This is a genomic window from Planococcus kocurii (assembly GCF_001465835.2).
Lineage (GTDB): Bacteria > Bacillota > Bacilli > Bacillales_A > Planococcaceae > Planococcus > Planococcus kocurii.
This window is the reverse complement of the sequence record NZ_CP013661.2, coordinates 1,095,757-1,153,427: the sequence shown is the minus strand read 5'-3', so window position 1 is coordinate 1,153,427 and position 57,671 is coordinate 1,095,757. Positions and strand designations below refer to the sequence as shown.

The 57,671-nt window shown below is 43.0% G+C and carries 57 protein-coding genes and 1 pseudogene (2 of these 58 only partly in view); 43 read left to right on the top strand and 15 right to left on the bottom strand.

Going from position 1 to position 57,671, the window contains the following annotated elements; all coding sequences use genetic code 11:
* Positions 1–908, top strand: the 3' portion of a protein-coding gene (locus AUO94_RS05665; protein WP_058386312.1) for a sensor histidine kinase. Its footprint begins 481 nt before the window's first position; the window shows 908 of its 1,389 coding nt (coding positions 482–1,389); its start codon lies off the left edge, out of view; the stop codon is at positions 906–908.
* A gap of 4 nt (positions 909–912) precedes the next feature.
* Positions 913–1,569 (top strand): response regulator transcription factor, encoded by a 657-nt coding sequence (locus AUO94_RS05660; protein WP_058386964.1) that lies wholly within the window; start codon positions 913–915, stop codon positions 1,567–1,569.
* 34 nt (positions 1,570–1,603) lie between these two features.
* Here AUO94_RS05660 and AUO94_RS05655 read toward each other — a convergent pair whose 3' ends face one another.
* The 4 genes from AUO94_RS05655 to AUO94_RS05640 form a co-directional block, all read right to left on the bottom strand.
* The gene (locus AUO94_RS05655; RefSeq protein ID WP_058386311.1) at positions 1,604–3,082 is read right to left on the bottom strand and encodes a phytoene desaturase family protein; all 1,479 of its coding nucleotides are present in this window, start codon (positions 3,080–3,082) and stop codon (positions 1,604–1,606) included.
* A 107-nt stretch (positions 3,083–3,189) separates the two neighbouring features.
* Positions 3,190–3,516 (bottom strand): four-helix bundle copper-binding protein, encoded by a 327-nt coding sequence (locus AUO94_RS05650; RefSeq protein ID WP_058386310.1) that lies wholly within the window; start codon positions 3,514–3,516, stop codon positions 3,190–3,192.
* 99 nt (positions 3,517–3,615) lie between these two features.
* Positions 3,616–3,882: an SHOCT domain-containing protein gene (locus AUO94_RS05645; protein ID WP_237150182.1), complete on the bottom strand. Its 267-nt coding sequence runs from the start codon at positions 3,880–3,882 to the stop codon at positions 3,616–3,618.
* A gap of 19 nt (positions 3,883–3,901) precedes the next feature.
* Complete coding sequence (locus AUO94_RS05640; protein WP_058386309.1) at positions 3,902–4,141, bottom strand: hypothetical protein; 240 nt, start codon at positions 4,139–4,141, stop codon at positions 3,902–3,904.
* A gap of 173 nt (positions 4,142–4,314) precedes the next feature.
* Here AUO94_RS05640 and AUO94_RS05635 point away from each other — a divergent pair, with 173 nt between their 5' ends.
* The 5 genes from AUO94_RS05635 (at position 4,315) to AUO94_RS05615 (ending at position 8,052) form a co-directional block, all read left to right on the top strand.
* Entirely contained in the window at positions 4,315–4,869 is a 555-nt protein-coding gene (locus tag AUO94_RS05635; protein ID WP_058386308.1) for a GNAT family N-acetyltransferase, read from the top strand.
* An 82-nt stretch (positions 4,870–4,951) separates the two neighbouring features.
* Positions 4,952–5,677 (top strand): ABC transporter ATP-binding protein, encoded by a 726-nt coding sequence (locus tag AUO94_RS05630; protein ID WP_058386307.1) that lies wholly within the window; start codon positions 4,952–4,954, stop codon positions 5,675–5,677.
* Positions 5,674–6,696 (top strand): ABC transporter permease, encoded by a 1,023-nt coding sequence (locus tag AUO94_RS05625; protein ID WP_058386306.1) that lies wholly within the window; start codon positions 5,674–5,676, stop codon positions 6,694–6,696. The genes AUO94_RS05630 and AUO94_RS05625 overlap by 4 nt, the downstream gene beginning before the upstream one ends.
* A 300-nt stretch (positions 6,697–6,996) precedes the next feature.
* Entirely contained in the window at positions 6,997–7,281 is a 285-nt protein-coding gene (locus AUO94_RS05620) for a DUF5316 domain-containing protein (RefSeq protein WP_058386305.1), read from the top strand.
* Positions 7,282–7,299: 18 nt separating this feature from the next.
* Positions 7,300–8,052, top strand: coding sequence for a class I SAM-dependent methyltransferase (locus AUO94_RS05615; RefSeq protein ID WP_058386304.1), 753 nt, complete (start codon positions 7,300–7,302; stop codon positions 8,050–8,052).
* A gap of 66 nt (positions 8,053–8,118) precedes the next feature.
* On the opposite strand, the gene AUO94_RS05610 is transcribed toward AUO94_RS05615, so the two are convergent.
* Together AUO94_RS05610 and AUO94_RS05605 are read right to left on the bottom strand one after the other, a co-directional pair.
* Positions 8,119–8,475, bottom strand: a complete 357-nt coding sequence (locus AUO94_RS05610) for a DUF1801 domain-containing protein (RefSeq protein WP_058386303.1) — start codon at positions 8,473–8,475, stop codon at positions 8,119–8,121.
* Positions 8,476–8,488: 13 nt separating this feature from the next.
* Entirely contained in the window at positions 8,489–9,007 is a 519-nt protein-coding gene (locus AUO94_RS05605; protein ID WP_058386302.1) for a helix-turn-helix domain-containing protein, read from the bottom strand.
* Between the two features lie 158 nt (positions 9,008–9,165).
* Between AUO94_RS05605 and AUO94_RS05600 the strand changes: the two genes are divergently transcribed.
* Positions 9,166–10,479 (top strand): MFS transporter, encoded by a 1,314-nt coding sequence (locus tag AUO94_RS05600; protein ID WP_058386301.1) that lies wholly within the window; start codon positions 9,166–9,168, stop codon positions 10,477–10,479.
* Positions 10,480–10,503: 24 nt separating this feature from the next.
* Positions 10,504–11,487 carry an ornithine cyclodeaminase family protein gene (locus AUO94_RS05595; protein WP_058386300.1) on the top strand — a complete coding sequence of 328 codons (984 nt, stop codon included), beginning with the start codon at positions 10,504–10,506 and terminating at the stop codon, positions 11,485–11,487.
* 154 nt (positions 11,488–11,641) lie between these two features.
* Here AUO94_RS05595 and AUO94_RS05590 read toward each other — a convergent pair whose 3' ends face one another.
* The gene (locus AUO94_RS05590; protein ID WP_058386299.1) at positions 11,642–12,202 is read right to left on the bottom strand and encodes a maltose acetyltransferase domain-containing protein; all 561 of its coding nucleotides are present in this window, start codon (positions 12,200–12,202) and stop codon (positions 11,642–11,644) included.
* Positions 12,203–12,316: 114 nt separating this feature from the next.
* On the opposite strand from AUO94_RS05590, the gene AUO94_RS05585 reads away from it, so the two are divergent.
* Entirely contained in the window at positions 12,317–12,958 is a 642-nt protein-coding gene (locus tag AUO94_RS05585; RefSeq protein WP_058386298.1) for a hypothetical protein, read from the top strand.
* Positions 12,959–13,136: 178 nt separating this feature from the next.
* A protein-coding gene (locus AUO94_RS05575) for an IS3 family transposase (protein ID WP_156423958.1) occupies positions 13,137–14,299 on the top strand; the annotation gives its coding sequence in 2 pieces (ribosomal slippage) (positions 13,137–13,422 and positions 13,422–14,299; 1,164 coding nt in all).
* A 75-nt stretch (positions 14,300–14,374) separates the two neighbouring features.
* Here AUO94_RS05575 and AUO94_RS05570 read toward each other — a convergent pair.
* Together AUO94_RS05570 and AUO94_RS05565 are read right to left on the bottom strand one after the other, a co-directional pair.
* Positions 14,375–15,472 carry an ABC transporter ATP-binding protein gene (locus AUO94_RS05570; protein WP_058386296.1) on the bottom strand — a complete coding sequence of 366 codons (1,098 nt, stop codon included), beginning with the start codon at positions 15,470–15,472 and terminating at the stop codon, positions 14,375–14,377.
* A 108-nt stretch (positions 15,473–15,580) separates the two neighbouring features.
* On the bottom strand, positions 15,581–16,468 hold the full coding sequence (locus tag AUO94_RS05565) for a PucR family transcriptional regulator (RefSeq protein ID WP_058386295.1): 888 nt from the start codon (positions 16,466–16,468) through the stop codon (positions 15,581–15,583).
* A 199-nt stretch (positions 16,469–16,667) separates the two neighbouring features.
* On the opposite strand from AUO94_RS05565, the gene AUO94_RS05560 reads away from it, so the two are divergent.
* From AUO94_RS05560 to AUO94_RS17365, 16 genes and pseudogenes are all read left to right on the top strand, one after another.
* Complete coding sequence (locus AUO94_RS05560) at positions 16,668–18,260, top strand: glycoside hydrolase family 13 protein (protein ID WP_058386294.1); 1,593 nt, start codon at positions 16,668–16,670, stop codon at positions 18,258–18,260.
* Between the two features lie 23 nt (positions 18,261–18,283).
* On the top strand, positions 18,284–19,150 hold the full coding sequence (locus tag AUO94_RS05555) for an ROK family protein (protein ID WP_058386293.1): 867 nt from the start codon (positions 18,284–18,286) through the stop codon (positions 19,148–19,150).
* Between the two features lie 219 nt (positions 19,151–19,369).
* Complete coding sequence (locus tag AUO94_RS05545) at positions 19,370–20,674, top strand: ABC transporter substrate-binding protein (RefSeq protein WP_058386291.1); 1,305 nt, start codon at positions 19,370–19,372, stop codon at positions 20,672–20,674.
* Between the two features lie 790 nt (positions 20,675–21,464).
* Positions 21,465–22,325, top strand: a complete 861-nt coding sequence (locus AUO94_RS05540; RefSeq protein WP_058386290.1) for a carbohydrate ABC transporter permease — start codon at positions 21,465–21,467, stop codon at positions 22,323–22,325.
* The gene (locus tag AUO94_RS05535) at positions 22,325–23,140 is read left to right on the top strand and encodes a carbohydrate ABC transporter permease (protein WP_058386289.1); all 816 of its coding nucleotides are present in this window, start codon (positions 22,325–22,327) and stop codon (positions 23,138–23,140) included. The genes AUO94_RS05540 and AUO94_RS05535 overlap by 1 nt, the downstream gene beginning before the upstream one ends.
* Positions 23,141–23,153: 13 nt before the next feature.
* Positions 23,154–24,173: a LacI family DNA-binding transcriptional regulator gene (locus tag AUO94_RS05530; RefSeq protein ID WP_058386288.1), complete on the top strand. Its 1,020-nt coding sequence runs from the start codon at positions 23,154–23,156 to the stop codon at positions 24,171–24,173.
* A 12-nt stretch (positions 24,174–24,185) separates the two neighbouring features.
* The gene (locus AUO94_RS05525) at positions 24,186–25,823 is read left to right on the top strand and encodes a glycoside hydrolase family 13 protein (protein ID WP_058386287.1); all 1,638 of its coding nucleotides are present in this window, start codon (positions 24,186–24,188) and stop codon (positions 25,821–25,823) included.
* 105 nt (positions 25,824–25,928) lie between these two features.
* Positions 25,929–26,321: pseudogene (locus AUO94_RS05520) on the top strand (VOC family protein); the annotation flags it as partial.
* A gap of 36 nt (positions 26,322–26,357) precedes the next feature.
* Positions 26,358–26,708, top strand: coding sequence for a DUF2200 domain-containing protein (locus AUO94_RS17005; protein WP_082707577.1), 351 nt, complete (start codon positions 26,358–26,360; stop codon positions 26,706–26,708).
* Positions 26,709–26,931: 223 nt separating this feature from the next.
* Positions 26,932–27,378: a DUF4385 domain-containing protein gene (locus AUO94_RS05515; protein WP_058386286.1), complete on the top strand. Its 447-nt coding sequence runs from the start codon at positions 26,932–26,934 to the stop codon at positions 27,376–27,378.
* A 65-nt stretch (positions 27,379–27,443) separates the two neighbouring features.
* Complete coding sequence (locus AUO94_RS05510; RefSeq protein ID WP_058386285.1) at positions 27,444–28,340, top strand: TIGR01777 family oxidoreductase; 897 nt, start codon at positions 27,444–27,446, stop codon at positions 28,338–28,340.
* Positions 28,341–28,471: 131 nt separating this feature from the next.
* Positions 28,472–28,744 (top strand): hypothetical protein, encoded by a 273-nt coding sequence (locus AUO94_RS05505; RefSeq protein WP_237150181.1) that lies wholly within the window; start codon positions 28,472–28,474, stop codon positions 28,742–28,744.
* A 151-nt stretch (positions 28,745–28,895) separates the two neighbouring features.
* On the top strand, positions 28,896–29,369 hold the full coding sequence (locus tag AUO94_RS05500) for a MarR family winged helix-turn-helix transcriptional regulator (RefSeq protein WP_058386283.1): 474 nt from the start codon (positions 28,896–28,898) through the stop codon (positions 29,367–29,369).
* Positions 29,366–31,090 carry an ABC transporter ATP-binding protein gene (locus tag AUO94_RS05495; protein WP_058386282.1) on the top strand — a complete coding sequence of 575 codons (1,725 nt, stop codon included), beginning with the start codon at positions 29,366–29,368 and terminating at the stop codon, positions 31,088–31,090. Before AUO94_RS05500 ends, AUO94_RS05495 begins: the two co-directional genes overlap by 4 nt.
* Entirely contained in the window at positions 31,087–32,913 is a 1,827-nt protein-coding gene (locus tag AUO94_RS05490; RefSeq protein ID WP_058386281.1) for an ABC transporter ATP-binding protein, read from the top strand. The genes AUO94_RS05495 and AUO94_RS05490 overlap by 4 nt, the downstream gene beginning before the upstream one ends.
* Before the next feature lie 144 nt (positions 32,914–33,057).
* A complete protein-coding gene (locus tag AUO94_RS17365) occupies positions 33,058–33,303 on the top strand; it encodes a hypothetical protein (RefSeq protein ID WP_071153959.1) in 246 nt (81 codons plus the stop codon).
* Between the two features lie 173 nt (positions 33,304–33,476).
* Here the strand turns inward: AUO94_RS17365 and AUO94_RS17360 are convergent, their stop codons facing one another.
* Positions 33,477–33,629 carry a hypothetical protein gene (locus tag AUO94_RS17360; RefSeq protein WP_169793162.1) on the bottom strand — a complete coding sequence of 51 codons (153 nt, stop codon included), beginning with the start codon at positions 33,627–33,629 and terminating at the stop codon, positions 33,477–33,479.
* Positions 33,630–33,855: 226 nt separating this feature from the next.
* Between AUO94_RS17360 and AUO94_RS05485 the strand changes: the two genes are divergently transcribed.
* The 4 genes from AUO94_RS05485 to AUO94_RS05470 all read left to right on the top strand — a co-directional run bounded on the left by AUO94_RS05485 (position 33,856) and on the right by AUO94_RS05470 (position 37,280).
* A complete protein-coding gene (locus AUO94_RS05485; protein WP_058386280.1) occupies positions 33,856–34,242 on the top strand; it encodes a MerR family transcriptional regulator in 387 nt (128 codons plus the stop codon).
* Between the two features lie 37 nt (positions 34,243–34,279).
* Complete coding sequence (locus AUO94_RS05480) at positions 34,280–35,596, top strand: hemolysin family protein (protein WP_058386279.1); 1,317 nt, start codon at positions 34,280–34,282, stop codon at positions 35,594–35,596.
* Positions 35,597–35,646: 50 nt separating this feature from the next.
* Positions 35,647–36,702, top strand: coding sequence for a hemolysin family protein (locus tag AUO94_RS05475; protein WP_058386278.1), 1,056 nt, complete (start codon positions 35,647–35,649; stop codon positions 36,700–36,702).
* A gap of 95 nt (positions 36,703–36,797) precedes the next feature.
* Positions 36,798–37,280, top strand: a complete 483-nt coding sequence (locus tag AUO94_RS05470; protein WP_058386277.1) for a DUF4306 domain-containing protein — start codon at positions 36,798–36,800, stop codon at positions 37,278–37,280.
* A 492-nt stretch (positions 37,281–37,772) separates the two neighbouring features.
* On the opposite strand, the gene AUO94_RS17355 is transcribed toward AUO94_RS05470, so the two are convergent.
* Together AUO94_RS17355 and AUO94_RS05465 are read right to left on the bottom strand one after the other, a co-directional pair.
* Complete coding sequence (locus tag AUO94_RS17355; RefSeq protein WP_169793161.1) at positions 37,773–37,940, bottom strand: hypothetical protein; 168 nt, start codon at positions 37,938–37,940, stop codon at positions 37,773–37,775.
* A gap of 14 nt (positions 37,941–37,954) precedes the next feature.
* Positions 37,955–38,221, bottom strand: coding sequence for a hypothetical protein (locus AUO94_RS05465; RefSeq protein WP_058386276.1), 267 nt, complete (start codon positions 38,219–38,221; stop codon positions 37,955–37,957).
* A gap of 126 nt (positions 38,222–38,347) precedes the next feature.
* Between AUO94_RS05465 and AUO94_RS05460 the strand changes: the two genes are divergently transcribed.
* The 10 genes from AUO94_RS05460 (at position 38,348) to AUO94_RS05420 (ending at position 51,947) form a co-directional block, all read left to right on the top strand.
* Positions 38,348–38,749, top strand: a complete 402-nt coding sequence (locus AUO94_RS05460; RefSeq protein ID WP_058386275.1) for a hypothetical protein — start codon at positions 38,348–38,350, stop codon at positions 38,747–38,749.
* A 116-nt stretch (positions 38,750–38,865) separates the two neighbouring features.
* Entirely contained in the window at positions 38,866–40,347 is a 1,482-nt protein-coding gene (locus AUO94_RS05455; protein ID WP_062429927.1) for a flotillin family protein, read from the top strand.
* Between the two features lie 308 nt (positions 40,348–40,655).
* Complete coding sequence (locus AUO94_RS05450; RefSeq protein ID WP_058386274.1) at positions 40,656–42,218, top strand: response regulator transcription factor; 1,563 nt, start codon at positions 40,656–40,658, stop codon at positions 42,216–42,218.
* 28 nt (positions 42,219–42,246) lie between these two features.
* On the top strand, positions 42,247–43,032 hold the full coding sequence (locus tag AUO94_RS17580) for a cache domain-containing protein (protein ID WP_237150180.1): 786 nt from the start codon (positions 42,247–42,249) through the stop codon (positions 43,030–43,032).
* Positions 42,990–43,988 carry a sensor histidine kinase gene (locus AUO94_RS17575; protein ID WP_237150179.1) on the top strand — a complete coding sequence of 333 codons (999 nt, stop codon included), beginning with the start codon at positions 42,990–42,992 and terminating at the stop codon, positions 43,986–43,988. The genes AUO94_RS17580 and AUO94_RS17575 overlap by 43 nt, the downstream gene beginning before the upstream one ends.
* A gap of 145 nt (positions 43,989–44,133) precedes the next feature.
* The gene (locus tag AUO94_RS05440; RefSeq protein ID WP_058386272.1) at positions 44,134–45,432 is read left to right on the top strand and encodes an ABC transporter substrate-binding protein; all 1,299 of its coding nucleotides are present in this window, start codon (positions 44,134–44,136) and stop codon (positions 45,430–45,432) included.
* 111 nt (positions 45,433–45,543) lie between these two features.
* A complete protein-coding gene (locus AUO94_RS05435) occupies positions 45,544–46,491 on the top strand; it encodes a carbohydrate ABC transporter permease (protein WP_156423930.1) in 948 nt (315 codons plus the stop codon).
* Entirely contained in the window at positions 46,488–47,315 is an 828-nt protein-coding gene (locus AUO94_RS05430) for a carbohydrate ABC transporter permease (protein ID WP_058386271.1), read from the top strand. Before AUO94_RS05435 ends, AUO94_RS05430 begins: the two co-directional genes overlap by 4 nt.
* Before the next feature lie 348 nt (positions 47,316–47,663).
* Positions 47,664–49,874 (top strand): alpha-galactosidase, encoded by a 2,211-nt coding sequence (locus tag AUO94_RS05425; protein WP_058386270.1) that lies wholly within the window; start codon positions 47,664–47,666, stop codon positions 49,872–49,874.
* 42 nt (positions 49,875–49,916) lie between these two features.
* Complete coding sequence (locus AUO94_RS05420) at positions 49,917–51,947, top strand: beta-galactosidase (RefSeq protein WP_058386269.1); 2,031 nt, start codon at positions 49,917–49,919, stop codon at positions 51,945–51,947.
* Between the two features lie 359 nt (positions 51,948–52,306).
* On the opposite strand, the gene galT is transcribed toward AUO94_RS05420, so the two are convergent.
* Together galT and AUO94_RS05410 are read right to left on the bottom strand one after the other, a co-directional pair.
* Positions 52,307–53,785 (bottom strand): UDP-glucose--hexose-1-phosphate uridylyltransferase, encoded by a 1,479-nt coding sequence (gene galT, locus AUO94_RS05415; RefSeq protein WP_058386268.1) that lies wholly within the window; start codon positions 53,783–53,785, stop codon positions 52,307–52,309.
* A 58-nt stretch (positions 53,786–53,843) separates the two neighbouring features.
* Positions 53,844–55,022, bottom strand: coding sequence for a galactokinase (locus tag AUO94_RS05410; protein WP_058386267.1), 1,179 nt, complete (start codon positions 55,020–55,022; stop codon positions 53,844–53,846).
* Positions 55,023–55,150: 128 nt separating this feature from the next.
* Between AUO94_RS05410 and AUO94_RS05405 the strand changes: the two genes are divergently transcribed.
* Together AUO94_RS05405 and AUO94_RS05400 are read left to right on the top strand one after the other, a co-directional pair.
* On the top strand, positions 55,151–56,287 hold the full coding sequence (locus AUO94_RS05405; RefSeq protein WP_058386266.1) for an ROK family transcriptional regulator: 1,137 nt from the start codon (positions 55,151–55,153) through the stop codon (positions 56,285–56,287).
* Positions 56,288–56,306: 19 nt separating this feature from the next.
* Complete coding sequence (locus AUO94_RS05400; RefSeq protein WP_058386265.1) at positions 56,307–57,365, top strand: aldose epimerase family protein; 1,059 nt, start codon at positions 56,307–56,309, stop codon at positions 57,363–57,365.
* A 155-nt stretch (positions 57,366–57,520) separates the two neighbouring features.
* Here AUO94_RS05400 and gltS read toward each other — a convergent pair whose 3' ends face one another.
* On the bottom strand, positions 57,521–57,671 hold the end of the coding sequence (gene gltS, locus AUO94_RS05395; RefSeq protein WP_058386264.1) for a sodium/glutamate symporter. Its footprint extends 1,052 nt past the window's final position; 151 of the gene's 1,203 nt are visible here — the last part of the coding sequence; the start codon falls outside the window, past its right edge; its stop codon occupies positions 57,521–57,523.

The window sequence follows — 57,671 nt, the reverse complement described above, 5'->3', positions numbered from 1 at the left end:
ACCAATTTTTATTAGTCGGGATTATTACGGTTGTCTTAACGATCGTTACGATTTTGCTGTTGTCGCGGATCATTACACTGCCGCTAATCCGCATGAAAGAAGCGACTGAGCAATTGAGTCAAGGAGACAATCAAGTGAATTTGACGAGTGATCGAAACGATGAGCTTGGCGAATTAGCAAATGCCATCACCAAATTATCGACCGATCTTGATCGATTGAAAAATGCTCGCAATGAATTCCTATCGAGTATTTCACATGAACTGCGAACGCCACTGACTTATATTAAAGGCTATGCTGATATTCTGGACCGGTCAGATACGACAGAACGTGAACGTGAGGAATACATGGGCATCATCCGTGAAGAAGCCGCTCATTTGACCGTGTTGGTCGGAAATTTGTTTGAACTGGCGAAGCTCGACCGCAATCAATTCACGATTCAAAAACAAGACGTTTCCATTGTGGAATTATTGACCTCGGTCGCAGTGTTGGTCAAGCCTGCATTTGATGACCAAGAAATCGAACTGTCAGTCAACTGCGAGGAAGATGTTCCGGCATCAATTGATCCGGAACGCATTCAACAAGTACTGTTGAACATTTTAGACAATGCTCGCAAACATTCTTTCGCCGGAGGACGCGTGACAATAGAATGCAGGCAAGAAGCAGGGAATATCACCATTTGCATTACCGATGAAGGTCAGGGAATACCTGAAGAAGAATTGCCGTTTGTTTTTGATCGGTTATACCGTGTGGAAAAATCGAGATCGCGTGAACGTGGCGGATCGGGACTTGGACTAGCAATTGCCAAAGAAATTGTGGAATCGCATGGTGGACAAATTTGGATGGACAGTCAATTTGGAGAAGGTACAGCTGTTACTGTCCAATTGAAAAGGGGTGTGGACCATTCATAAAGTATTGTTAATAGACGATGAAAAACGGATGCTTGATTTAGTGGCGCTTTACTTGAAGCCACATGATTATATTTGCTCAAAAGCGGATAGCGGCAAGCAGGCGCTGGATTTACTGGAAAGCGAGGTGTTCGATTTGGTACTGTTAGACATCATGATGCCTGATATGGATGGCTTTGAAGTCTGTCGAAATATTCGTGGATTTTCTAATGTACCAATCATTATGCTGACAGCGCGCGAACAACAAGAAGATATTGTGAAAGGACTGCGCCTTGGTGCGGACGATTACATGACCAAACCTTTCGGTGAAGAAGAATTGCTAGCACGTATGGAAGCTTTACTGCGCCGAACGATTCCTGCAAAACGAATCGAGTTAAAAGGATTGGTATGGGAAGAAGATCGTTTCGAGTTGAGCTATAATCACCAACTGATCCGTCTGACGCCGAAAGAGTTTTCAATGCTGGGACTGTTAATGAAAAATCCAAACAAAGTATTCGAACGTGACCGTCTTTTGGAATTGGTTTGGGGCTTCGACTCAGAAACAGAAGGACGGACGGTCGATTCACATGTTCGCAACGTCCGTGAAAAAGTGCGCCAAGCTGGCTTTCCTGTGGACGAACACTTCCAGACGGTGTGGGGAATCGGTTATAAATGGATCAATTAGAAAATGCCTGCAGAGTTTTCTGCAGGCATTTTTTTTATAGCAAGCGTTTGCCAGAAACCGAGCGTGCAGCGTGAATGCCGCTAGCCGCTGCGCCGATTGTTCCACCGCCTGGAAAAATGTGATCGCCGCAGACATACAGATTCGGCAATCCAGAACGATGCGAAATCGAATGAAACAAAGCTGCATCCAAAGTTTGAGGAAATCCCCCGACTAACCCATTGGTCCGACCTGCAAACCGTTCCCAGGCTTTTGGTGCACCACTTTCCATATGAACAATAGAAGCGCGGAATTCTGGAATAAGCTTCTCAATGGCTTGCAGCATACGCTCTGTCAAAACCGTTCGACTCGACTCGTATTTTTCTTGTGTGTTCCAGTCCTCAATGCGCGAATGTGTAGAAATCGTCACGGTCTGAAAGCCTTCGGGCGCACGTAATTCGTCACCGGGAACAGAAGAAGACATGAAAAAATGACCACCTGCGTCAAGCCCATCCCCCGTAGAAATTTGACGGAACCGTGGTAAGGCCTCTTGAAGTTTTGTCGAATCGATTGCTAAATACAGCGTCATCGTCGTCCACGTTTCACCCGCAATGCCATCGCGTAGCGGAAATTTCAATTTTGCTACCAACTCGGGTGCCAAAATTTGGGGCAATTGCTGAATCGGCACATTGAGGATAACGTCGGTTGCTTCGTAGACATTGCCACGATGATCAGTCGCAATCCATTGTTCGCCTTGTCGTTCCAACTTTTCAAGGGTACGGCGTTTTTTGAGTACACCGCCGTTGTCTTTCAGGCTGTCGCCCATTAATTCAGCAAAACGATACAAGCCACCAGGAACGTAGTATGCACCTTCGTGATAAATATCGAGTGCCACCGCAGCCAATAAATACGCCACATTTTCACTACCGGTTTGCATGCTATCAATTAACAACCCATCAAGCATTTGGCGAAATTCTTTTAAGTCAGCAAGTCCATGTTTTTTTAGCCGCTGATCCAAGGTTTGATTGAAAAAAGGCAATAGCTTCAGGTGTTTTGGACGCATAGATGTTGTCAAAAACGCCCATTCTTTAACTGTTGTGGGAGGCAACACTGGGAGCGGGTCCATCAAGGTACGAACGATGGTCGCAGTATGAAAAATTTCTTTGTAGAATGCGTGGATTTGGTCGCTATGTTGAGGGAAGTGCGCTGCGACTTCACCGACGTGGCGCAAGCGATCTTTATGAAAAACAAAAGTCGCTTCGGGATGGACCATTTCCATCACACGTTCCAGCGGCTCAATCGTCAGCGGTTTGCCGAGGTAGCGAAAAACACGGTCGTGGATACCACCGGATTCAAGCCCCATGCCGAGCGTTGCACCGACAGGGAATAAATAGTGATTGCGTTTGAATTTGCTAGCGCAGCCGCCAAGTTCAGAAGAAGCTTCCAACAGCGTTACCGGCCAACCTGCTTTTGCGAGTAACGAACCAGCCGTTAATCCGCCAATACCAGCTCCTACTACTAATACCGTTCGTGCCATCCAGATCCACTCCTTTTTCTTCATTATGGCGAAAGATAATCATTCCTGCCAACACAAAAGCCCAGTGGCTAGAAATCATACTAGCCACCGGGCTTTAAATGAAGAAATTAGGCTACATTTTTACAGGCTTCTGCGCATTTTGCACACGCTTCTGCACATTTCTGGCAGTGATCATGTTCGTGTTTTGAACATTCTGCTGCGCATGCTTCACAAATTGCTGCGCACGCTTGTGCAAGTTCTGCCACAAATGGCGAATTGCGAGTAATCGCATGCTCTAGATATGCACACATATCCGCACATTCTCGGTCTAGACGAATACATCCCGCCATCATTTTTACGTCATCTTCTTGTAAGCACGCATCAAAACAATGGTTGCATGCCGCTGCGCAATCGTGCAAGGTCTGGATCAGTTCTGCATGTTGTTCATGTGCCATCAATAAAACCTCCAGTTTCAGTTTGTTGTTTCTCTTACTCACTTTCCCTTTTAATTGTCAATTAAACAGAAAGAGAGAAATTCCACAAAAACTGCACATTCAGTTCTTGGTTGGATTTTGCAAGTTCCGCAATTGCTCATCGTATTGCTCTTTCGTTATGTCACCGTTAACATAGCTCTGTCGCAACAAGTCGGCTGCTTTAGTTGTTTCATTTGGTTCGGTACTAGCTGCTTTTGTGCGTGCTTTGATTAGCGCAAACCAAAGCGCTGTTCCAATTGCAGTTAACAAAACTACAAATCCAACAGCAATGCTAATACCAAGTACTGGATTACCAGCTGTGAAAAATTCTCCCATTGTCTTCAACATCCCTTCCATAGTAAGCTTTCTAGCGTTTAGTCGAGCGGTTTTTCAACTGCTTGATGCGGTGCTGAAATTCTTCTTCATTCATGTCTCCATTTTCATACTGTTGTTCCAGAAATTTTACTTGTTTACCGTGCGGAGGCAGAATTTTACGGCTCGTGTAAACAATTAGCCCAATAAACGCCATCACCAAAAACACTAAGAATAGCAGCATCCACAGGTATAGCGGAATTACGAGATTTACGGAATTCACATCAGCTTCCATGCTTTTCACGCTCCTCCTCGAAATCAATCTACGCATTTAGTATAATGTCCATTTTACACGTTTCGGCCAGCAAGTATTAGCGCATTTGAAAAATCACTAAAGTAAAATATTTTGGATGGAAAATTCTGATAATTATGTTACGATATGACGATAGAGAAAAAGGAGGGATTTCCATGTTTGTCCACAAAATCGATGAAGAACTATCACTGAAGCTTCAAGAACTACGTGATGCAGAACGGATTTTTGCATTGACTGATGCATCAAGAGATTATTTAAGAGAATGGCTACCTTGGCTCGATTTTACAACCGAGTTGCAAGACACGAAAGACTTTATTAAATCCGGCAGCCGTAATTTTGTTGAAGGAAAAAGTCTGGGGGCAGTCATTATTTACAAAGGGGAAATTGTCGGTATTGGCGGCTTCAACAACATCAATCATGCCAATAAAACCGCTTATATTGGCTACTGGCTCGGACAAGAATATCAAGGCAACGGCATCATGACGCGTGTCGCTAAAGCATTAACTGACTATGCACTGACCGAACTCAAGCTCAACAAAGTCGAAATTCGCGTAGCTGCTGAAAACCATAAGAGCCGCAGTATTCCGGAACGACTGGGCTATACACAAGAAGGTACCATTCGCCAAGCCGAATGGTTATACGATCATTATGTCGACCACGTCGTATATGGCATGCTTTCAGACGCGCATAACGGAACTTCAACAAAGTAGCAGAAATGCTACTTTGTTTTTTATGAAATGAGCGTACAATACAAAGTAACACGAAGCTTTTAATCGATTGGAGGAAATGTCCATGGACACGAGTATCTCCATCAGTAAGCTCAGCAAAATATACAAGAAGACGACGGTATTAAAAAACGTAGATTTAACAGTTGCACGTGGTGAAATTTTTGGTTTGATTGGACCATCCGGGTCAGGTAAAACGACTTTGGTCAAGCTGATTGTTGGGATCGAATCGGCTAGCAGTGGAACAGTAGAAGTACTCGGAAAACAGATACCCAATTTGACCTTGCTTGAGAACATTGGTTATATGGCACAATCGGATGCCTTATATCCAGAATTGACGGGCAAAGAAAATTTGGCTTTTTTCGCTTCGCTGTACACCATGAAAAAAGCAGTATTGAAAGAACGAATTGCTTATGCAGCAGATTTAGTTCAACTGACTGACGAATTGAGTAAGAAGGTGTCAGCTTATTCAGGTGGCATGAAGCGGCGATTGTCTTTGGCAATTGCCTTAGTTCACGATCCGCAAATTTTGATTTTAGATGAGCCAACCGTCGGCATCGATCCGGAACTTCGCTTATCGATTTGGCGCGAATTGATGTTATTGAAAAGCGAGCAAGGCAAGACCATTATCGTAACGACGCATGTCATGGACGAAGCAGAAAAATGCGACCGTATTGCGATGGTTCGTGAAGGCGGAATTCTGGTCAGTGGAACACCGGGCGAATTGAAAGAGGCTTATGGTGCGGCAAATTTAGAAGAGGTCTTTTTGCAAGCAGGGAGGGCTGCACGATGAGAACTTTGGCATTGATCAAACGGATTATGTTGCAGCTGCTACGTGACAAAAGAACAATGGCGTTGTTATTTTTTGCGCCTCTACTTGTTCTGACCTTGATGTATTTTTTCTTTAACGGAGACTCTCAAAATCCGAAACTTGCTGTTGTCGGAGGAAATGAATCTTTGATTGCAGCAATGGAAGAGGTGTCGATTGAGGCGATTTCTTACGACACTGCTGACAATCAAACCATTATTACCGATGAATTAGCTGGACTGCTAAAAATAACAGAAGGCCATTTTCAGGTGGTTCTAGAAAATAATGATCCAACTACGTCTCGGATACTGCTAATGCGGATTACGCAAGTGGCATCGATGCAAGCTGGAAACAGTGCTCCTACTCGTATTGCCACAGAATATATTTACGGAGACGCGGAAACGGCGTTTTTTGATGTACTGGGTCCACTACTTGTTGGCTTTTTCGTTTTCTTTTTCGTCTTTTTGATTTCTGGCATCGGTTTGTTGAAAGAACGAGTATCGGGAACTTTGGAACGGTTACTGGCGACACCGATTCGCCGCTGGGAAATTGTTCTGGCGTACTTAACGGGCTTTGGTATTTTTGCTGTAATCCAGACGATCATTGTGGTGTTTTACTCTATACAAGTATTGGATATGGTCATGGTCGGTCAGGTGTGGCACGTGATTGTTGTCAACTTGCTACTCGCTTTAGTGGCGCTGACGCTCGGCATTTTGCTGTCGACTTTCGCGTCGTCGGAATTTCAAATGGTTCAGTTTATTCCGATTGTCGTCATTCCACAAATCTTCTTTGCGGGTATTATTCCACTGGAAGGAATGGCTGATTGGCTGCAAAATCTCAGTCGCATCATGCCTTTGTATTACGCGGCTGATGCGTTAAAAGCCATTATGTACAGAGGTGAAGGATTGGCTGATGTGGCTAGTAACCTGCTGGCGCTCGCTGTCTTTGCGGTAGTTTTCATCTTCCTGAACATTTTTGCTTTAAAGCGTTACCGAAAATTATAAAATCAACAAGAGCTGTCTGTTTTCGTGGACAGAACTTTTGTGTAGAAACAGCTGGCTCATGTAACAAGCACAAAAGTTCATGTAGAAATCGTGATGCGTGTAGAAAGTAGAAAAATACGTCTAGCAGGTTCAAAAGTACGTGTAAAGAATCAGAACGCGCATGTCGCAACTCATGCGCCAGCAAACTCACAGACTGAAAACAAATTTTCCGCGCTCCGACTACCTCTATCGTGTGACATTTGATAAAATCAATGTGTAGGTGAGTGTAAGTCAAACACAGCATCTGAAGGAGAGAACATAATGAAATACTTTTTAATTGGAACAGTCATTGCCTTGGTTGGCGTGCTGGTTGCTTATGCAACGATGGATTGGTCACTAGTTTCGATTATTAGCGGCATCGCTGCCGGCATTGCGTTGATTTGGGGCGTCTTGGCGCTAGGAGCTGGCAAAAATAAATCAACAAGAACAACAAGTTCTGAAAAACGTCGAGAAAAACAACAGCGCGTAACGAAAATGAAAAATGCAGTTATGATTGCTGTGCCGAATATGGTTGCAGTTATCGTGAACTTAATCATGATTTCATAATGCAGATGGGGTGAAGCGGTGTTAGGGTATTACAGCAGTTTGTCAGCGGAAGTTTACGATCTCGATAAGCCAATCGGCAGTTCGTTTGGAGACATTGAGTATTACTTAGAGCGGCTCGCTTCATGTAAAGGCCGCATACTAGAACCGGCAGTTGGTACAGGACGCATGCTTGTGCCGTTGTTGGAAAATGGATTTCAGGTTGATGGTTTTGACGTGTCTGAAGAAATGCTGCAAGTGTGTCGTGCCAATTGCAAAGAACGTGGATTATCGCCGGAGTTGTTCAATGCAAAAATGGAGTCGTTTTCAATTGATGCAAAATATGCGGCAATTGTTATACCGACAGGGACGTTCTTATTGCTCTATGAACGTGAAAAATCGCTGCAAGCTTTGCAGAATTTTTACAGCCATTTAGAAACAGGGGGCAGGTTGATTGTCGATCTACATGTGCCATCGGGCATTGAACTCGAGAAAACTTCCACACGTAAGTGGCAAGCTACTAATGGCGACACGTTGACAGTAGAAAGTAAGAAGGTCGAAGTAGACTGGATTCAACAACATTTCGTCTCGCAAGGACGCTATGAACGCTGGCATGAGGGACGGTTGGTTGAGACGGAGCTCGAACGCTATCCTATGCGTTGGTACGGGGTTGAAGAATTCACAGCGATTCTCGAAGCGATTGGTTTTACTGACGTTACAATTACAACAGACTATCAGTTTGGCAACTACCCAAAAAATGCAGACGCTATCATCACTTTTGAAGCGACGAAATAAGAAAACCGAGGCAGAAGTTCTGTCTCGGTTTTTTAATGGTTAAGCCCAATGATTTTTGCGCTTTTGTCATCTCCTATTTAACTCTACTGCGTCCCAAATCAGCAGCTTCAACTCATCAGCTCGAATGTCATCGGTTCGGTTTAGTCGCACATGGCGCATTTTATTGCCGTCACCTTGCAATAGATTGGATTCGTCACGAAGCTCGGCACCGCGGTAAAATCCGAAATTAACGTGGCCTTTGGCAGTTTGCATATAGCAGACGAGGCCTTCTTTCGCGTAACTGGGATTAGACCATTTAAAGCCTTCGTCCATTTCTGGGTAGGCTTCGAACACCAATGTGCGAAGCTCTGAGACGATTTCGTGTTCTGGATTTTCCAGTCTGTCGATAAATTCATCTACTTGCGGATCTTTGATTGGATGCATAGACGGATTCCCCTTAATTCGTTTTGGATGATACTAGTAAAAATCGTACATCTTGATCTGTTAAGTTGAACCAGTAATGCTTTTTGCGCGCATCAAACAAGATCGATTGATGCTCAGTTAACTCGGTGCGTGCGTCGTCCACTTCGACGGTCAGCACGCCTTCCACGACAAACAAAAATTCATAGCCGCTATGGGCAAATGGATTGCCTTCTGATTCAGCGGGCTTCATCGTCACGAGCATCGGTACTAAATTCGTTGCTTGAACACCATGAGACAAATCTTGGTAATGAAATCCTTCAAGACGCGTCGCCCAACCGGTTTTTTCGGTTTCATTTGCGAAAAAAAGACTGGGATCGACATTTAAAGCATCTGCTATTTTCCGCAAAGATTCCAGTGTCACACTCGATTTTCCACGCTCGACTTGCGACAAGAAACTAATGGAGACAGCGGTTTGCTCCGCTAGCTCTTTCAACGTCATGTTTCGCTCTTTGCGAAGGTTTTTTAAGGTAACCCCAATTGTTCCATGTGACATGTAGAAACCTCACTTTACTAAATGTTCTGTTCTCATCATAACGTACATCGAATGAAAATAAAATTTATATAGGGCATTGACAGAATATTGCTAACTGACTAAACTGTTGGAAAGGGTAATTAAAGTGTCACTTCAATTTATTTCGAGGGGGAAATAAGATGGATAAAAAGCAAACACGCAAAGTATTAACCGCAAGTCTTGTCGGCAGTTCGATTGAATGGTTTGATTATTTTTTATACGGCACGATGGCAGCATTGGTTTTCAATCAAATCTTTTTCGTCAATGAAGACCCAACTGTTGGACTCATGCTCGCATATGCATCGTTCGCATTATCATTTTTTATTCGTCCATTTGGCGGCATCATCTTTAGTCATATTGGTGACCGCATTGGCCGCAAAAAAACATTGGTCATCACATTAAGTATGATGGGCTTTGCGACATTCGCCATGGGCTTATTGCCAACCTATCAAGCAATTGGCGTGGCAGCACCAATTTTGTTAATCACATTACGATTGATTCAAGGACTTGGCATCGGCGGCGAATGGGGCGGAGCATTATTACTGGCAACCGAATATGCACCACCTGAAAAGCGCGGATTTTTTGGCAGTATCCCGCAAATGGGCGTAACCATCGGAATGATGATGGGAACGTTGGCTTTGTATATTATGACGTTATTGCCAGAAGCGGCGTTTATGAGTTGGGGCTGGCGCGTACCGTTCATTTTAAGTGCATTTCTTGTGGTGTTTGGCTTGTGGATTCGTAAAGGAATCGACGAAACGCCAGAATTTAAAGCAGTTCAAGCATCGGGAGAAATTCCGAAATTGCCGATTGTTGAGACGTTGAAATACCACTGGCGCGAAGTATTGATCGCCATTGGAGCAAAAGTTGTGGAAACAGCACCCTTTTACATTTTCGGAACGTTCGTCGTATCTTACGCAACCACAAATCTTGAGTTTTCAAGAACTGCTACACTCGCAGCAGTTATGATTGCAACGGTTATCACAACGATTTTAATCCCGATTATGGGAGCGTTATCTGACCGTGTTGGACGTAAGAAAATGTATGTGACGGGGGCAGTAGCGATGGGCTTGTTCGCTTTTCCCTATTTCTGGATGTTGCAGCAAGGCTCTGTTATTTTATTGATTGTCGCAACAATCATCGGGCTCGGTGTTATTTGGGCGCCAATCACAGCGGTTCTTGGCACTATGTTCTCTGAGATTTTCGATGCGAAAGTACGTTATACAGGCGTTACATTAGGTTACCAAATTGGTGCAGCATTAGCAGGAGGAACAGCGCCTTTAGTCGCAACTTTCTTGCTCGCAACATTTGATAACTCATACGTACCGGTGGCACTTTACATCATGTTAACAGCAGTCATTTCATTGTTGTCCATTTGGGCAGTAAAAGATTTAAGCGGTACACAAAATCAAGCAAAAGCAGCAGCGTTAGTAGCAAAGGAAAGTCGCGCTTAGGCGCATATTTTTAGGAGGGACTTCATGCTTATCATCAACGAACAGCAGATTCAGCAACAATACGGAATGCGTGAGGCGATCCGTGACGTAACGGCCATGCTTCAAGCAAAAGAACGAGGCCAGATCAATAACCCGCATCGCACCGTTCTTGGATTTCCAGAACGACAAGCGTCCGCGTTGTATATGCCAAGTGCGGACATGGTCAATAAAGTTTCAAGCGTGAAAGTGGTGACGATATTCCCGGAAAACCCAGCGCAAGGAAAGCCGACGACACAAGGTGTTATTTTATTGTCAGACGGCGATAATGGCGAGCATGTGGCGATGATGACGGCTTCGTATTTAACGCGGTTGCGCACAGGTGCACTCAGTGGCATTGCGACGGATCTGCTGGCGCGACAAGAAAGCCGCGTACTGACCGTAATCGGTACAGGCGGCATGGCGTTCGAGCAAGTGCTTGGCGTAGTAGCCGTGAGACCCATCGAAAAAATAATTTTAGTAAACCGCACACCAGAAAAAGCACACCGTTTTGGTGAGCGACTTGTCGAATTCGGGATCAATCTTCCCTACATCGTGGAAACCAACGTGTCGTCCGCAGTTCAGCAAGCAGACATCATTTGCTGTGCGACTCGTTCAAACGATCCGGTGTTTAACGGAGACGATGTAAAACCCGGAACCCATATTAACGGTGTCGGTTCTTATTTGCCAACCATGCGCGAAGTTGACGAAACAACCATCTTGCGTGCTGACAAAATCGTTGCTGACGATTTGCCAGGTGTTAAAGACGAAGCAGGCGAATTGATTTACACGGTCGAAACCGGGGCGTGGTCATTTGATCAGCTACACGCAGAGCTTGGGCAAGTTGTAGTCGGAGACGTTGCAGGGCGTGAGTCACAATCGGAAATTACATTCTTCAAATGTGTAGGTGCTGCTTATTTTGATTTAGCAGTAGCCAAAGGTGTGTACAACAAAATCAGTGCAATGGGGACAGGTATGGAAGTTCAATTGTAAACAAAAAAATCCCCCAAGTGACAAATTGTCGCTTGGGGGATTTTTTTAGCAATCGACAAAGTTAATCGAAACTTACTAAAAATACTGGCTTTTTTATAATTTATTTGTATAATGATGGAAAGTTAAAAAATGAAACATGTCATCACACGTGACGTTATTCGTTAACTTGCTGGAAAACTGTTGCGGGATTGCCGCCGACAAGTGAGTTGGCGGGAACATCTTTTGTGACTACAGCACCCGCTGCAATGACGGCGTTGTCGCCAATGGTGGTTCCTGGCGTAATCACAGCCCGGCCGCCAATCCAAACATTGTTGCCAATCGTGACCGGTTTTCCAAATTCTTTTCCGGAATTGCGTGCAGCTGCGTCGAGCGGATGAGTCGCAGTGTAAATATGAACACCAGGCGATACCATGCAATTGTCTCCAATTCTTATTTCGCAAACATCTAAAAAGACGCAATCGAAATTAGCATAAAAATTGTGGCCGACATGAATGTTAAAGCCGTAATCGCAACGGAAATTGGGTTCGACATGGATCAAATCACCTGTTGAGCCAAATAATTTTTTTAGTAAATCGGCGCGATCTTGGCCATCCATTTCAGTGGTATCGTTAAAAATACGACTGAGGCGGCGAGCGTTCATCCGTTTTTGGCGCAATGCAGAATCGTGCGGGTCGTACATTTCACCAGCAAGCATTTTTTCTTTTTCAGTTGTCATGGGGTACCCTCCCGAAAGAATCATAGTAAGTCGATTGTATCACAGCCAATTTGAAAAATTGTTCGTAAACTGATGGAATATTCTTTATACTAAAGAAAGACAGGAGTGGGATTTATGAAAGCAATCAACAACAAAGTCACAGGTTACAAAGGGATTGAAGTGCCTTATACCGTGATGTTAACTGAAGACTACACAAAAAAATTAGCCATCTTTTTACCAGGTGCTGGCTATACAACGAAAAGTCCGTTATTTCACTTTGCAGAAGAAATGTTTTTAAATGAATACTACGATGTATTGCGTGTGAACTATCAATACACAAGCAATGCGTATGATGGCTTTACCATGGAAGAGTTGAGCGAGGCCATTATTCACGATGTGCGTTTAGTCATAAGAGAAGTACTCAAAGGAAGAAACTATCAAACGTTTTACATCGTCGGCAAGTCACTAGGCACCATTGCAATGGGAGCGGAAATGCTGCGTCCGGAATTTAGCGATGCCAAAGCAGTATGGGTGACGCCGCTATTAAACCAAGAACAAGTATTAAACACGATGGTCAACAGCAAAAACCCAGCACAATGCTACATCGGTGACAAAGATCGCTACTACTCAGCCGGTGCGTTTGAATTGTTAAAAACAAACCCGAATTTAGAATCGACATTACTCCCAGACATCAACCACCGATTGGATTGTGAAACCGATCCGCTCAAATCCATTGATGCGTTAAAGCAAATCATCGCCGGAATCAAAAACTTTTAACCAAAAGCTGCCCTATGGGGTAGCTTTTTTTCATTCATTAAATTTAGGACAGCCAGTTTTAGAAACATAATCAAAACCCTCACCGACAAGTATAGAGTGACCCAATAAAATGAGACAAGGAAAAAACACCCCCACCGTCGTATGTAGTTATAACGACAAACTGGAAGTGTTTTTCTGTATGGGTTCAAAAAAGGGATCGACAAAACAATTTTATCCGGAGGAAATTAAGTTAGAGGTGATCCGGATGAAGCTTAGTGGTGACTATACCAATGCCGAAATCATGGCGATTCATGGAATCAAGAACAGAACACAGATCAAGACGTGGATGAAATGGCATCGAGAGGGAGAAGAATTCCGACTGGCTCAACCTGGAGGAAGACAATATAGTTACAACGCGGAGTTGAGCGAAGTGGAGGAATTGAAAAGAAAAGTGCTGTATTACGAAATCAAAGAAGAACTGATGGGAAAGTATCGGGAACTGGAAAGGGGGTGGAACCGGCCCTCTTCGTAGAACTGGTGGATTGTTTTAAAAAGAAGTATTCCATTAAAACGATCTGTGAATGCATGGGCGTCCCACGCCCTACTTACTATCGGTGGCGTCTGAAGAAGTATGAGAAAACAGAATTGGAGAAAGAGATTATCGCGATTTGTGAACAACTGAAGTTCCGGGTAGGTCACCGAACGGTGAAAGGCTTATTGAAAAATAGTGGCACGATCGTTGATCGAAAAACGGTGCAGCGAATCATGCAGAAATACAACAGCCAGTGTCGGGTCAAACCGAAACGGGCCAAGAAGATGGCTGGTGAAAGCAATTTGGTGGTTCCGAATCTGTTAGAGCAAAATTTTAAAGCGGATGCCCCTAATCAAAAGTGGGTGACAGATATTACGTATCTTCCCTTCGGGGAAAGCATGCTTTACTTGTCAACGATTCTGGATTTATACAACAACGAAGTGATTGCCTACAAAGTCAGTGATACACAAAATGCCCAGCTTGTGGTGGATACACTTGAAATGGCTTGCCGGAAACGGAAGACGGCCGGAACCATTTTACACAGTGATCAGGGCGCCCAGTATAAATCTCGTGTGTTTCAAGTGACGGCAAAAGAAAACGGCATTATCACCAGCATGTCCCGCAAAGGAAACTGCTTTGATAACGCCGTCATCGAATCCTTCCACTCCTCGCTAAAGTCGGAAGAATTCTACACCCAGGAAAGGGTGCATCTAACCAATGACATTGTACAACAAAAAGTAGAGGATTACATGTATTATTACAACTACATCCGACCGTTCCAAAAATTAAACTGCCATTCCCCGATTGAATATCGGACAATGGCAGCCTAGGTGTTTTTTCTTGTGTCTCATATTACCGGGTCAGTTCAGTACTCGGTGAGGGTTTTTGCAAGCGAATACGTATGATTAACGAATACGTAATTCCGTTTCACTGTCGAAGAAATGGGCTTTATTCATATCGAATGCCATGTCAATCGTCGAATCAGCTTCCACATTAAAACGTGAATCAACTCGCGCCACAAAATCTTGGTCGTTGACTTTCGAGTACAAAATAATTTCTGCACCCATCAGTTCAGCGACATCAATATAGGCTTGTAGTTTGGTCTGTGGCGAATGTTCTAAAAATAGCGGTTCGTCGTGAATATCTTCTGGACGAATGCCAAGGATTAACTCTTTGTTGTCGTAGCCTTTGTCTTTGAGAACGTTCAATTTGCCATCGGGGATGAAAATAGAAATGTCGCCCATGATAAATTGGTTGCCAACGAGTTTGCCACGCAAGAAGTTCATTGATGGGGACCCAATAAATCCACCCACAAACATATTTTCTGGCAAGTCGTATACTTCTTTAGGTGTACCGACTTGTTGGATAAAGCCATCTTTCATCACCACTAAACGCGTTGCCATTGTCATGGCTTCAGTTTGATCATGTGTTACGTATACCGTAGTGGTTTGCAAGCGACGATGTAACTTCTGAATTTCCGCACGCATTTGCACACGCAATTTTGCATCCAAGTTTGATAAAGGTTCATCCATTAAAAAGACCTTGGCGTCGCGAACAATGGCACGACCAAGTGCAACACGTTGACGTTGCCCGCCAGACAACGCTTTTGGTTTGCGGTTTAAGTAATCATCCAAGCCTAAAATTTTAGAAGCATTGGCAACTCGTGCTTTAATCTCGTCTTTTTTCATTTTGCGCAGCTTTAAACTAAACGCCATATTTTCATAGACAGTCATGTGCGGATACAATGCGTAGTTTTGGAACACCATTGCGATGTCACGGTCTTTTGGCGAGACATCATTGACACGTTTGTCACCGATAAACAAATCGCCTTCAGTGATGTCTTCGAGCCCTGCAATCATCCGCAGCGTTGTAGATTTCCCACATCCCGAAGGACCCACCAATACCAAAAATTCTTTATCGCGAATTTCTAAGTTGAAATCTTGTACGGAAACAACGCCTTTTTCGTACTCTTTTTTAATATTAACTAACGTTAAGCCTGTCATATGATTTCCTCCAATGATTTCTTTGTCGTTGCTTCACAGCTTACCGAACAACCGAAGGCAAGGAAATATCAACAATGCCTAAAAATACAACGCTATTTTTGTGCACTTTTACTTTTTGATTAAAAAAGCTATGTATACAGCTAGTGCGCCTTGAAATTTTCGTACATCAATGCCGGTCTGTTCATAAAATCGATCGAAACGATACTGCAAGCTATTGCGATGCATATGCAAGGCTTTTGCGGTTTCAGATAAGTTTAAGTTGTGACGAACAAATACGTAAATCATGTTCATGGTTTCTTCATCGTCTTGGTAAACTTGCAACACCGACTGTTTAATTTCATCTTGAAGTGTCGCATCGGTTTGGTGCAACAAGAAATACGGCACAGCGTCTGTATAACTTACTACCGCGCGAGTGGAATAAAGACTAGTTATGTTAGCTCCCTCAATCATCGTGCGGTAATGACGAGACACCCCTTCTAAACTTGTCCGAAGCGGACCGACAAAAAAGTGAATGTTGATGTACAAATCACTCATCAATACATCAATAATTTCTTCGTAGGAAAGTGCCTCATCTTCTTTTGAGACGTATTCCACCAGAATGCCTTGGTGATCGTTTTGCCAAAGAATAGAGACAGGTTGCGCATAAAAATCAGTCACGGCTTGTTTAAAAGCAAGTGGACTGATTTGTTTTTCTTGAATTGTAAAATGAACAAAACGAAAAGCAGAAGGCAAAGCAAAGCTTGAGTTATCAGGAGTTGTGGAATCGACTGCAGCAAACCAGTTTTTTTCGTCAGCTGTGAGCATAGGAAATGACGGGTTATAAGGCGCCAAAAAGGTGGTGAGTAATGCCAAGTCTCGCGGCGATAGCTCTGTTTCATGAATGCCAATAATCGTACCGTCTGTAGAAACAAACCATTTAAAAGAAAAGTCAGCAGGCGGCATGCCATGTTCAAGCAGTTGAAGAGAAGGATAGATTTCTTTTAGTTGCGTAATCATTTGGTACCTCTTTTCATGAGTTTTACGATTCTGAAAACGTGCATAATTCATTCATTATACAATAAAGTCAGCTTGCCGTTGGAACGAAGAGAAGTAGACAGCTTTCAAGATTCTCTTGTTTAAATTCATGGTTGGCAATTTAGAAGATTGCTGTATGATGTTAGAATAGTATTCACTTTACGAGAAAAGAGGCGGCGTCATGACAGAATGGTGGAAAAAATCGACGGTGTATCAAATTTACCCACGGAGTTTTATGGATTCAAACGGCGACGGAATCGGCGATATTCAAGGCATTATCCAGAAGCTCGATTATTTGTCAGAACTGGGTGTAGACATTCTCTGGTTGTCTCCAGTGTATGATTCTCCGAATGATGACAATGGCTACGACATTCGTGATTACTACAAAATTATGAATGAGTTTGGAACGATGACTGATTTTGATGAGTTGTTAAACCAAGTTCATGCACGGGGAATGAAATTGGTCATGGACTTAGTCGTTAATCACACATCTGATGAACATGCTTGGTTTTCAGACCATCCCGATTTTTACATATGGCGCGATCAACCAACCAATTGGCGTTCGTTTTTTGGTGGCCTCGCTTGGGACTTCCATGAAGAGCGAAACCAATATTACTTACATTTGTTTTCTAAAAAACAGCCTGATTTAAACTGGGAAAATCCAGAATTGCGTAACGCCGTTTACCAAATGATGCGATGGTGGCTCGACAAAGGCGTTGATGGCTTCCGGATGGATGTCATTAATATGATTTCAAAAGATCCACAGATGAAAGACGCACCAAACGGCGATGGCAGCAGTCAATTTATGAACGGTCCCAATGTTCACACCTATTTAAAAGAAATGAATAAACAAGTGTTGTCTCAATACGACATCGTCACAGTTGGTGAATCACCAGGCACAACGCCGAAAGAAGCACGCGATTATACCGCAGCACAAAATCAAGAACTCAATATGATTTTCACATTTGAGCATATGGATCTTGACCAAGCATCCGGCGAAAAATGGGATTTAAAACCGCTCGATTTAATCGACTTAAAAGAGAATCTAGAAAAATGGCAACACGGATTACACGACGAAGGCTGGAATAGTTTGTACTGGAACAACCACGACCAGCCGCGTATTGTGTCGCGTTTTGGCAACGATCAACAATGGCGGGTTGAATCAGCTAAGATGCTTGCCACGTGTCTTCATTTTATGCAAGGGACGCCGTATATTTACCAAGGCGAAGAACTAGGCATGACGAATGTAAAGTTTGGCTCTATTGCTGCATACAAAGACATCGAAACACTGAATATGTACAAAGAAAAACAACAAGCTGGCGTGTCACACGATGACATCATGAAGAAGATTTATACGAAAGGCCGAGATAATGCGAGAACACCAATGCAATGGTCAGATGAGGAAAATGGTGGTTTCAGTACCGGTACGCCGTGGATTCAAGTTAATCCAAATTACACAGAAATCAATGCGTTAAAGTACCGTGATCCAAATTCAATCTTTCAGTATTACAAAAAACTAATTGCTTTGCGAAAGAATATGGATATCATCACATACGGAGATTTTACGTTATTGCATCGTGAAGACGAAGAATTATTTGCATATCGACGTTCTTGGCAGGATGAGACCTTGACCGTCTACTGCAACTTTTCAAGTAAATCTAAACGTATTACACGACTAGAAGGCAAAAAAATAATTGGCAACTATCCTCGTCACACGGACGAAGACGAATGGGTACTCAAGCCATATGAAGCAATGGTGTATTATCAACAATAAAACGAAGATCATAAGGAGGAGCCATGGAAAAAGTATTAGGAGTCGATATTGGTGGCACCAAAATTCGATTAGGAATCATTAATTCGAGCGGACAAATTTTATACGAGGAAAAAATTCCAACGAACATCCCACTGTATCCTTATCTTGAAGAAAATATCATGCGAATTTTGGCAGAACATCCAGATGTTCAAGCAATCGGCATAGGGACACATGGCTTTGTCGATCCAAAACAAGGGAAAGTTATTTATTCGGCTGACACATTGCCAGGATGGAGCAATACACCCGTTAAAGAATGGCTCGAAAAAGCAACAGGAAAACGCGTCGAAGTTGAAAATGACGCCAATGTGGTAGCCCTTGCAGAAGCGAAGTTTGGTGCCGCACAAGGGTTAAATCGTGTAGTTGTGTTAACACTTGGAACAGGTCTTGGCGGTGGTGTGTTGTGGGATGGCAAGTTATTAAGTGGCGGACCTCACGGAGGTGCGGCAGAACTGGGCCACATGATCCTCCACCCAAATGGCGTCACATGTGCTTGTGGCAGATTAGGCTGCAGCGAAATGTATGTATCGGGTACTGCACTCGAGCGCCGGATTAAAGAAGCTGGCCTTCACATGTCACCTCCAGAACTGTTTCAACAAGCAACTACCAATCCAAGTGCACAGAAAGTAGTCGACGGATTTACAACAGACTTAGCACTTGTCATTAGTAGTTTACAAGCTGTGTTTGACATGGAAATGGTCATTATTGGTGGAGGCGTTTCAGAAGCGGCAGCTATGTGGATGGAAGAACTTCAACAAAAATTAGAGACCGGATTACTCAATCCGGTAGAAGTTGAAGTAGCACGTTTTGAAAACGATGCGGGTATTTTAGGAGCGGCGTTATTGGTGCTGTAACTAGTAATAATTCAACGGAAAGGAGAGTGGACCTTGGTCTACTCTCTTTTATAAAAATAAAAAAATTCAATTTATTTGTAAAAGACATCTTGTGCAAACGTTTTCATGATGATATGATACAACTAATTAATTATTGGGAACACGAACCAGTCCGTTTCCATTTTTTATTTGCAGTTTTGTGCAATCGTTTGCACTACAAATTTAAAGGGGGAATTACAGATGAAGGAGTTAACGTTTAGCAAGGGACTTGTGGCGTCATTGATGCTATCGGCAGCAGTTTTAGCAGGATGCAGTAGTGACGGAGAAAAAGAAGGGTCAGGATCTGAAGGCGAACAAGTTACAGTTGATATTTTCCAATTCAAAGTGGAATTTAAAGAGCAGTTTGAAGACGTTGTTGCACTTTATGAAAAAGAAAACCCAGACGTTAACATCGAAATTACAACAGTTGGTGGAGGAGAAGATTACGGCGCAGCACTTCGCTCACGCTTTGCATCTGGTAACGAACCTGCAATCTTTAACATCGGCGGACCTCAAGATGTAGCGGACTGGAAAGATAACTTAGCAGATTTAACAGACACAGCAGCTTCAGGCGCAGCTCTTGAAGGCACACTTGACGGCGTAACAGTTGAGTCTGAAGTACTTGGACTGCCATACAACCAAGAAGGATACGGCTTTATTTACAACACGCGTCTCTTTGAAGAAGCTGGAATTGATCCTGCATCAATCACGGATTATGCATCACTTGAAGAAGCTGTGAAAACATTGGATTCGAAAAAAGACGAGCTTGGTCTTGAATCAGTGTTCGCTTTCCCGGGTAAAGAAACGTGGGTAACGGGACTTCACTTATCAAACACCTTCTTAGCACCGGAATTCGATAACAATGTATTAACGGCATTTGATGCGGAGTCTGTGGAGTTTAAATATGGAGAAGGCTTTAAGAAAATCGTTGATTTGCAAAATGAATACTCGAAACAACCAACAGTTAGTCTTGATTACTCGCAACAAGTTGAAGAGTTGTTCTCACTTGAGCGCGTAGCGATTATCCAACAAGGAAACTGGGCTTACGGCTCAATCGCTGGCATCGACCAAGAACTTGCAGACAATGGAATCGGCCTTATGCCAATCCCAGTTGAAGGCGTAGAAGATACAGGAATACCAGTTGGCGTACCGATGTATTGGGGCGTAAACAAAAAAGCTGACGAAGCAGTGATAGAAGAATCGAAAGCATTTTTAGACTGGTTATATACTTCAGATGAAGGGAAAAAAGCTGTGGTAGAAGACTTTAAATTCATTCCAGCTTACGAAGGTTACGACACATCGAAAATTTCTGATCCAATGTCGAAAGCTATCTATGAAGCATCTGAATCAGGGAACACCATTGGCTGGGTCTTCATGGGCTATCCAACTGGATGGGGTGAAGATGTACTGGGTTCGAACATTCAGAAATACTTGAGCGAAGAAGCTACTTGGGACGAGGTCATGGAGTCTGCTAAAGAAGCATGGAAGACAGAAAGAGCTAAATAAGTAGCAAGTGATCAATCATTATGAGTGTTTCAAACAAAGTAGCCTCTGTGCTACTTTGTTTTGTTACTAGAGTAAATTAGACTTGTGATTTATAACAGAAATCATTTTACAAAGAATATTCCGCAAACCAACTCCGCTTTCCTGCGGGCTTGCGCCGAACTAACTCGGGCTTAACGCCCGAGTGGATTTCGACACTTCGCTATCCCGCGGGAGTCTCCGTTGGTTTGCTCCATATCTTGGTGAATTGTTAGTAGAGGATACTTAAAAGAAAAAGCGAAAGACGGCGAAGGGCAAAGATGTGCTCCTGAATTGCTCCGCTAGCTTCGTCGCAAAGACTTGCCCTCACAGGTTTCGGCCACTATCTTTCCTGGGGGAAAAGCGGCAGAGGCCGTGCCCGTGGACGCGCCTGTGCTAGAAGATTTGTTAGATACGAAGTGAGAGCGGTTAGTATTGTTACTAAGATTAAATAGAGAAGTGTAAAGCCGCGCCGACCACTTTGGGCATGGCTCCTGCAATAAGCCGAGAAGAGCGCTCGTCTCCGCCTAGCCCGTGGACGCGCCGGCGCTAGGAGCTTGTTAGATACAAAGTGAAAGTAATTAGTATTGTTACTCGAAAAATAAAAGATAGGTAGCAAAACGGCGGAGACGCCTGCGGGAAAGCGAGACAGCCGAGACCCTGCAGGAGCAGAGCGACGAAGCTGCTTGGTGCTCGCCCGCGGAAAGCGTCCGCCTGTAGCGATTTCTTCGCCAACTTCACAAAAAGAACAACTCAAGAAAGGAATGATGCCCGTATGCGTACAAAAGATTTATCTTATTGGTTGTTTCTTGCCCCTGTCTTACTGGCACTTACGCTAGTCGTTATCGTTCCGATGCTACTAGGCGTGTATTACTCATTCACAACTTGGAATGGGATTGATACTGGAGAATTCGTCGGATTCCAAAACTACATCGACTTGTTCAAAGATCAGCGTTTCCTTGATTCGCTATGGTTTACCACAAAATTCTCAGTAGTCTCTGTTATCTTAATTAACGTAATCGGTTTGTCACTCGCACTACTGGTTACAGGTCGCGTGCGTTCTAGCAAATTATTGCGTACAACATTCTTTATGCCGAACTTGATCGGTGGATTAATTTTAGGATTTATTTGGCAGTTTATTTTCATTAAAGTATTTGCAAGTGTCGGCGAAATCGTCGGCATGGAAAGTTTACAAGGCTGGTTGTCGACAACAGACACTGGATTCTGGGGCTTGGTTATTTTGATGAGCTGGCAAATGGCTGGTTATATTATGGTTATCTATATCGCTTATTTGGAAGGAATGCCGAAAGAACTGCTTGAAGCGTCTGAAATCGACGGAGCTTCTTCGTTCCAACGCTTTCGTTACGTCGTATTTCCACTTGTGGCACCTGCGTTTACTGTCAGTATGTTCTTAACTTTATCGAATACGTTTAAATTGTATGACCAAAACTTATCGTTAACAGCTGGTGGACCGTATAACTCCACAGAAATGGTGGCGATGGAAATCTTTAAAACAGCGTTTATGCAAAATGCCTTTGCTTATGCGCAAGCGAAAGCCGTTATTTTCTTTGTGATCGTTGCGCTCATCGCTCTTGTCCAGGTGTATCTGAACAAACGCAAGGAGGTCGAAATGTAATGAAGAAAAAATGGAATGTGAAATTAGAAATACTCGGCTTGTTATTAGCGATTTTATGGCTTGCGCCGTTTTACTTAATGTTCGTCAACTCGTTTAAATCAAAAAAAGAAATTTTTATGGACACCATCAGCCCGCCAGAATCATGGAGCTTCGACAATTACGTGAAAGCTTTTGACGAACTGGATTTTATGCAGACATTATTTAACTCTTTATTAATTACGGTCATTAGCGTTGTATTAATTATTGTGTTTTCGGCAATGGCTGCTTATGCCTTGTCACGCGCGAAAAGCAAGTTGAGTACCGTGTTGTTTTTCACATTTGTGGCAGCAATGCTCATTCCGTTTCAATCGGTGATGATTCCGTTAGTCACGGTGTTTGGTAAATTCGATATGTTAAATCGCGGTGGGTTAATTTTCATGTACATTGGCTTTGGGGCCAGCTTGTCGATTTTCTTGTATCATGGTGCACTCAACAACATTCCGCGTTCGCTTGATGAAGCTGCGACAATTGATGGAGCCAATCGCTTTCAAGTATTTTGGTACATCATTTTTCCAATCCTTAAACCCATTACGGTAACGGTTGCGATTCTTAACATTATTTGGATTTGGAATGATTATTTATTGCCATCACTCGTTATCAATACACCAGGAAGTGAAACTATTCCATTGAAGATGTTCTTCTTCTTTGGTGAATACACGAAACAATGGCATTTAGCTCTTGCCGGATTAACGCTCGCGATTGTTCCTGTTATCGTTTTCTACTTTTTCGCTCAACGCGAAATCATCAAAGGCGTTTCAGATGGGGCAGTAAAATAAGGGAGACGTTCAAATGGCCATCACAATTAAAGACGTTGCGAAGCAAGCGGGTGTCTCACCGGCTACGGTATCTCGCGTAATCGCAGACAATCCGCGAATTAGTACCAAAACCAAACAAAAAGTGCGCGAAGTAATGAAAACGATGGGGTATTACCCAAACTTCCAAGCGCGTAATTTAGTGGCAAATAAAACCCAGACATTGGGTGTGATTATGGAAAATTCAGCAACGCTTGCTTTTCAGAATCCGTTTTTTCCAGAAGTGTTGCGAGGAATCTCTACGCAAGCGCATGACAGTCAATACGGATTGTATTTATCCACAGGGGCCACTCAAGAAGAAATTTACCAAGAAGTGGTCGAGATGGTGCAAGGCCGCCGAGTAGATGGCATCATTTTGCTTTATTCAAAAGTGGAGGATCCCGTTCTTGCTTATTTAAGTGAAAGCAGTTTGCCTTTTGCCGTGGTGGGAAGACCGGATAAAAATTCGCAGTCTGTCAGCTACGTCAACAACAACAACATCCAAACGGCTAAAGAAACGGTGGAATACTTGATCGAGTTGGGTCATCAGCATCTCGCGTTTGTTGGAGGTGCCTCTGATTTTGTCGTGTCCATTGACCGGCTAGAAGGCTATAAACAAGCGCTTCGCGAACATCAAATTCCGTTTGATGCTAATTACATCGTTAACCAAGATGTCATCGAAGGCAACGAACGCGAGTCGATTCGCCGCTTGATGGCACATGAAGTTCCGCCAACCGCCATTGTGACGCATGATGACATGGTGGCATATGAAGTGATCGGTTATTTAGAAGACTTGGAAATTGGCGTACCTGAAGATGTCTCCATCATTGGATTTAATAACCACACCATTTCGAAGCATTTGAAACCGCCGCTGAGCACAGTAGACATTTCAATTTATGAACTCGGTCTGCACGCAACAGAATTGGTTTTAGAGAAAATAACAGACGAGTCGACACCTCCAAAACAAGTCGTGGTTGCATCCCGGCTGATTGAAAGAGGCTCATGCCGCCGTCTTTGAGAGGGATCGAATATGAACAAAACTTGGTGGAAAGAAGCAGTGGTGTACCAAGTGTACCCACGCAGTTTTATGGATTCGAACGGCGATGGCTTGGGGGACTTGAACGGGGTCACCAGCAAATTGGATTATTTAAAAGACTTGGGCATTGACGTTATTTGGATTTGCCCAATGTACAAATCACCCAACGACGACAATGGCTACGATATTAGTGATTACCAAGCCATATTGGAAGAGTTTGGCACGATGGATGATTTTGATCGCTTGATGGAAGAAGTGCACGCGCGCGACATGAAATTGATTATCGACTTGGTCATCAACCATACAAGTGATGAACATCCATGGTTTTTGGAATCAAAATCATCACGTGACAACCCAAAACGCGATTGGTATGTTTGGCGTGACGAGCCGTTAAACTGGGAAAGTATTTTCGGTGGGCCTGCTTGGGAGTTTGATGAAAAAACGCAGCAATATTATTTGCACATTTTCTCAAAAAAACAGCCAGATTTAAATTGGGAAAATCCAGAGGTTCGCCAAGAGCTGTATAACATGGTCAACTGGTGGATTGAAAAAGGAATTGATGGTTTCCGTGTAGATGCCATTAGCCACATCAAAAAAGAATACGCCCACACAGCAGATGCCGATGGACAATTGTTTGTTCCGTCATGGGATAAATTTATGAATGTTGACGGCATTCAGGTGTTTTTGCAAGAACTTTACGATGAAACGTTTAGCAAGTATGACATCATGACGGTTGGTGAAGCCAATGGCGTTTCTGCGGACGAGATCGATGAGTGGGTCAGTGAAGAAACCGGGAAATTCAACATGATATTCCAGTTTGAAGACATTGATTTGTGGAATGTTGAAATCCAAAATGGTGTAAATGTACCTGAGTTAAAAAAAGTATTGAGCAAATGGCAAGAAAAAGTAAACGGCGTCGGATGGAATGCGTTATTTATTGAAAACCATGACAAGCCGCGTGTTGTTTCCACTTGGGGCGATGATCAAACCTACCGGCGTGAAAGTGCGACTGCGTTAGCATGCATGTACTTTTTCATGCAAGGTACACCGTTTATTTACCAAGGGCAAGAAATTGGCATGACCAACGCGCCGTTTGAAGAACTGGAACATTTTGATGACGTGCATACGCATAATTTGTATTTCCATAAAAAAGAAACAGGCATGGAACACGAATCCATTATGACTTTGCTACGTGCAACAAGTCGTGATCATTCACGAACTCCAATGCAATGGAATGCGGGCGCGCATGCAGGATTCTCGAGTGCAATGCCATGGATGGGCGTCAATCCCAATTACACGTGGCTAAATGTCGAAGCGCAAGAACATGACCCGCATTCGGTACTAGCTTTTTACAAACAAATGATTTGGCTGAGAAAACACATGGAAGTTTTTGTATACGGGGAATACAAACTGATTGAAATGGGTCACGAATCTGTATTTGCTTATACACGAGAATCAGCCGATGACAAGGTACTCATCGTCACCAATTTGGGCCAACACCCGTGCTTATGCGGCGTCAACCCTGAAGGTGCAACTTTGCTGTTGGCAAATTATCAACACCCCGACCCTGCACAATTGTTTCCTTACGAAGCCCGTGTTTACAAAATTCCAAAAGATGCTTCTTTTGAATAGACGAACGTCCACGAAAACCCTGTAGAAAGCTTGTGCTTTCTACAGGGTTTTTTACGCTAGAATGGTTATAATGAAACCATAGAATAGTAAGAGAGGGAGTTGTGGATGAAAAATGTGAAACCCTTTTTAATGTTCCAAGGAGGCGTTGCTGAACAAGCTATGACGTATTACACTTCTTTAATTGAGGATTCTAAAATTCATAGCATTAGTCGGTATGGAACAGAGGGACCCGGAAAAGCAGGAACCGTTATTCAAGCGGAATTTGCGTTAAAAGGCCAATCGTTTATGTGCATCGACAGCTATGTGGATCATGATTTTGCGTTTACACCTTCTTTTTCCATTTACTTAACATGTGACAGTGAAAAAGAAATAGATGAACTGTACGAAACCATGGTGCAAAAAGGCAACGCGTTGATGCCTATCGGCGATTACGGCTTCAGTAAAAAGTTCGGCTGGCTCGTCGACCAATTCGGAATCTCGTGGCAACTGAATTTGCCACACGCACATCAAGACGATGCAAGGAGTGAATCATTAATGACAGAGCATAAGATTTACAAAATGACCGCCGCCAAAATTTACGATTGCTACATCGCTAAAGCAGAGCGGAAAAATCGCACCAAAGAAGAAGTCGATGAAATCATTCGGTGGTTTACTGGGTATAGTCAAGATCAACTAGAAGCCGAGCTTGCGCAAGAAACCGCGTTTGCCCCGTTCTTGCTAGAAGCCCCGGCGTTAAACCCTTCGCGCACGTTGATCAAAGGCGTGGTGTGTGGCGTCCGCGTCGAAAATGTGGAAGAACCCACGATGCGAGAAATTCGTTATTTGGATAAATTGATTGATGAGTTAGCCAAAGGCAAATCGATGGACAAAATTTTACGACAGTAAACAAGCTGAAGCTGATTCCACGGAATCAGCTTTTTTTGTAGCGAGCGAAGTGAGGGGGGAGGTTCTTACCCGGGTGTTCGTTGTTTTAACCCGGGTGTTCGCCCCTCTTACCAGTGTTCGCTATCTTTTATCTGCATCTCTTCCATTTTGCTGTCAAAAAGATTACACAGCTTAAACTGGGGTATATTCCTAACAAAGCAGATGCACAAAGGAGCGGATAACGATGGCGTTTGATTATGAGTTGGACTATAAAAATTTAGATTTGCGCAAGCATCCGGAATTGTATCGCGTGGGCAAAGGAGAGCAAGGCGTACTGTTAGTAGAACCGTATAAAGGAGAAATTTTACCACATTGGCGATTTAAAACGCCGGAAATCGCACAAGAGTCGTGCGACAAAATTTCGGAGATGTTTGAAGAATACCGCAAACAAGATGATTTTGTTGGCATGGACATGGCACGTAAATTTATTCAAATGGGCTATACGCGCGCAAGGCGCTATACCAACTACAAAGGCGGCCGCAAATACAATGAAGACGGCAGCATTAAAGAACGTGACATTGACCCTGTGAAGGCAGAGTCTGCAGCTATTTTTAAAAAGCGCTGGGATGAAATTCGCGAAGACGAAGATTACTTAGCTCGCAAAAAGAAACACCAAAAAGAATTTGGGTAGGCATGCATCCTTTACGCACACCGGACGTCAACTACCATAACAACTTACAGAAAATAGGTGGCACAATGAGGAAAGTGGTATTAGCTGGAGGCACAGGGTTTGTTGGGCAATATGTAGAACGAAAGTTTAAAGACCAAGGCTACGAAGTCATTATCATTTCCAGGCAACCTCAACATGTCAATTGGTCCAATCATGCAGCGATTGTTCATGCGTTAGAAGATGCTGAAATGGTTGTGAATTTGGCAGGGAAATCTGTTAATTGTCGATACACAGAAGCCAATAAGCGTGAAATTTTCGATTCGCGGATGGAAACGACCGAAGCGCTGGGCGCCGCGATTTTAAATTGCGACACGCCACCTCCGTTGTGGATCAATGCCAGCACATCCACCATTTACCGACACGCGGAAGATCGGCCCATGACTGAAGCCAATGGGGAATTTGGCAAAGGCTTTTCGGTTGAAGTCGGTAAGGCGTGGGAGCAAGCATTGTTTTCATTTAATTTGAAAACTACGCGTCAAGTCGCTTTGCGGTTATCGATTGTCCTTGGAAAAGACGGCGGTGTCATGACTCCTTATGAAAACATGGTACGGTTTGGTCTCGGCGGTAAACAAGGCAACGGCAACCAAATGTTTAGCTGGATTCACATCGAAGACGTCTACAGAATTATTGTGTACATCCGCGATAACGATGCTATTAGTGGCGTGATCAACACGACATCTCCTGAGCCGGTGACCAATCGCGAACTGATGCAAGAATTGCGCAAAGCCATGAATCGTAAAATTGGCTTGCCCGCTGCCGAATGGATACTGAGCATTGGCGGACGCATCATTGGGACGGAACCGGAATTGATTTTAAAAAGCCGCTGGAGTTTGCCCGAGCGACTGGAACAAGCAGGCTTCCGTTTTGCTTACCCTACATTAGACCGAGCGCTTGAAAACATCCTTAACAAATCAAACAAGTGAACCAATAGCACTAGAAAGTTCTTCATTGGAAGAATTTTTCTACGTGTTATTTTTTTATTTCAAGTTAATTCCTTTATTTCGAGATATTTGGGTTTGAGAGGAATGGTTTGCGGAAATGCTTAGAGAAAGAGGTGAGAAAGTTGAGCATAGACGAAAAAATAATGACGGGAATCCGCAATCGGGATGAGCAAGCGTTAGCAGACTTGTACGATCGTTACCATCGCATCATTTGGAACATAGCCCGCCAAGCTGACCCGAATCATTCTGTCTGTGAGCAACTGGTGACGCATGTGTTTCGCGCGGTATGGACCAAACCTCAAGACTTTATGCACCATCGAAAGCTGCTGGCTTCGTTAATCGACTGCTGTCGAACCCAGCTCCTCTTTTTACACAATAAAACCTAGTCCCTTAACAATTCACACGAGCCGTGAGTTGTTTTTTTTTTTGCGAATAAATTCCTTACAGTTGACCGCTACTTGAAATGAGCGTAGGTTTAAGAATACATAAAAGATTGTTCCATTTGGAACAGTTCAAAAATGAAAGATGGTGTCTGTAATGCCAACCAACAACTCGTCTGAAGACTATGTAAAATTAATGAAGTCATTTGCCAATGTGCAAAAAAGCATGATGCGTTTTATTCAAAAAGCGGCAATGGAAAAAAACGTATCGGTGCCGCAATATTCGATTTTGATGACCATATTTAATTGTCACGAAATGACACAAAAAACAGTGGGTGAGATTACGTACTTGCCGAAAAGTACATTGAGTCAGTCAGTGGATGGTCTGGTGAAAGAAGGCTATCTCAATCGTCAGCAAGTAGCTGGCAATCGTCGCGAAATGATGTTGTCGCTCAGTGAAAAAGGACAACAAATTGTAGCAGAATTTCATCGTCAAGAAGGTGGCTTGTACCAAGTCTTTAAAGGGGCCAGTGAGCAATTTTCAGCTGAACAAGTAGCAGAACTGCTAGAAGCGCATCAAAAAATTTCCAACCATTTAACGGAAGCAGAACTCGAGGTGACAAGCATATGATAAAAGTGTTGAAAAACTTAGGTCCTTATAAATGGATTGTTTTGAGCGTTGTGGCGTTGGTGTTTGCGCAATCGATGGCAGAATTGTTTTTGCCGACCTTAATGGCTGACATTATTGATAATGGCGTGGTCAAAGGCGATCTTCCATACATTTGGAAAATTGGTGGTTGGATGTTAGGGGTTTCCGCAATCGGAGCGGTCGCTGCTGTTTTTGCGAGTTTTTATTCGTCTAAAGCAGCAATGGGGCTGGGTCGTGATTTGAGACAAAAAGTCTTCAAGCATGTTGGCCAGTTTTCGCTGCAGGAATTTGATGAAGTGGGCACGGCGTCGTTGATCACACGGACGACAAACGACATTACGCAAGTGCAACAAGTGGTCATCATGATGTTGCGAATGGTTATTAGTGCGCCGATTATGTTAGTAGGCGGCGTCTTGTTAGCCGTGTCCAAAGATGCAAAATTATCACTCGTGATTATTGGCGCGATGCCGTTTTTGGTGATTGCCATTTTATTGATATTGAAATACGCTATGCCGTTGTTTCAACAAGTTCAAAAACGCATTGATAGCTTAAACTTGGTGGTCCGTGAAAATTTGACGGGCATTCGCGTCATTCGTGCATTTAACCGCGAAACAGAAGAAAAAAGACGGCTGCAAAAAGCCAACCGCGAACTGGCGGATGTATCGATTCAAGTCAATAAAGTCATGGCGTTTTTAATGCCAATGATGATGTTGGTCATGAACCTTACGGTTGTTGCGGTCATATGGTTTGGCGGCCTTCGCATCAATAACGGTGCGATGCAAATTGGCGATTTGATGGCGTTTATTCAATACGTCATGATGATCATGTTTGCGTTGCTCATGGCCTCGTTCATGTTCGTCATGATTCCGCGAGCAGCCGTGTCGGCTAAACGAATCAATGAAGTGTTGGACATGCAGCCGGCGTTTAAAGACGATGGCACGGCTCAAGCTAATGTGGATCGTGGCACATTGGAATTTGATGATGTGACGTTTTATTACCCGGGTGCGGAAGAACCGGCGCTGTCGAATATTAGTTTTCAAGCAAAGCCTGGCGAAATTACGGCAATTATTGGCGGAACCGGTTCTGGAAAATCGACGCTAGTGAATTTGGTGCCACGTTTTTATGAAGTGACCAGTGGGACAGTACGGGTGAATGGCGTGGACATACGCCAAGCATCGCAACAAGAAATTCGTTCGAAAATTGGCTTTGTCCCCCAAAAATCGGTGTTGTTTACTGGCACCATTGCAGACAATATTCGATTTGGCAAACAATATGCCAGCGATCAAGAATTGACGCACGCAGCTCACATTGCACAAGCTAAAGAGTTTATCGATCAAATCGAAGGCGGCTACGCAGCAGCTATCGAACAAGGCGGATCGAATTTATCGGGCGGACAAAAACAACGATTATCCATTGCGCGGGCTTTAATTCGCCAACCGGATTTATACATTTTTGACGATAGTTTTTCAGCGCTTGATTTTAAAATAGACGCCAAACTGCGCAACGCGTTAAAAGACGAAACCAAAAACGCGACGGTGTTGCTGGTCGCGCAACGCGTTAGCACAGTGGTGGATGCGGATCGCATCATTGTTTTGGAAAAAGGCAAAATGGTGGGCATGGGCACCCACGCAGACTTGGTGAAACATAACAACGTATACCGAGAAATTGCCTTATCACAGCTATCAGAGGAGGAAATCGCATGAGCCAAATGGGACCTCCACATGGCGGAGGAAGTATGCCGCCGCAAAAAGCAAAAAATTTCAAAGGTACCTTCCGCCGCTTAGTTTCGTATTTAAAACCGCGACGTAAAAAACTAGCGGCCGTGTTTGTTGTAGCTATTCTCAGCACCGTCTTCACAATCGTGGGTCCGAAAATTATGGGAATGGCGATTACGGAATTGTTTGAAGGTGCCTATGGGAAATTGCAAGGGACGCCGGGAGCGGGCATCGACTTTGGTGTAATTGGTCAAATTCTGACGCTGCTTGCTGGACTTTACGTTTTTAGCAGTGTTTTCAACTACATTCAGCAATACATGATGTCCACAGTAGCGCAAGATACCGTCTACGATTTGCGGCAAGACGTCAACAAAAAACTAGAAAAATTGCCGCTCAAATATTTTGACGGACGGGCAAATGGCGAAACCTTAAGCCGTATGACCAATGACATCGATACGATCGGCAGCACCTTACAGCAAAGCTTGACGCAGTTTATTACGTCAATTGTTACGCTCGTCGGGATTATGATTATGATGCTGACCATCAGTCCATTGCTGACGCTAATCGCGGTTGTTTCTTTGCCGCTATCGTTGTTCGTTATCGGACCCATTTTGAAAAAATCGCAGAAGTATTTTAAGAGCCAGCAAAAAAATCTGGGACGTTTGAATGGTCACGTAGAAGAAATGTACACCGGCCATCAAGTCGTCAAAGCGTTTGGGCACGAAGCAAAATCCAATGAACAATTCGATGCCGTTAATGAAGAGCTATATGATGCAGGACGCAAAGCGCAGTTTATTTCCGGGATTATCATGCCGATGATGACGTTGATCGGCAACTTGAGCTATGTGTTGATTAGTGTCGTTGGGGGTATTTTGGTCACGCAGCGTGCAATTTCGATTGGGGACATTCAAGCGTTTATTACGTATTCCAAACAGTTTACACAACCAATCACGCAGACGGCGAACATCGCCAACATTGTTCAGTCGACAATTGCTGCGGCTGAACGAGTTTTCGAATTGCTGGATGAGGAAGAAGAAGTGAAAGAAGTAACGACTGCTGTTCTTGAACGTGCAAAAGGCGCAGTTGCTTTTGAAGACGTCGATTTTGGTTACGGTGAAAAACGATTAATCGACAAGATGAACATTGATGTTTTACCAGGTCAAACAGTCGCGATTGTCGGGCCAACGGGTGCTGGTAAAACGACTTTGATCAATTTATTGATGCGTTTTTACGAACTGGATGGCGGCCGGATTACCATTGATGGCCTGGATTCACGAGAGATGTCAAGACACGAATTGCGTCAGAACTTTGGAATGGTGTTGCAAGATACCTGGCTCTTTAACGGCACCATTCGTGACAATATTGGCTACGGCAAAACCGGAGCTACGGAAGAAGAAATTCGTGCGGCTGCAGAAGCGGCACACGCCGACCACTTTATCCGCACGCTGCCGGACGGTTATGACACCATTTTGAACCAAGAAGTATCAAATATTTCACAAGGACAAAAGCAATTATTGACCATTGCACGTGCCATTCTTGCCGATCCGCCAATGATGATCTTAGACGAAGCGACATCGAGCGTTGATACACGGACGGAAATTTTTATCCAAAAAGCGATGAGTCAATTGATGGCTGGACGTACAAGTTTTGTGATAGCGCATCGGTTGTCTACGATTAAAGACGCTAGCTTGATCTTAGTTATGGACCAAGGAAAAGTTATCGAACAAGGCACACATCAGCAATTGCTCGATAGAGACGGCTTTTATGCCGAACTATACCGCAGCCAATTTACCGCGAAAGTGGCTGTGTGAAACACAAAAGGTCTACCGCACAAGAGTTGTGCAGTGGACCTTTTGTGATTCTACGATACAAGTAAAAATCACTAGTTCAACCGGTATAGCTTACACGCGTGCGGGCGCAGGAAGTTTCAGTAACGGTTATTTTTCGACAGTGAGATGGAAACACGTTATGCTTACATTAGTTTACTTGACCGTCTTGGCGGCAGGACAAACGGGAGGATGATTCAAATGGCATTTCTAGACAAACTCAACCAATTCAAAGACAAGTCGATTGAAAAAGGCAAAACCCATTGGGAAGAAAACAAAGACGATTACAAAGAAAAAGCTGCTACCTATAAAGACAAAGCGATGGTCATGAAAGACGACGTGGCGAACAAAATCAAAGAAAAGACGAAAAAATAAGTGTTGGTGGAGTCAAGCGGATTGCGCTTGGCTCTTTTTTTATGAAATTTTAGCGTTTTGCACTAGTGAACGAGTGTGAAATAGCGGCAGAGTGAATTTGTTTGCAGGAATGAGTAGTTTGTTTGCGCAACTCGCTATGTTGTTTGCAGGAGCGAGCGTGTTGTTTGCGCTATTTATTGTGTTGTTTGCGGGATAGGCTGATTTGTTTGCAAATCGCCCAAAAAACGAGACTGTTCCAAGTGAATCAAGTGAATCAAGTGAATCAAGTGAATCAAATGGAACAAACGTATGCAGCCCGTCACACAAAGCGATAGCCAGTTAGTCACTAGTCACAGCCACAGTTCCAAATCATGTCGATATCATGTCGCTTACTCAAAAAGATGTCTATTTCTGTCCAAAACCAGAACGTTAGACTGTATGCTTTTTATCGAAATGTGCTATTATTTTTTATTACTAAGAGAAATTGCTTTCGTGCAATGGATCAGATCGGAAGTTAACCACGTTAGGTTAATGTGAGTCAAATAAGGGGGTGTCTGCATTGGGAAGGACTTAATGAAAATCGGAGAGATTGCAAAATTGAGTGGGGTATCAACGAGAACCATCGATTATTATACGGTATCGGGATTGCTACAAAGTCAGCGAACTAAAACCAATTACCGGCTTTATCCGGCGTCTAGCCTGCAGACGCTCAAACGTATACAAGTTTTGAAAAAACAGCGCCTGTCGATTTCGGAAATTAAAGACGTGCTTGCTACACAAGAGACTTCAGAAACAACACTTCTTGTCGATGAAGTATATGAAGAATTCGAATGCCTGCAACGAAAAATCACGCGCTTGGAGGAGCAATTAAAAGATGCCCCAAGCCCCGTGAAGCTACACATCAGCAAAGCGCTTGAGCACCAGTTAGCAGCTATAACTGCTTTGATCGCGTTGCTGTAATTTACTTGGAGGTGAATCCCTTTTACAGGGAAGACACGTGGACATAGTAACCTTATTGAATTTAGTTTTATTAGTACTATTAATTGCCTTGACGGCATTTTTCGTTGGCTCGGAATTCGCGATTGTTAAAATTCGCATGTCGCGGCTCGATCAACTGATTGCAGAAGGCAATAAAAAAGCGGTAACTGCGAAAAAAGTAGCGAGCGACTTGGATTATTATTTATCTGCCTGTCAGCTCGGAATTACCGTCACAGCACTTGGACTGGGAGCGCTCGGGAAACCGACCATTGAACGATTAATGTACCCAATCTTTGAATTTTTTGCTGTGTCAGACGCAGTGGCCTCAACGGCTTCCTACGCCATCGCGTTTTTACTTGTGACTTATTTGCACGTCGTTGTCGGTGAAATGGCGCCAAAAACTTTGGCCATTCAATTTGCGGAAAAGATGTCGTTATTATTGGCACCCCCGCTTTATTGGTTCGGAAAGGTTATGAAACCTTTTATCTGGGCATTGAACGGGGCGGCTCGCGTGTTGCTGAGAATCTTCGGTGTTAAACCCGCAGGTCACGATCAAGCGTATTCAGAAGAAGAGTTGAAAATTGTTATGGTTCAGAGCTTTGAAGGCGGAGCGATCAATGAAACCGAACTTTCGTATATGGAAAATGTGTTTTCGTTTGATGAACGTGTAGCTAAAGACATTATGGTGCCGCGTACCGAACTCGTCACGCTAGATAAAGACATGCCGCTTGCTGAAATTATCGAGATTTTAGATGAAAACAATTACACACGTTACCCTGTAACCGAAGATGGCGACAAAGACAAAATTCTTGGATTTGTTAGTGCCAAGAAAATGCTGCCGCATATTGTCGCAGGACGCGAATGGCAGCTCGAGGATTTTGTCCTGGAACTGCCGACTGTGTTTGAAGCGACAGGCTTGCAAAACGCGTTATTGATTATGCAAAATGCGCGCGTTCATATTGCCCTCGTTGCGGACGAATACGGGGGGACGGCCGGTATGATTACTATGGAAGATATTTTAGAAGAAATCGTCGGTGAAATTCGAGATGAATTTGATGCGGACGAAGTGGCCGACATTAACAAAGTCAGCGACAATCAATACGTGATCAATGGTCGCGTGTTATTGAAAGACCTGGAAGAGCGTTTTGGTATAACCTTTGATGAAAGCGACGACATCGATACGATTGGTGGCTGGATTCATTTCAAGAGCCCGGGAGATGTCAAAACCGGCGCTACTTCTACAGAGTCAACAAATTCGTGGACCATCGTAGAAATGGATCACCAGCAAATCAAGCAAGTGATGTTCCACAGTCATTCGAAAAAGTTGAATACGTAAGTTCCACTTAACAATTAATGGAGGTGAATCCCTCATTTGAGGGATACCAATTGGACGGACAAATAGGCATTAGCTTACTACTCATCGCGATGCTAATTATCGCAACTGCATTTTTCGTCGGTGCCGAATTCGCTATTTTAAAAGTGCGAATGTCGAGAATCGACCAATTAATCGCCGAAGGCAATAAAAAAGCCGTACTGGCAAAAAAAGTAGCCAATAACTTGGATTATTATTTATCAGCCTGTCAGCTAGGAATTACCGTTACCGCTTTAGCCCTTGGTGCACTTGGAGAGCCTACCGTCGAACGGATGCTTCATCCGCTATTCGTTGCGTTTGATGTGCCATCCGCGTTATCGACCGTGTTGTCCTACGCTATTGCTCTTAGCATCGTGACATTTTTACACGTAGTTATCGGCGAATTAGCGCCAAAAACCTTAGCCATTCAATACGCTGAAAAAGTAACCTTGTTACTAGCGCCCCCGCTATACTGGTTTGGTAAAGTGATGAACCCATTCATCTGGATGATGAATGGGTCGGCGCGTTTGCTCCTGCGTTTATTCAACGTAAAACCAGCCGGTCACGAAGAAGCTCACTCGGAAGAAGAGTTAAAGCTGATCATGGCGGAAAGTTTCCAAAGCGGCGAAATCAACCAAACCGAGTTAACGTACTTAAAGAATATTTTCGCGTTTGATGACCGCATTGTTCGGAACATCATGATTCCAAAAGCAGAAATCGTGTCAGTCGATAGCCGTTTTACACAGGCAGAACTTTTTGCCGTGTTGGATAACCACCAATACACGCGTTACCCAGTTGCCGATCACAGCAAAGATGGCAAGTTGATTGGGTTTATCAACACGAAAGAGCTGTTGACCAGTATGGCAGCAGGAAGAAAGCAACATCCGGAGTCGTTTATCCACGAGATGTCGCGTTTTCCAGAAACGACACCAATTCAAAAAGTGTTGACTAAAATGCAACAAAATCGCACGCATATGGCCATCATCACCACAGCAGCTGGTGACATGTCCGGACTCGTAACAATGGAAGACATTTTAGAAGAAATCGTCGGTGAAATTAGCGACGATTCGTTCGAAACACAACCCATTTAATGTGCATGAAAGAAGAGAAGCCTCCAGGTTTCTCTTCTTTTTTTGGTAAATTATTGGTAAGGTGAACAGAACAGTTACAAGGAGGAGAGAGGTTTATGCAAGAGAGCCTAGTAAAAAATACGAAAGAATTCATTTTGTTTTTTGGTGCACTCATCTTTTTCGTCGTCGCGACATTTTTTAGTTTGTACGAAGGTAGTCGGTTAGACAACATCCCTTGGGAATGGCCATACTCTGCTATCTTTACTAATTGGCTAAGCGGCGGTGCTGAAACAGCAACTGATATTTTGACAATCGACTACTTAGTTTATGCCGCAAAATTCGCGCCGTTGTTTCCGATCATCATGTTTGTTGCTGCTTTCGTTTTGTTGTTGCAACTGGCTGCGTGGATTTTTAAGAGGAGTAAAATTGCGTTGAGTCTGTTTCACATAGCGTGTGCCGCCGGACTTTTCGTCATGAGTACGCTACTCATGTCATCGCCAACACTGGGACTCGAACTTTTTTCGCGGCTTTTCTTCATTATGGGCTTTGTTTTGGTGATTTCAGGTGTGACTTCTCTGATTAAAGCAAGGAAACAGTAGTGATGAAGGCGTTGTTTGCAGCGACGAGTGGTTTGTTTGCGGGATACCACCTGTTGTTTGCGTGATCGACAAGTTTGTTTGCATTACGCCCAAAACCAAGACCGATTTACCCAAAACCCGAAATCCCCGCTCAAAGCGCGTACGCTTTGAGCGGGGATTTTGATGAAAAGAGGAGAAGGCTAGGTATTTGGAAAGTTGGTTGTGTGATCGACAAGTTTGTTCGCAAAAGCTCAATTTCTCTTATTAAGACGAAGCTAGTTTGCTAGCACGGGTGTGAATTCACTAGTTAAAGCTTGTTGTTTGCAGAAACGCGTAGTTTATTTGCGGGATCCGCCGCTTTGTTTGCAGCGACGAGTGGTTCTTTTGCGGGATACCACCTGTTGTTTGCGTGATCGATAAGTTTGTTTGCATTACGCCCAAAACCAAGCCCAAATTACTCAAAACAAGAAAAATGCGGATCAAGCGCTACTCGCTTGGTCCGCATTTTTCGATTTAATCAGTCGTCAGCTTTTCTCGTTGTGTATGCTCTAAAGAAACTTTGTCTCGCTGTAGTTGAATATCGGCTAGCTTGATCGCGGATTTTCGGTAAATATCGAAAGCAGCCAGAAGGATCAATCCGACAAAAACAATCACAATCATTAAGTTGAAACCTATTTCCAAAATTATCACTCCTTTTATCCGTTCAAAATTTGTTCTGCAAAGTGTTTGTCTTTGATTTCTACATATAAATCATATTGTGCAGTATTCGTCATGGCGTCGCGCATATGTGAAGAACCCATATGACCTTCAGTGCCGTGAACATTGGCATTTACTCGTAACACAGTGTCATAGTCGATACCTTGTACGCGAAGTTTATCCACCGCTTGATAATACATAGCATCACCAAAAGCAGTATAAACTAGATGCTTCTTCTTAAAAAATATCCACCGAATCAGTCCCATATCGCAACACCTCCCATGTATTATACGCATAACCAGTCGAAATGTTTCATTCTAGAAAAAATGGAACCTAATTCCCAAAAGAGCGTATACTAAAGAAACACTTGGAACAAAGAGAGGAGCATTGCCATGCAAAGCTACACTTTGTTATTTTTCGTGGTCGGATTGATTGTCTTGGTTGCGATGATTGCCCCTTACTTTAAGTGGTGGATGAAAAGCATCATTGTCATTTATTACGGCAGCTTGTCTTTTGTGTTTATCTACAAGTACACTGCTATCAATAGAACATACAAAGGCATCACACCGGTCCCCGCTCCATACTGGGAAGAAAATTCGCAATGGGTGTGGACCATATCGAATCTGATTTTTTGGCCGTTTGGCATCATGTTGTTGTATCTTTTCTTTCGACTGTTTCAACGCACTACATTGTTGTCGGCTAAAATTTTCATCGCTATTAGTTTGGTGCTAGCTATTATGCTCATACTTTTCTTAGATTTCGTTTTTAATTTTGAGTATGGTTATCTTCCTTGAAAAAACATTTACTTTTTTTGAAACATTTAGTTAATTTATTCGTAATACTATTATAGGCGCAATTCCATCGTTCATTCAATAGGATGCGCCAATCAGCAAAAGGGAGTGGAGAAAACATGCAATCATTAGGAATTATTACAGTTATTATTGCGTTAGTCATCATCGCGGCAATTGCCGGCATCGGGTATTTCTTCTGGATGAAGGTCCGTTACCGCACCGCGAAATCCAATGAGGCGCTAATTATTACGGGACCCAAAATTGGAGATCCAGCAAAAGATACGAATATTTTTACAGATGACGAAGGTCGCTCGATGAAAATCATTCGGGGCGGCGGCTATCTGTTAAGACGTTTCCAAACGTCAACGCCGGTTAGCTTGACGTCATTTCAACTGAAACTTGCCACACCGCGTGTTTATACAAACGCTGGGGTGCCGATTGTTGCCGACGCTGTGGCCATGGTCAAAGTCGCCGACACGTTGAATGGCATTGCTAATTACGCCGAGCAATTTCTTGGCAAAAAACAAGAAGAAATTGAGACAGAAATTATCGAAGTGCTTGGTAGTAATTTGCGTGCGATTCTTTCAAAAATGACAGTAGAAGACATCAATAGCGACCGCGAGAAATTCAATACAGATGTGCAAGATGTCGCTCAAAAACAACTAGATTTGATGGGCTTTAAAATCACATCACTCGGCTTGACCGATTTGCGTGATGCTGATGAGAATAATGGCTACTTGGAAAACTTGGGTCGACCGCGTATCGCAGAAGTGCGCAAGCTTGCTGAAATTGCAGAAGCCAATACGGAGCGCGAAACACGCATTCACCGCGCGCAAACCGACCAAGAGGCAAAAGAAGAAGAATACAAACGCCAAATTTCTACCGCCGAATCGAAAAAAGAAAAAGACATAAAAGACGCAGCATTCAAAGAAGAAACTGAACGTGCGCGTGCCAAATCCGAGCAGTCTTATGAGCTGGAAAAGGCGAAGCTTGCGATGGAAATCCAGGATGAAGAACTCAATATGCAATTCGCAGCACGTGAACGCGCAGTTAAACTCGAAGAAGAAGAAAGCAAAGTGCGCAAAACAAAAGCCGATGCGACGTACTACGAAACAACACGTTCCGCAGAAGCTGATGCGCGCCGAGCAGTCATTGACGGGGAAGCAAAAGCCAAGATCAAACGTGATGAAGGTGCCGCAGAAGCAGAAGTTATTCGCGAGCGCGGTAAAGCAGAAGCCGAGTCTCGTAAACTACTCGCTGAAGCCATGGAAGAACACGGCGACGTCATCATCACCGAAAAACTGATCGACATGCTGCCCGTATTTGCAGAGAAAGTGGCCTTGCCACTGAGCAATATCGAATCGGTGAAAATCATTGATTCCGGCAACGGCCAAGGCATCCCGTCTTTCGGCAGAAGCGTGACGAAAACCATGGTCGACATGCAGGCGCCGCTGAAAGAAATGACCGGCATCGATATCGGAGAGTTGCTGAAATCTTACGTCAATCGCAACAATCAACCAGCAGCCCAAGCACCGGTTGCGACGATGCCGGTATTACAAAAAGAAAAAAATGAGGATACAAATCAAAGCGATGAAGAATAGTAAGAGAATCATGTAAAGAATAAACTCAAGAACTTTTGCCAAAGAGGCAAACGGTTCTTGGGTTTTTATAATGTCTGAGAACATTCTGTTTTTTTATGAGCAGTATTTTTATTCTAATGAAAAATATTCATTTCATATGTTAAGTTATTTGATAAATAATCATGAATTAGTAAGAGGTGGTAGGATGTGTTTAGAACAGCAGAGAGTGAGAAATTGCCAAGCTCCATGAATTTAACGTATGATTTTATCTAATAGAAAGCAACAGCATCGGAAGTTTTGTATGAAGCAAGTAGCAAGGGGGAGATATTGTGAGAGAGAGATGCAAAGTTCTTATAGTAGATGACGAGATGTTAATCCGACAAGGAATTCTGAATTACATTGACTGGAAACAGGCGGGATTTGAAATTGTGGGAGAAGCTTCAAATGGAAAAGAAGCGATGGAGATGATTAACGTATTTTCTCCAGATATCGTTATTACCGATATTGTCATGCCCATTATGGATGGAATCGATTTGGTAAGAGAAGCCAAAAAAGCATTTCCAAACATTGAAATTATTATTTTAAGCAGCTTTGAAAACTTTGATTACGTGCGATCAACCTTTCAAAATGGTGTGGCTGATTATATTTTAAAGCCGAAGTTGAATGGACAAGAATTATTAACCGTATTAAACAGGGTTGCAGATCGTATTCCGCATATACAAAATGCTTCTTCTCCGATAAAGACAGTTCGCACTCCCGAAGAAATACTTGAAAGTATGATTCTTGGATATGATATTTCTACAAATTTTGTGGATGCGTCATCTGTCTTCATCAATAATAAGTTTGGGTTGATTGGAATTCATGGGGAAAATCTTAATGCAGTAGCGGCAGCAACAATAGTTAAGCAAGCTGTTCTCGAAGAGTTGCCCGTATTTCTATTAAACGCCAGCAAAACAGAAGCGACTCTTTTATTCAATTTTAATTCTCACCAATTACGGTACATTAAAGAGGCGATATACCAAGAAAAAAACGAAGTATCGGATGAAACGTGGGCAATTTACGAACCATTCGATGCGATTGAAGATATTAAAAGAGTGCACGATGAAGGCTATTCGCAGATGAAAAAGTACTTGTTTTACTTGCCGGACATACATGTGTTTAGTTACGATGAATTGCCAAAAGAGAACGAAAAACAGGCACATTTTGACTTGAATCATTTTATTGAAATGTTTAAAGATCGTTTGTTTAACGTAGCATTTACCTATCTAGAAAATCACGTTGATTATTTGAAAGGGCGATACCACAACGACAGCTTTGAGTTCAAAACCTTTTTAGGGAATATCGTTTTCAATATAATTGTGCTACTAGAAACGATGAAATACGACGTCCAAGCTATTGAACAAAAAAAGTACACTTACTTTTCGGTTATTAACGAAGCCGATCATGTTCATGGGGCATTAGACAAATTCAATGAATTTTTAGATGAAGTACGTGGCATTATTCTTTTAGATGACAAAGCCAATGATCAATCCAGAAACCTCAATAAAATCTTATCTTATATTGAGCAGCATTATACCGAACCACTTCGCTTGTCTGAAATAGCTGCTCACTTTCACTTTAATACTTCTTATTTGTCTTCTTATTTCAGTACACACCACAAGGAGGGCTTTAGTGAATATTTAAATCGGGTGCGCATTAAAAAATCGATGGAACTATTGGAAAACAGCCAAGTCTCCATTTCGAACATTAGTGGGATGGTTGGCTACTCTGAGCATAGCTATTTTTGCAAAGTCTTCAAGCGGATAACGGGTATGTCTCCAGGAAAATACCGAAAGGAGTTTCATGCTAATCATGACAATGAAAAAAAGGGCCTTTCGAATCTTAAGAAATAACAGCCTGTTTGTAAAAATGTTTTTGATTATGGTCATTAGTATCGTAGCGGTTTCTTTACTCATTACAGTTAGTTCAATTCGAATGTCTTCTAATTTATTCATGGAAACCTTTAGTATTTCAAATACAAAATCATTAGAACAAATTGAAAAACAATTCGAAGCGTATAGTTTCGCTGTCGTCAGCGCGATGAATGATGTGCAAAATAATGGAACAATCAAAAAAGTACTGACACAAAAAAATCAGAATACGATTGAAACGTCAAAATCCTATTTTGATATTGGTAAGCAAATGGAACGCATTTATCCAACTATAGAATCGTATGAAGCCAATATGATTGTTCTTGGAAATAACGAGCGGCTATACAATATGAATTATTCAAATTGGCCAGTTTCATGGCAAGGACTGCGCAATCATCAAATTACGCAAAACTCATTTAATCGACCAAGTACTTTGCTTTATCAATTCATCCCTTCCACTCTTTTTACTGATGAACCGATGATCGTAGCCACAAAAGCACTCGTTGAGAGATCGACTGGTGAAATTTACGGCGTTTTGTATTTTCCAATTCGAGAATCTCAATTGAAAGATTTTTATGAAGGATATACAAGCACGGAAAACCAAGTTTTACTGATCAATGATAAAGGAAAAGTGGTTTCTAGTAACAATGAAGAACTGATTGGTGATGAGTCAATTGACGTCCTAACATTGGCTAAAGAAGTAGAGTCAGAAGAAATCGAATTCAAAATGTTCATGTCTTTGATAAGGACTATATGTTCATGTCGCAATACTTGCCAACTTACAATATGTATTTAGTGAATCTAGTAGACAAAAATGCAGTTCTCAATAACTTGGTCAACACAAAAGAAATCCTTTTGATCAGTTTGGGCATCGTCTTACTTGCTGTAATTGTGGTATTTATCATTTCCCGTCGAATGACCAATTCAATTAGTAAGCTGGTGAAAGAAATTTCAACAATGGCCAAACATGAGTTCACAAAGCCAGTTCCTGAAACGGGTGGCTACGAGACAAAGAAAATTGCCCATGCTTTTAATTTTATGCTCAATGAATTGCAAGAATATGTGGAACTTGTCGTACAAGCTCAACAAAAGCAACGGGGAGCAGAATTGTCAGCATTGCAGCATCAAATCAATCCACATTTTCTTTACAATACGCTCGCCTCAGTGAAGTTCATGATCCAACAAGGCAACAAAGAAAAAGCAACCGACATGATACATGCGTTAATTTCATTACTGCAAAATGCATTGAGCAACGTCGACCAGACCATTACCGTTGAGCAGGAAGTAATAGATTTGAAAAATTATGTTTTAATCAATCAAGCGCGTTATGGAGACGGGATTAAAGTGAACTTTTTCATCTCTCCAGATTGTTTGGATTGCCAGTTGCCCAAGTTGATTCTTCAGCCATTTATCGAAAATGCTTTTTTTCATGCATTTAATGAAAAAAAAGAAGGATTTGTTCAAATTTTAGTATCTCAAAAAGGATCAAACCTCTTATGTGAGATTGTTGATAATGGAGATGGCATGGAAATAAAAGGCGATTACACGAAAGAAGATTTTAAAGAAAAGCGTCATTTGTTTAGTGGCATTGGTATTCGTAATGTTCATGAACGTATTCAGTTACTCTACGGAGAAGAATATGGTGTCGAAATTACAAGTGAAAAAACGCTGGGCACAAAAGTGAAAGTGGAACTGCCGCTTCAAAAAAACAAAAAAGAACTAAAACCAAATGAAATTACAAGTTTCTACTAATAATACAAATTTATTTGACAGAAAATTAGAACATCTAAAAATTTTCAAACTAACACCTAAAGATTGTCCTAACAATCTTTTTTTTTGTGTCGTTATACTGTATGTAAGGCGAAAGGTTAAGCGCTTACAAAAAGGGGGATTTTTGATGAAGAAATTTTATCTTATGTTATTGCTGGTAGTCGGCATGGTAGTATTGGCAGCTTGTTCTTCAGGGGATGAAGAAGCAAACGGGGGAAGTGATTCAGAAGGATCATCAGACGTAGATACGATTACGGCTTGGGCTTGGGATCCGGCATTCAACATTGCAGCTCTTGAAAATGCCAAAGAAGCTTACGACGGTGATGGCGACTTTGAAGTAGACATCATTGAAAATGCACAAGACGATATTATTCAAAAATTAAACACCGGACTCAGCTCGGGTACAACGAACGGAATGCCAAACATTGTTTTGATTGAAGATTACCGTGCGCAAAGCTTCCTGCAAGCTTATCCGGATGCATTCCATCCATTAACGGACGTTATCAATTCAGACGATTTTGCAGAATATAAAATTGCGACAACAAGTTTTGAAGATGAGCAATACGGATTGCCATTCGATTCTGGCGTAGCGGCATTGTACGTACGCACAGATTATCTTGAAGAAGCAGGATACACAGTAGAAGATGTAACAAATATTACATGGGATGAATACATTGAAATTGGTAAAGATGTGAAAAAAGCAACTGGCAAAAACATGTTGACCTTGGATCCGAACGATTTGGCTCAGGTTCGTATGATGATTCAGACAAACGGTTCATGGTATGTGGATGAAGATGGTTCAACACCAAATCTTGCAGGCAACGAAACACTTGAAAACGCTTTTGAAACATATAAAGAAATGATGGATGCGGACATCGCAAAAATCGTTTCTGACTGGAGCCAGTTTGTTGGTGCCTTCAACAGCGGTGACGTTGCCAGTGTTCCAACAGGAAACTGGATTACACCAAGCGTTAAGCAAGCCGCAGATCAATCAGGTAATTGGGCAGTCGTGCCAATGCCGCGTTTGGATATGGAAGGCGCAGTAAACGCTTCTAACTTGGGCGGCAGTTCATGGTACGTCTTAAACGTAGATGGCAAAGAACAAGCAGCGGAATTCATGTTGAACACATTTGGTTCAAACGCTGATTTGTACCAAACACTTGTAGAAGAGATTGGTGCTCTTGGAACGTACTCACCAGCAGCTGAAGGAGATGCGTATGCAGTTGAAGATGAATTCTTCGGTGGACAGCAACTTCTGACAGACCTTTCTACATGGACTGATGAAATTCCAGCCGTCAACTATGGCTTACACACGTATGCAATTGAAGATATTTTAGTAACAGGGATGCAAGACTATTTGGGTGGAGCAGAGCTCACGACCGTACTTGAAAATGTTCAAGGACAAGCTGAAGCACAACTCAAATAATAGATTGTAAATAAATGAAGCCTTGAGTTGCCGTCCGATAACTGGTAGAAGTGCTTTATCACTTACCATTTGGACACAGCTCAAGTTTTTTTTATAGGAGGAATGAGAAATATGGGGCAGCAATCAACAAAAAAAGGCGAAATAGATCTTCCCGTGCGCTTGGGCTATAAAGAAACCAAACGTGACAAAACCGGTGTGTACTTTAAGAAAAAAGTTGGTTGGCTGTTTATCATTATCTCAGTCATCGCAATTACCATCTTTAACTTTTATCCAATGATCCAAGCTTTTCTGTTGTCGTTCCAATCTGGAATGGGCGGGAATTTGGAGTTTACAGGCTTATCCAATTGGCAGCGTTTGTTCGGTGATCCGACATTTATCGCAGCACTAACCAATACATCGATTTACTTACTGATTCAAGTACCATTAATGATCATATTGGCATTATTCTTTTCCGTCTTGTTAAATGACCCTAACTTGAAATTTAGAAGTTTTTTCAGAATCGCAATTTTCTTACCGTGTGTAACGTCATTAGTTGCTTACTCGGTCATTTTTAAATACTTATTTGGAATTGATGGCATCATCAACCAGTTTTTGCTTAACTTTGGTTTTATTTCTGAAACCATCAATTTTTTAGCAGATCCTGTATGGGCGAAAGTGGTCATCATTCTTGCAATTACTTGGAGATGGACTGGCTACAATATGATTTTCTATCTAGCAGCTTTGCAAAATGTCGACAAGTCGATTTACGAAGCAGCACGAATTGATGGAGCGAACTCGATCCAGCAGTTTTTCCAAATTACCGTGCCCATTCTCAAGCCCATTATTTTGTTCACATCCATTACGTCAACGATCGGTACATTACAAATCTTTGATGAAATCGTTAACATTACTAATGGAGGACCGGGAAACGCAACAATCTCAATTTCACAATATATTTATAATCTTTCCTTTGAATACACGCCTGACTTTGGTTACGCATCAACCGTGTCTTACGTCATCGTAATTTTAGTAGTCGTTCTTTCAATTATTCAATTCAGAGTGGCAGGTGAGAAAAAATGAAAAACGTAAAAAAAATCTTCATTTATACATTTCTAAGTCTCGCTGCCATCGTTTCCATTTTTCCTTTCTTATGGATGCTTGTCAGCATCACCAACAAATCGGTGGATGTTACGCAAGGGCGCTTGCTGCCAGGAACTCATTTGATTGAAAACATGAAAACCTTATTTACCACGATAGACATCGTCCCAGCTCTAATCAACTCGACTATTATTGCCGTTATCACAACCGTTTTGACACTGCTATTAGCATCACTCGCCGGTTACGGCTTTGAAATCCATCGCAGCAAAGGGAAAGACATTGTCTTTAACATTTTGCTGCTGTCGATGATGATTCCATTTGCAGCAATAATGATTCCCTTGTACCGCATGTTTGGCAGTATTAGCGATTCGGCACCGTTAATTGGAATTGACTCGCTAGGCGCTGTCATTTTACCGACAGCAACGACTGCGTTCTTCATATTTTTCTTTCGACAAAACACGAAGATGTTTCCAAGAGATTTGGTGGAAGCAGGAAGAATTGACGGCTTGAGTGAACTTGGCGTATTTTTCCGTATTTATATGCCAACGATGAAAACAACGTATGCTGCAGCTGCAATTATTTCGTTTATGAATAGCTGGAATAACTATTTGTGGCCATTGGTCATTTTGCAATCACCTGAAAAAAGAACGATTCCTTTGTTGATTTCCAATTTAGGATCAAGTTATTCACCAGACTATGGCGTCATCATGTCGGCTATCGTCATTGCCACATTGCCAACAGCACTTGTCTTCTTCTTGATGCAGAAACACTTTGTTGCTGGCATGATGGGATCGGTTAAAGGATAAGATTTGTTTGGATTTATATGAATATTATTATAGGAAACTGTGATGTGTTCTAATACCGCTTCGGCCGCTCCGGGCATGGCTCCCGCAAGAAGCCAGAAAAACCGTCTGTCTTCTTGCTTCGCCTAGCCCCTGGACGCGCCAAAGCTAAATGAATTGGTAAATAGTTTTAGAGACAACTATTAGATATGAAGTAAAAAAGCGGAGACTCCCGCGGGATAGCGAAGTGTCGAAATCCACTCGGGCCAAGAGCCCGAGTTAGTTCGGCGCAAGCCCGCAGGAAAGCGTAGCTTTTTTACGGAATATCGATACAAGAAACACAACTTCTGTATTTTAACTAGGAGGTAAATTGTGCCGATTTTATATAACGACTCTACGCGAGAGTTTCACCTGCAAACAGAAAAGACTAGTTACATAATGACTATTTTAGAAAACAATCAGCTGGGGCAGCTGTATTATGGTAAAAAACTGCAGCATCGGGAGTCTTTTCAACGCTTGTTTCATGTAGAAGCGACACCAAACACAGCTTGTGTCAACGAAGGCGATCTTGTTTTTTCACTGGATTTGATTAAACAAGAATACCCCGCATATGGCACAACAGATTTCCGATCACCTGCTTATCAGTTGCTGCAAGAAGATGGGAGCCGGATTACTAATTTTGTGTATCAAGACCATCAAATTTTTTCAGACAAAAAGAAATTAATGGGATTGCCGGCAACTTATGCTGAGTCTGAAGACGAAGCCACGACATTGGAAGTTTCGCTTTACGATGAGGTGATTGATGTGGAAATTCGACTTTCTTATACCGTATTTGAAAAGCTAAACGCCATTACGCGGTCTGCTCAGTTTATCAATCACGGACAAGCAGCAGTCAATTTGACGATGGCGTTGAGTGCCAGTATCGATTTGCCGGATGCTGATTTTGAAATGGTGCAATTGTCAGGTTCGTGGGCAAGAGAACGGCATATTAAATCACGTAAATTAGTACCAGGGATTCAAAGCATCGCCAGTACAAGAGGGACCAGTAGCGCTCAACAAAATCCATTTCTTGCGCTGAAACGTCCATCAACAACTGAGCACCAAGGAGAAGTGTATGGCGTGAGTTTGGTTTATAGCGGCAATTTCTTAGCGCAGGTTGAAGTGGATCATTACAATGTGACGCGCTTGATGACTGGCATCAATCCGTTTGATTTTAATTGGCTATTGGAAAATGGAGACAGTTTCCAGACACCAGAAGTAGTCATGGTGTATTCGGCTGAAGGCTTGAATGATATGAGCCAAACCTTTCACAGACTGTACCGCACGCGATTGGCACGCGGACAATGGCGCGACCGGGAACGTCCGGTGTTGATCAATAATTGGGAAGCGACCTATTTCGATTTTGATGAACAGAAAATTTTTGAGCTTGCCCAGTCGTCTAAGGAATTGGGTGTTGAATTGTTTGTGTTGGACGATGGCTGGTTCGGCAAACGTGATGATGACACAACTTCCTTAGGTGATTGGTTCGAGGATAAGCGTAAATTGCCAAGTGGCATTACGCAACTGGCCAAAGATATTACAGACTTAGAGATGGAATTTGGGTTATGGTTTGAACCGGAAATGGTCTCGAAAGTGAGTGAGTTGTATAAAACGCATCCCGATTGGGTAATTCATGTTTCCAATCGTCAAATGTCACATGGTAGAAACCAATTGGTACTTGATTTTTCGAGACAAGACGTAGTGGATTACATTTATAACTTAATGGCGGAGGTTTTGCGGGATGCACCGATTTCTTATGTGAAATGGGACATGAATCGGTATATGACGGAAGTGGGATCTTTAGAGTTACCGGCTAACCGGCAACGTGAAGTGGCGCACCGCTATATTTTGGGTGTCTATTCTTTGTATGAACGATTGACGACTGAATTTCCACATGTATTGTTTGAGTCTTGTGCAGGCGGCGGCAGTCGATTTGATCCCGGTTTATTGCACTATGCGCCACAAGGGTGGACCAGTGACGATACGGATGCTGTAGAGCGCTTGAAGATTCAATACGGCACTTCACTAGTTTATCCACTTAGCTCAATGGGTGCTCACGTATCGGCTGTGCCCAATCATCAAGTAGGCCGGAAAACAAGTTTAGAAACACGGGCAAACGTCGCTTATTTCGGGGCATTTGGCTATGAGCTAGATGTCACGATGATGACGGATACAGAAAAAGAAGAAGTGAAAACGCAAATTGCTTTTTATAAAGAAAACCGGTCGTTGATTCAGCAAGGGCAGTTTTACCGAATCACCAGCCCGTTTGCAGAAGATGGCAATATCACCAGTTGGATGGTTGTATCAGACGACCAGGCAGAAGCGATAATCGGTTATTATCAAGTGTTGTCGCAACCAAATCCAGGACTTATGCGTATATTCTTTAAAGGACTTAATCCCGAATTCGAATATGCAATTGATGGAATCGATGAGACGTTTTACGGTGATGAGTTGATGAGTGCTGGACTGCAAGTCAACCGTTACCGTATCAATGAGCACCCAGCGGACTTTTCTTCTGCTGTTTATAAAGTAACGCGTGTGTAAGTGAATGGTTGACCAAAGTTGAAATTGAAGGGATGGAATAAAATGATTAATGATAAATTGCCAAAAATTTGGCACGGTGGAGACTATAATCCGGAACAATGGGAGTCAAACGAAATTTGGGATGAAGACGTTCGCATGTTTAAACTTGCAGGAATCGACGTGGCTACATTAAACGTCTTTTCTTGGGCTTTAAATCAACCGGACGAAGACACATATAACTTTGATTGGTTGGACGACAAAATTAACCGTCTTTACGAAAATGGTATTTACACATGCCTGGCGACAAGCACAGCAGCGCACCCAGCATGGATGGCGAAAAAGTATCCGGATGTGTTGCGCGTCGACTTTTACGGCAGAAAACGTAAGTTCGGTAGCCGACACAATTCATGTCCAAATAGTCCAACTTATCGCAAATACTCGGAACGAATTGCAGAAACACTAGCCGAGCGATACAAAGATCATCCGGCTGTCTTGATTTGGCATGTATCAAACGAATACGGTGGCTACTGCTATTGCGATAATTGCCAAGATGCTTTCCGCAATTGGTTGAGCGATAAATACGGAACGATAGAAAAGTTGAACAAAGCATGGAATACGGGATTTTGGGGCCATACGTTTTACGACTGGGACGAAATCGTTGCACCGAATATGCTGAGTGAAGAACGTGAAGACAATATCTCGGATTTCCAAGGCATTTCACTCGATTATCGCCGTTTCCAATCCGATAGTTTACTGGACTGCTACAAGCTAGAGTATCAAGCAATTAAGAAGCACACACCTCATCTACCGGTTACTACAAATTTAATGGGGACGTATCCAATGTTGGATTATTTCAAATGGGCAAAAGAACTGGACGTGGTGTCGTGGGATAACTACCCATCAATCGATACGCCGTTTAGCTATACGGCCATGACGCATGACTTGATGCGTGGATTGAAAAATGGTCAGCCATTTATGCTAATGGAACAAACGCCGAGTCAGCAAAACTGGCAGCCGTATAATTCATTGAAACGTCCAGGCGTGATGCGCCTATGGAGCTATCAGGCAATTGGTCGCGGTGCAGATACCATTTTATACTTCCAGCTGAGACGTTCGGTTGGTGCTTGTGAGAAATATCACGGAGCAGTCATTGAGCATGTAGGACACGAAAACACGCGGGTATTCAATGAAGTCGCACAGCTTGGTAAAGAGCTAAACCAATTATCGGATACCTTACTTGATGCGCGCGTAAACGCCAAAGTGGCGATCGTCTTTGACTGGGAAAATCGCTGGGCAACAGAATTATCGAGTGGACCTTCTGTGTCGCTTGACTATGTGAAAGAAGTGCATAAATATTACGACGCTTTATACAAGCTAAATGTTCAAGTAGATATGATTGGTGTTGAAGAAGACTTGAACCAGTATGATGTTGTCATTGCGCCAGTTCTTTATATGGTGAAAGAAGGCTACGCCGCGAAAGTAGAGCAATTTGTTCAAGACGGCGGAACATTCTTGACGACGTTCTTTAGCGGCATCGTCAACGAAACCGATATTGTGACACTCGGTGGCTACCCAGGTGAACTACGCAATGTTCTTGGCATTTGGGCTGAAGAAATCGATGCGCTTCATCCAGACGAAACCAACCAAATCGTCATGAAAGATTCTCGTGGCAGTATGAGCGGCAGTTATTCATGCAATTTGCTGTTTGACTTGATCCACACAGAAGGAGCACAAGCTGTCGCAGAATACGGTTCTGATTTTTATAAAGGCATGCCCGTGTTGACAGTTAACCAGTTCGGAAAAGGAAAAGCGTGGTACGTAGCTTCGAGTCCTGATGAAGCGTTCCTCGTCGACTTTATGAAAACCGTTTGCGAAGAAGCAGGCGTTGAACCGTTACTTACTGTTCCGCAAGGTGTGGAAACAACAGAGCGCGTAAAAGAAGGACAAACGTACTTGTTCGTGTTGAATCATAACGATGAAGAAGTAACGATCGAGTTACAAGACATTCAGTACCAAGAAGTGCTTACTGACGCACAAATTAATGGCACTATCGTCTTGAAAGAAAAAGGCGTGCTGATCTTAGCGAAGCTATAAATTGATGGAAATAGAATAGACGAAACGAGCCCATGTTCTGTTGAGAACTGGGCTCGTTTCGTGCTTATAATCCCTATGCAGCAATAAAAACGCGCTGGTCGCTTTGGGGATGACTCCCGCAAGAAGCAAGGAAAACCACCTGTCTTCTTGCTTGGACTACCCCGTAGGCGCGTCACCGCTAGTGTCCGTGTTAAATACGTAGTGTTAGGATACCAAGATTATTCTTCGCAAGAAAAAAGACAAAAGAGATGTTGGAACAAGTTCATCCCAACGTCTCTTTTGTCTACACACTTCCCCAAATACTGAAAGGGTTTTTTGTAAATAAATATGATACAGCTTGCTTTTGCAATGCAGTTCTATTAGTTATTCAAGGCATCGATAAATCGCTCGAATGCTGCACGGTCTTTTAACACGCCAGCATCTTCTAACACGCGTACGAATTTTTTTCCGAGTTCTTCTTGCAATACATTTTCGGCCTCTTCCGGTGTAGCGAAAATGCCGTATTGCGCTTTTAACTGCTCAGCCCATTCGAGGTGGAAAGGTGCCACTTGGTGTGGGTTGCCGAGTAGAAGCGCTTGGATTTCAGCGAGTTCTTCTTTTAGACGCGGTGGTAAAACAGCAAGGCCCATCACTTCGATCAAGCCGATGTTTTCTTTTTTAATATGGTGGACATCTTCGTGCGGGTGGAAAATACCTGAAGGAAACTCTTCTGTTGTGCGGTTGTTGCGTAACACCAGATCGATTTCAAACAAGCCATCGCGCTTTCGGGCAATTGGCGTAAGGGTGTTATGCGGTGTGTCACCAGTAAAAGCGACAACATTAGCTGACTTGTCAGCGTAAGTTCTCCACGTCTGCAAAATGTCGTCTGCTGCAGCTACTAAGCTACTGATTGTGGTACCTTTTAACCGAATGACCGACATCGGCCAATGAATGACAGAAGCCGTGATTTCAGGGTAGGCAGTTAAAGCAAATCCAAAAGCATCTTCTGCTCGCGTCATAGCAAACTCATAGCGTCCGGCTTGGTAATGGTCGTGGCTTAAAATAGAACCGCCGACAATCGGCAAGTCGGCGTTGGAACCGATAAAGTAATGCGGAAAGCGTTCGGTAAATGTAAGTAGGCGTTCAAAACTGCTTCGATCAATTTTCATATCGCGATGTTCTTCAGAAAGTAAAATGCTGTGCTCGTCGTAGTAAACATACGGTGAATACTGCAAATACCAGTTCTCACCAGTAAGTGGAACGTTGACGACACGGTGATTGGCTCGTGCCGGGTAGCCAGTGCGCCCTGCGTAACCTTCATTTTCTTTGCACAACAAACATTTCGGATAATGGAGCGTTTGTTTGTTTTCACGCTCTCTTTTAATTTGCTCAGGATCTTTTTCTGGTTTTGATAAGTTAATGGTAATATCCATTTTTCCGTACGGTGTGTCTGTTTGATAGGAAATGTTTTTGCGGATCCGATTCATTTGGATGTAGTTGCTGTTTTTACTTAACTCGTAAAAAAAGTCGGTTGCAGCAATGGGGGATTCCGCGTATTTTTCGTTAAACAAAGCATTAATAGCAGAAGGTCGTGCGACAAAGCAATTCATCATGTTAGCCGACAGCATTTCCTTATCGTCAAAAACATCCGCAATGACGCCTTGTTCGACAGCATAAGAAACAAGCTGCTCCAATAAGTTTGGAATGGTATCTTCAAAAGGGTTTTCAATGCTTTCTGGAAAAGACTTGAGTCCGAGTAAGTCCATTGCTTGGTTGCGTGAATAGTCGATATCTTCTTGTTCGATTAGCTTTACTTGAAGCGCTTGTTGAATAAGCCCTGCGAGTTGTTGATAGACCATAAATACACTTCCTTTTTTAGATGCGTGGTAGTTTCTAGTGTTTCCAAGGGGTCACTGGTCAAAAATCTTCTGTTAATTCTTTAGCACCATCTGAAATCTTCGCTTCGTAAAAAGAAGGAGAGAACCCGAATTTTGCGGTATAACTCTCTGTCAGTCGATTTTTAAACGGCTCGATTTGTGCACGCTCAACAAGGGCAATGGCACAGCCGCCAAATCCAGCTCCCGTCATTCGTGCACCGATGACACCGGGTAAAGTCCAAGCTGTTTCAGTAATATGATCTAACTCCGCACCCGTCACTTCATAATCATCGCGAAGTGAAATATGAGAGGCATTCATCAATTGACCAAAAGCCCGAATATCCCCTCGTTTAAGTTCCTCGAGTGCAAGCAAAGTTCGTTCGTTTTCATAAACGGCATGCTTGGCTCGTTTACGGTTTATATCGTCTTTGATCAACTGTTTGTGTTGTTCAAAGGTCTCTGAAGACAGTTCGCCTAAGCTATTAATCGCAAGCTCCGTACGCAAATCTACAAGTGCTTCTTCGCATTGTGCACGGCGCTCATTGTATTTAGAACCAGCCAACGTCCGTTGTTTATTGGAGTTGATAATCACAATGTCGTGGTCTTTCAGATCAACCGGTGCGTAGCTAAACTGCAATGTTTGGCAATCCAGTAACATCGCAAAATCCTTTTTGCCTTTGCCAATCGCAAATTGATCCATAATGCCACTATTGACGCCAATATATTGATTTTCAACTTTTTGACCTAACTGTATCATTAACAATCGATCAATATTCAAATTGAACAACCCTTCCAGAACAACACCCATAGCCATTTCAATAGAAGCAGAAGAAGACAAGCCAGCGCCATTTGGAATATCGCCGTAAAACAGAATGTCCATGCCGGTAGGAATCGAAAAGCCGCTGCGAATAAAAAACTCGATCATGCCTTTTGGAAAGTTCGCCCAGTCATGATTTGCGTGATAAGACAAGTCGGCAAGGTCACATTCAATAATTCCTTGCTCTGGAAAATTGATCGAATAAAACCGCAGGTGTTGATCGGTACGCGGTCGCACAACGGCATAAGTGCCAAAGGAAATAGCGGCCGGAAACACATGACCGCCGTTGTAATCCGTATGTTCACCAATCAAATTGATGCGCCCAGGCGCAAAAAAGAAACGGGGAAGTTCTTGTGTGTTGAAAATTTCATGGAATGTTTGGGACAACTCTCTGCGGTTCATCTAATTCCTCCAATACTTTGTAAATTAATTTAATTAACATAAGTATAGAGGATTTTGGTAAACTATACAATAACGAAACTGCACATAAAAAAAGTGGTTAACAATACAAAAAAACGGAGGAGAAACAGATGCGTCAAGGCACTTTTAAATGGATGAAATCGATGAACAAATCGATTATCCTCAACAAAATTAGAAAAGACGGGCCGATATCCAGAGCACAAATTGCACGCGACACCAATTTAACACCACCGACAGTCAGCAGTAACGTAAAAGAATTGCTCGAGCAGCAAATTGTTGAAGAACAGGAGTTGGGCGAATCACTCGGTGGACGAAAACCGACCATGCTGGTGATCAATAACGAGGCGTTTACCATTATTGGTGTGGATGCCGGGCCGGAAAGCATTGAATGTATCAGAGCAAATCTTGCCGGTAAAGTATTGAAAAGATCTAAAACGAAATTGCAGCTGCCGATAGACAACGACCAATTTATCGCGGCCTTGAAAAGCTGTATTGCAAGCTGTCTGGATTCCACAGATCAAGTGATCGGCATTGGCGTAGCTATGCACGGCGTGGTGGACAGAGCGACGGGAACGTCTTTGTATGCACCCAACTTAGGGTTAGCTAATATCCCGATTAAAGAACAGCTGGAAAAAGAATTCGGCTTAGAAGTCAAAGTGGAAAACGATGCGCGAGCGATGGCATTGGGTGAATATTGGTTTGGCAATCACGGCGAACTAGCGAGCATGCTAGCGGTGAACATCGGAAGTGGTGTTGGTGCCGGGGTCATTATTGACGGCAAACTGTACCACGGAGCCACCGACATTGCCGGAGAAGTTGGCCACATGACCATTGATTTACACGGCGAGATTTGTGAATGCGGCAACCAAGGCTGCTTGCAAACATTTGTCAGCGGACCAGCGATTGCTAGAAAAGCAACAGGACAGAATCTTACAGCTGAACAAGTATTTGAACAAGCTGTCGCGGGAGACGAGTCGTCTATTGCCAACTTCAAGGCGGCAGGAAAAGCGCTCGGCGTGGGATTAACAAACCTCATCCATATCGTCAATCCGGAGAAAATTGTCTTAGGTGGCGGCGTGTCCAAAGCACAGCAATTTATCTTGCCGGAAGTTCGTCAAACCATCCAAGCATCAGCCTTGACGCCTGCAGCGAGTGCGACGCTAGTAGAAATCTCCAAGCTAGGAGACGATGCGACAGTAATCGGCGCCGTCACTTTACTGTTAGTGGACGTTTTTGAACTAACATAAAAGAGAGGATGAATAGAACATGGAGATTAGTCAAAAACTGTTTGGTCATAAAAACAATCAACCGGTCACGTTGTATACCTTAAAAAACGATAGAGGCTTTCAAGTGTCTTGTATCGATTATGGTTGTGTCATTACGGAAATCATCACACCAGACCGCAACGGCAAATTAGAAAATGTCGTGCTGGGCTTTGATACGTTTGAAGAATATGAAAATAATCCTCATTTTTTCGGTGCATTGGTGGGTCGCTTTGCAGGTCGGATAAAAGACGGCGAGTTTACACTGGATGGAACGTCTTACCAAGTCGCTCAAAATGCCAATGGCCATCATTTGCACGGGGGCGCTCAAGGCTTACATGCAGTTATTTGGGAGTCCAAAGTCATCACATCAGACCAAGAAGCCATAATTGAATTTACATATGTCAGCCCAGACGGTGAAGAAGGTTTTCCAGGAAACGTGTCCATGACGGTTCGCTATTGCATCAACAACGACCGTAACCAGCTGGTTATTTCTTACCGAGCAACTTCCGATAAAACGACATTGTTGAACGTGACCAATCATTCGTATTTCAATTTGAGCGGCAATCTCAAAAAGACCGTGCTGGACCATGAACTGACAATGGCCAGTGATTATTATTTAGACGTTGACGAAGAACTGCTACCGACTGGCAATTTGGTTTCGGTAACAGAAGATTCGTTATTCGATTTTCGAAGAGGCAAAACCATCAGACAAGCGACAACTGCTGAACACACGCAAACGAAACTAGCAGGAAACGGATACGATCATCCGTTTTTATTGAATCGTGCAAAACAACCCGCCGTCCAACTAACAGATGCAGAAAGTGGTCGTACATTAATGATCGAAACAACTGAACCGGCAGTGGTGTTTTATACCGGCAATCATATTGGCGGCCCTTACACAATCAGGGGGACAGCAGCCGAAAACCAGCTCGGTATGTGCTTTGAAACACAAGGTCCACCAGATTCGGCGCGTCACGCGCATTTTCCTTCTTCTATACTAGGTGCAGATGAGGAGTTCAAATCTGAAACAACGTATACATTCTCTCAAATAAAACGGTAAGTAAAAAAACCCCATGAATCTGAAGCGGATTACGCAACAGACTCGTGGGGTTTTTACACAAGCAATCGTACAGGTGATGCTGTTAAACAGACTGGATTCATCAGTCGCTTTGCTATCTAATAGAACAAGAAAGCGGACAGGGTATTTGTCTCAACCTAACTAAACATATTAATCGTCGTCAAAATAATCGGCATCGCAAACACGTCAATCAAGAACGCACCAACAATCGGAACAACCAAGTACGCTTTTTGTGAATGTCCGTATCTTGAAGTGATGGCGTCCATACTGGCCATGGCGTTTGGTGTA

Excerpts from the sequence above, each read along its gene's own strand:
- AUO94_RS05495 (WP_058386282.1), top strand. The coding sequence starts at position 29,366 with ATGATAAAAGTGTTGAAAAACTTAGGTCCTTATAAATGGATTGTTTTG.
- AUO94_RS05410 (WP_058386267.1), bottom strand. The coding sequence starts at position 55,022 with ATGAACCGCAGAGAGTTGTCCCAAACATTCCATGAAATTTTCAACACA.
- AUO94_RS05540 (WP_058386290.1), top strand. The coding sequence starts at position 21,465 with ATGCGTACAAAAGATTTATCTTATTGGTTGTTTCTTGCCCCTGTCTTA.
- AUO94_RS05570 (WP_058386296.1), bottom strand. The coding sequence starts at position 15,472 with ATGACAGGCTTAACGTTAGTTAATATTAAAAAAGAGTACGAAAAAGGC.
- AUO94_RS05500 (WP_058386283.1), top strand. The coding sequence starts at position 28,896 with ATGCCAACCAACAACTCGTCTGAAGACTATGTAAAATTAATGAAGTCA.
- AUO94_RS05525 (WP_058386287.1), top strand. The coding sequence starts at position 24,186 with ATGAACAAAACTTGGTGGAAAGAAGCAGTGGTGTACCAAGTGTACCCA.
- AUO94_RS05595 (WP_058386300.1), top strand. The coding sequence starts at position 10,504 with ATGCTTATCATCAACGAACAGCAGATTCAGCAACAATACGGAATGCGT.
- AUO94_RS05555 (WP_058386293.1), top strand. The coding sequence starts at position 18,284 with ATGGAAAAAGTATTAGGAGTCGATATTGGTGGCACCAAAATTCGATTA.
- AUO94_RS05420 (WP_058386269.1), top strand. The coding sequence starts at position 49,917 with ATGATTAATGATAAATTGCCAAAAATTTGGCACGGTGGAGACTATAAT.
- AUO94_RS17005 (WP_082707577.1), top strand. The coding sequence starts at position 26,358 with ATGACAGAGCATAAGATTTACAAAATGACCGCCGCCAAAATTTACGAT.
- AUO94_RS05510 (WP_058386285.1), top strand. The coding sequence starts at position 27,444 with ATGAGGAAAGTGGTATTAGCTGGAGGCACAGGGTTTGTTGGGCAATAT.
- AUO94_RS05585 (WP_058386298.1), top strand. The coding sequence starts at position 12,317 with ATGAAAGCAATCAACAACAAAGTCACAGGTTACAAAGGGATTGAAGTG.
- AUO94_RS17575 (WP_237150179.1), top strand. The coding sequence starts at position 42,990 with ATGTTCATGTCGCAATACTTGCCAACTTACAATATGTATTTAGTGAAT.
- AUO94_RS05565 (WP_058386295.1), bottom strand. The coding sequence starts at position 16,468 with ATGATTACGCAACTAAAAGAAATCTATCCTTCTCTTCAACTGCTTGAA.
- AUO94_RS05460 (WP_058386275.1), top strand. The coding sequence starts at position 38,348 with ATGCAAAGCTACACTTTGTTATTTTTCGTGGTCGGATTGATTGTCTTG.
- AUO94_RS05600 (WP_058386301.1), top strand. The coding sequence starts at position 9,166 with ATGGATAAAAAGCAAACACGCAAAGTATTAACCGCAAGTCTTGTCGGC.
- AUO94_RS05545 (WP_058386291.1), top strand. The coding sequence starts at position 19,370 with ATGAAGGAGTTAACGTTTAGCAAGGGACTTGTGGCGTCATTGATGCTA.
- AUO94_RS05535 (WP_058386289.1), top strand. The coding sequence starts at position 22,325 with ATGAAGAAAAAATGGAATGTGAAATTAGAAATACTCGGCTTGTTATTA.
- AUO94_RS05530 (WP_058386288.1), top strand. The coding sequence starts at position 23,154 with ATGGCCATCACAATTAAAGACGTTGCGAAGCAAGCGGGTGTCTCACCG.
- AUO94_RS05625 (WP_058386306.1), top strand. The coding sequence starts at position 5,674 with ATGAGAACTTTGGCATTGATCAAACGGATTATGTTGCAGCTGCTACGT.
- AUO94_RS17580 (WP_237150180.1), top strand. The coding sequence starts at position 42,247 with ATGGTCATTAGTATCGTAGCGGTTTCTTTACTCATTACAGTTAGTTCA.
- AUO94_RS05590 (WP_058386299.1), bottom strand. The coding sequence starts at position 12,202 with ATGACAACTGAAAAAGAAAAAATGCTTGCTGGTGAAATGTACGACCCG.
- AUO94_RS05605 (WP_058386302.1), bottom strand. The coding sequence starts at position 9,007 with ATGTCACATGGAACAATTGGGGTTACCTTAAAAAACCTTCGCAAAGAG.
- AUO94_RS05435 (WP_156423930.1), top strand. The coding sequence starts at position 45,544 with ATGGGGCAGCAATCAACAAAAAAAGGCGAAATAGATCTTCCCGTGCGC.
- AUO94_RS05645 (WP_237150182.1), bottom strand. The coding sequence starts at position 3,882 with ATGTTGAAGACAATGGGAGAATTTTTCACAGCTGGTAATCCAGTACTT.
- AUO94_RS05620 (WP_058386305.1), top strand. The coding sequence starts at position 6,997 with ATGAAATACTTTTTAATTGGAACAGTCATTGCCTTGGTTGGCGTGCTG.
- AUO94_RS05455 (WP_062429927.1), top strand. The coding sequence starts at position 38,866 with ATGCAATCATTAGGAATTATTACAGTTATTATTGCGTTAGTCATCATC.
- AUO94_RS05630 (WP_058386307.1), top strand. The coding sequence starts at position 4,952 with ATGGACACGAGTATCTCCATCAGTAAGCTCAGCAAAATATACAAGAAG.
- AUO94_RS05560 (WP_058386294.1), top strand. The coding sequence starts at position 16,668 with ATGACAGAATGGTGGAAAAAATCGACGGTGTATCAAATTTACCCACGG.
- AUO94_RS17365 (WP_071153959.1), top strand. The coding sequence starts at position 33,058 with ATGGAAACACGTTATGCTTACATTAGTTTACTTGACCGTCTTGGCGGC.
- AUO94_RS05610 (WP_058386303.1), bottom strand. The coding sequence starts at position 8,475 with ATGCATCCAATCAAAGATCCGCAAGTAGATGAATTTATCGACAGACTG.
- AUO94_RS05405 (WP_058386266.1), top strand. The coding sequence starts at position 55,151 with ATGCGTCAAGGCACTTTTAAATGGATGAAATCGATGAACAAATCGATT.
- AUO94_RS05400 (WP_058386265.1), top strand. The coding sequence starts at position 56,307 with ATGGAGATTAGTCAAAAACTGTTTGGTCATAAAAACAATCAACCGGTC.
- AUO94_RS05515 (WP_058386286.1), top strand. The coding sequence starts at position 26,932 with ATGGCGTTTGATTATGAGTTGGACTATAAAAATTTAGATTTGCGCAAG.
- AUO94_RS05430 (WP_058386271.1), top strand. The coding sequence starts at position 46,488 with ATGAAAAACGTAAAAAAAATCTTCATTTATACATTTCTAAGTCTCGCT.
- galT (WP_058386268.1), bottom strand. The coding sequence starts at position 53,785 with ATGGTCTATCAACAACTCGCAGGGCTTATTCAACAAGCGCTTCAAGTA.
- AUO94_RS05440 (WP_058386272.1), top strand. The coding sequence starts at position 44,134 with ATGAAGAAATTTTATCTTATGTTATTGCTGGTAGTCGGCATGGTAGTA.
- AUO94_RS05470 (WP_058386277.1), top strand. The coding sequence starts at position 36,798 with ATGCAAGAGAGCCTAGTAAAAAATACGAAAGAATTCATTTTGTTTTTT.
- AUO94_RS05465 (WP_058386276.1), bottom strand. The coding sequence starts at position 38,221 with ATGGGACTGATTCGGTGGATATTTTTTAAGAAGAAGCATCTAGTTTAT.
- AUO94_RS05485 (WP_058386280.1), top strand. The coding sequence starts at position 33,856 with ATGAAAATCGGAGAGATTGCAAAATTGAGTGGGGTATCAACGAGAACC.
- AUO94_RS05640 (WP_058386309.1), bottom strand. The coding sequence starts at position 4,141 with ATGGAAGCTGATGTGAATTCCGTAAATCTCGTAATTCCGCTATACCTG.
- AUO94_RS05650 (WP_058386310.1), bottom strand. The coding sequence starts at position 3,516 with ATGGCACATGAACAACATGCAGAACTGATCCAGACCTTGCACGATTGC.
- AUO94_RS05490 (WP_058386281.1), top strand. The coding sequence starts at position 31,087 with ATGAGCCAAATGGGACCTCCACATGGCGGAGGAAGTATGCCGCCGCAA.
- AUO94_RS05655 (WP_058386311.1), bottom strand. The coding sequence starts at position 3,082 with ATGGCACGAACGGTATTAGTAGTAGGAGCTGGTATTGGCGGATTAACG.
- AUO94_RS05635 (WP_058386308.1), top strand. The coding sequence starts at position 4,315 with ATGTTTGTCCACAAAATCGATGAAGAACTATCACTGAAGCTTCAAGAA.